A 56638-nucleotide genomic window follows, 5' to 3' on the forward strand; every position below is an offset into this window, starting at 1 on the left:
GTGAGCCCCAGGGCGTGCAGCGAGGTGCTGATCTCGAGCACGAAGTAAATCATCGACACCACCGTGAGCGCCATGCCGCACAGCAGCAGCACCGACTCGGGCACGTCAAGCCGGATTCCGAAGAGCGCGTCAAGCACGTTGCAGAGCACGATGCAGGCGCTGAAGGTGACCGACACCGCCATGCACAGCATCGCGCGGCGCAGGTACCAGGCCCGCTTGTAGATCAGTTCGATCGAGGCGTCCAGCTCCGGGTCGATCAGCTTGTCCGACTGGCTCGCCTTCTCGCGCAGCAGCTCGCGGATGCGGTTCGTGGCGTGGCTGTAGCGGTTCGTCATGGACAGCAGGAGAAGGCCTACTCCGGAAATCAGCGTGACGGGGGTCAGAGCGGAAAGAAGGACAGAACTGAATTGCACGGCCATTTGGATTAATGCCTCCCATTCGAATGGATGATTTTTGTGAAAAAAGTGAACTATAAGCCCAGAAAAGGCTCATGGCACAAAAATCTCATGAAAACAGGGTTTAATCCTATTTCCGGCCCCTCCGGGGCCCAACGGCCGCTCAGGGAAAAAGGCGGCCTGTCCGCAAAGCCGCAGGCTTACGGGCAGGCCGCCTCGCAGGGCGCGCTTTCCCTTCTTTAATCAGAAGGAAAGCCTCACGCCGGCGTTCACGCTCCAGGCGCTCTCAAGGGAGTTTCCGAAGCGGTACTCGGCGTCCGCAAACGCGAAGGCGCTCCGCCCGAGCGCCACCTGGAAGCCCGCGCCCGCGTCGTACCAGCTGCCCTTGTTTTCGATCGAGGCGTCGTAGCCCGAGGCGCGGGTGGTCGAATCGAAGGCGCGGATCTTCTGCTTCCCGCTCCACTCGCGAATCCAGTCGGCCTTGAAGTAGAACGAGCTCGCCTTCTCGGCGCCGAAGCTGCGCCCGGCCCGGAAGCCCGCGCGCGAAAGCACCGAATTGAAGCTGTCCTGCGCGATCCGCGAGCCCTGCGTCGTGCTGTAGTTCCCGTCGGTCACGTGCAGGTACTGCAGCTGCAGCTCAGGCTCCACGAACCACCCCTCGGCGCCGAGCGGGAGCTTGTGGCCCGCCTCGGCCGAAAAGCCGAGGACGTGGTTGTCAAAGTCGCCCTTCACGCGGCCGCCCGAGCCGTTCACGATGTTAAAGCTGTTTGCGAGCCGCCCCCACTGCGCGACAAGGTCGACGTAGGCGCCGCTTACTCCCAGCCACGTGCCGTAGGCCTTCACGCCGAAGCGCCGGGTGTCCCCGTCTCCCGAGAGCCCCTTGAAATCGTCGTCGGCATGCCGCCAGTCGAGGGCCAGGCCGGCAAGCGCCCGCCCAGCGCTAAAGGAGAAGGCGCGGTCAAAGCCCGCCTGGTAGGTCGCGGCCGAACTCTTGAAGTCGCCCCGGCCCGAGGAGCTCTCGAGATTGTCATAGCGGATGCGAAGCCACAGGCCGTCGTCTCCCTTTGCGTGCCGCGCTTCGCCCAGCCTCTTTACGAGCCGGTCCATGTCGACCGCGTTCCAGTACAGGGAGCGCGCGGCCCCGAGCACCGCGCGGCCCGCGTCGGAGAGCTCCACCTTCGGCTTTTCAGGCGTCTGGCCGCCGTTGTCGGGCTGAACCGGCGCTACGGGCTGGTCAGGCGTGGCAGGTGTGTCGGGGGTATCAGGGGTGTCAGGAGTCTCTGGAGTATCGGGGGTGACAGGCTTGGTCTCAGTCGCCTCCGCGATGTACCAGTTCGTGCCCTCCTCGCCAAAGGCGGCGTCCGTGAAGGCAACGCCCGGCCGGTAGGTGCCCTCGCCGCTTCCCTCGCCGTTGTAGAGAGCGTTGGAGGCGTCGCCCTTCACGTAGTCGCTCTTTGCAAGCGAAAAGGTGACGTTTGTCACGCCCTGGTCCTTCATCTCGGCCTTGAACTCATTGCCCCAGCCCGCGGCCTTCCCGTTCGTGGTCGCAAGCCGCACGCCCTTCAGCGCCTCGATGTTCGGGACCTCGCTTCTGTCAACGACCAGGGCGATCGTGTTGGAAGAGCCTTTCTGCAGGTCCGTCGTATAGAGCATGCTGCCGCGGGACGGAGTCGGGCTCGCCCGCATGACGAATGTCCCGGAGCCGGACAGGCTTCCCGCGGTGAAGCTTGCGCCCTCGGACTTCGAGAGGTCGACCGTTCCGCCGCCCTCGCCGAAGGCAAGACTCTTCACGAAGCTCCTGCCGTAGGCCGTCCAGGCCGCCCCCTTGGAGAGCGAAACCGAAGCGCTCCCGGCCGTGGAGGCGGGGACCATGCTCCCGGAGCCGTAGAAGATCCCCGGGCTGGTGAGGAAACTTACCGACCGGGCCGCTGAGGCCTCCCCTCCGAGGTCGTGGTAGTCGTCGATCTGGCCGCGGATGAAGGAGTCGGAGCCGCTCGCCTCGAGCGTGAGCTGCCCGCCGTTCGCGACATAGATGTCGCCCGCGATCTGCGTGGTGCCGCCCGAGAAGGAGAGCGAGGCGGGGGTCGATTCGGTCCCCGCGTCGCCGCCCACAAGGATCGTGCCGCTGATGCGCCGCGTGCCTTCGCCGCTGAAGGCGACGGAGCCCGCCTGAACCACCCGGATCGCGGCGCTGCGGATGTTGAGCCCATCATTGGAGGGCGCGCCGGAAAAAGCGCCCTTGTAGTCGCCCGAGACGCTCTCGTCGATCGTGATGTCGGCATTTCCGGTGATGTTGAGAGTGGCCGACCGGATTTGCACGCCGTTGGCCGCGCCATTCGCCCCTTCGGACGAGATGTCGGCGACAGACAGATCACCGACGGAGACGGGGAGCGCGATGGAATTCAGGTAAAGGCCCCTCGCCTTGCCGTTTTCTCCTGTAGCCGTGACGCCTTTCACGCTGAGGCTGCCAAAGCTCGCGGGAACAGGGTAATAGTGAACCATTGATGAGCCGTTGTCTCTCCAGTACTCTTCACTGAAATCCTCGAGAATGACGCCGTCAGCCCGGGTGACGCCCTTGACATTGGCCACCTGCACTGATGAGAACGTCAGCTTGTTTGAATCGCCGAGTGTGCTCCTTTCAGTATACAAAGCCAAGCCGGAGGCACTCGCTCCTGTCGACGTGATTCCGTCAACCGTGAGGCTGCCCACGCTGATGTCCGGCTGCTCCTCTACAAAAAAGCCGGACGTATCGCTTACGCCCGTGATATTCCTGATATCCATGCGGTCAATGTCGACATAGTGGGCTCCGCCGGCCCCGACGCCGTAGGCGAGCATCGTCGGAGTAGTGTTGTTCAGCGTGTCGACTTCTATATTTTTCGCTTTGATGTCACGCACAGCAATGCCAATGATGCCCGTGAGGTCACGGATCGAGAGCGTCCCCGTGACTTCTATGATTCCGTAGCTGCGGATAGCGGTTTCCGCGGTGTTGTGTTCCAGCGTGATGTCTGTGGCATGAACCTCGCTGCCCCATCCAAGATACATGAGAAAAGTCCCTGTACTCGGCAAGGGAGTGGAATTCAAGTCTCTTCGGTCATCGAGGGTTATGCCTCCCGTCGAATGTGAAATGGTGAGGCCCTGGTTGAAATGAAGGACCGGCTCAATGTAGCCAATGTATCTTTTTTTGTCGTTATAGCCAGGATTGGGAAGGATATCCAAAGCCAGTCCCGTCCCCTCGAATAAGACGGGCGCATTAAACGAGATTGAAACAGGAGTTTTTTCAGAATCCGTGCCGGCTGCGGTGTTGCGAACCAGGATGCCGGTGTAAGGGTTCGCGAAGTCCCCGGTGGTGCCCTTGAGATTTACTGCGGAAGCGTTGATGACGAGGTCGTTGTTGCCGCCTTCGACCCGAATGCCTGTGGACTGAAAGTCCATGCGGTGAGTGCCTGAATCAAGCGTTGTTTTGGTGTTTTGGCTCTGGCGGTCAAGCCACACGCCGCCGTAAGGGAGCATATCGGCTGAAAAAGTTACGTCCTCATTCCAGGACTGGCTTCCATACACCGGCCAATAGAGCGTTTCTGCTCCGGCGGTGGGGGGGGGGGCAGCGCAACAACCGCCGCTACGGCGGCGGCCAAAAGGGGCTTTCTAAAATTTTCCGAACAGCGGGCAGGCATACACTCTCCTTGCATACGTCAGTTGATTTATGAGCAAAGGGTTTTATTTTAACGCTTCTTAACAAAATCAAACATTTATTTATGTATAAAAAATAACTCTCTAATAGCTGGCTATACAGGGGATCATTAACAGTTGAAATGCTCTGAATGGAAGCCGGCTCAAAGAAGAAGGGGCCGCTGACTGACAGAAAATCCGCTTCGACGCAGGCTCGCAGAAAAGAGAGTGAAGTGCTCCGGCCGGTCTTGGGAAGAGAAATGGGAAAAGGAAGGATGGACAGATGGGGCACTTTCAGGAGGAGCGCCCGCTTCCAGCAAACCGTACACTGCTTCTTCCCGCCCCTGGCCGGAACTTCAGGCATCTTAAAAAGCAAGCGGCCCGCCCCGGGCATCTGACCCCGGGGCAGGCCGCCTGGCAGAGCGCGCTTTCCTTTCTTTAATCAGAAGGAAAGCCTCACGCCGGCGTTCACGCTCCAGGCGTTTTCAAGCGAATGCCCGAAGCGGTACTCGGCGTCCGCAAACGCGAAGGCGTTCCGCCCGAGCGCCACCTGGAAGCCCGCGCCCGCGTCGTACCAGCTGCCCCGGTTCTCAATCGAGGCGTCGTAGCCCGAGGCGCGGGTGGTCGAGTCGAAGGCGCGGATCTTCTGCTTTCCGCTCCACTCGCGGATCCAGTCGGCCTTGAAGTAGAACGAGCCCGCCTTCTCGGCGCCGAAGCTGCGCCCAGCCCGGAAGCCCGCGCGCGAAAGCACCGAATTGAAGCTGTCCTGCGCAATCCGCGAGCCCTGCGTCGTGCTGTAGTTCCCGTCGGTCACGTGCAGGTACTGCAGCTGCAGCTCCGGCTCCACGAACCACCCCTCGGCGCCGAGCGAGAGTTTGTGGCCCGCCTCGGCCGAAAAGCCGAGGACGTGGTTGTCGAAGTCGCCCTTCACGCGGCCGCCCGAGCCGTTCACGATGTTAAAGCTGTTTGCGAGCCGCCCCCACTGCGCGACAAGGTCGACGTAGGCGCCGCTTTCTCCCAGCCACGTGCCGTAGGCCTTCACGCCGAAGCGCCGGGTGTCCCCGTCGCCCGAGAGCCCCTTGAAGTCGTCATCGGCATGCCGCCAGTCGAGGGCCACGCCGGCAAGCGCCCGCCCGGCGCTAAAGGAGAAGGCGCGGTCAAAGCCCGCCTGGTAGGTCGCGGCCGAGCTCTTGAAGTCGCCCCGGCCCGAGGAGCTCTCGAGATTGTCATAGCGGATGCGAAGCCACAGGCCGTCCTCGCCCTTTGCGTAACGCGCCTCGCCCAGCCTCTTCACGAGTCGGTCCATATCGACCGCGTTCCAGTACATGGAGCGCGCGGCCCCGAGCACCGCCCGACCCGCGTCGGAGAGCTCCACCTTCGTCTTTCCGCTGTTGGGCTGGACTGGCGTCACCGGCTCATCGGGCGTATCGGGCGTATCGGGCGTGTCAGGGGTGACAGGCTCGGTCTCGGTCGCCTCTTCTATATACCAGTTCGTGCCTTCCTCGCCAAAAACCGAGTCGGTGAAGGCGACGCCAGGCCGATAAGTGCCCTTGCCGCTGCCTTTGCCGTTGTAGAGGGTGTTTTCCGCATCGCCCTTCACGTAGTCGCTCTTTGCGAGCGTGAAGGTCACGTTGGTCACGCCCTGGTCCTTCATTTCGGCCTTGAACTCGTCGCCCCAGCCGGAGGCCTTCCCGTTCGTGGTCGCAAGGCGCACGCCTTTCAGCGCCTCGATGTTCGGGACCTCGCTCCTGTCAACGACCAGGGCGATCGTGCTGGAGGAGCCTTTCTGCAGGTCCGTCGCATAGAGCATGTTGCCGCGGGACGGAGTCGGACTCGCCCGCATGACGAATGTCCCGGAGCCGGACAGGGTTCCCGCCGTGAGGCTCGCGCCCTCGGACTTTGAGAGATCGACCGAGCCGCCGCCCTCGCCGAAGGCGAGGCTCTTCACGAAGCTCCTGCCATAAGAGGTCCAGGACGCCCCTTTGGAGAGCAAAACCGAGGCGCTCCCGGCCGTGGAGGCGGAGGCCATGCGCCCGGAGCCGGTGAGGAAGTTCACCGTCCGGGCCGCTGAGGAATCGCCCCCTAGGTCGTGGTAGTCGTCGATCTGGCCGCGGATGAAGGAGTCGGAGCCGCTTGCACCGAGCGTGAGCTGCCCGCCGTTGGCGACGTAGATGTCGCCCGCGATCTGCGTCGTGCCGCCCGAGAAGGAAAGGGAGGCGGGGCTCGACTCGCTCCCCGCGTCGCCACCCACGAGGATCGCACCATCGATGCGCCGCGTGCCTTCCCCGCTGAAGGCGACGACACCCGCTTGATCTACCCGGACCGCTGCGTTCCGCACGTTCACCTCCTCTTCCGAGGGAGAGCCGGAAAACGCGCCCTTGTAGTCGCCCGAGGCACTCTCTTCGAGCGTGATGTTGACATTTCCGGTGATGTTGAGAGTCGCCGACCTAAGCCGCACGCCGTAGGCTGAGCCGTTTTCTCCCTCGGCCGAGATGCTGGCAACCGACAGATCCCCGACGGTGACGGGAAGAGCCACGTTCGTCATATAAAGGCCGTTGGCCGTGCCTGTATCACCCGTGGCGGCGACGCCCTCTACGTTGATACTGCCAAAATTCCCGGAGACAGGGTAAATGTAGATGGGGACGTCGTCACTATATGTCGTCCAAGCATCCCGCCAATCTTCCAAATAAACGCCGTCCGCACGGGTTACGCCCTTGACTTTGGAGACCTTTGCCGTAGAAATTTCGACTTTGCTTGCTGGACGTAGGCTCTCAATTTGAGACATCAAAATTCCGCTGGCCCACTCCGAGGTCGAGGCGACGGCGTCAACGGTGAGAGAATTCACGTTGACGGCTCCCTGGTGCTCAGCAAAAAAAGCGGCTGTCATGGCGTCGCCGGTCACATTGGTGACAGTCACGCGGTCAGCTCGAAAAAGAGAGCTTGATGTGTCAACAGGGAACGCCTGGTCTCCTGACAAGGACTTCACATTGTCAATTTCGATGTTGTGGGCATAGAAGTCGTCTGCGTCGGTCTGCAGAGGTGAGCATCCTGTAAAGCCATGGCTTGAAAACGTGCCGGAAATATAAAACTTGCTCGCGGAGCTGGAAACGCCTACGTCTGCGGCATTGTCATTGAGCGTGATGTTAGTGGCGCGGATTTCCGTCCCTTCGCTCCCAAGATAAGTGAGGAAAGTTGTGCCGACAGGAATCCATTCCAAGTCAGCGTCTCTGCGCTCGTTAAGGGGGATGGTTCCTGTGGAATTCGAGATGGTGAGCCCCTGGTTGAATTTGAGGACAACGTTCAGGGGACCGATCTTGTTTTGGTGGTCATGCGAGCCGGGGAAGTTGACGATGTCCACGGCAAGAGCCTTGCTGCCGGAAAATGACACGGGGGCGTTGAACTCTATGGAAACGGGGAGATTCTCAGAGGCCGTGTTGCGCGCGGTGTTGGCGATCAGGATGCCGGTGTAAGGGTTGCGGCTGTCCCAGGTGCTGCCATTAAAGTTCACGGCGGAAGCGTTGATGACGAGATCGTTGTTCCCACCGTCGATGCGGATGCCCGTGGACTGAAATGAGATCTGGTGCTCGCCCGCGTCAAGCGTCGTCGTGGTTTTCTGCGACTGGCGGTCAAGCCACACGCCTCCGTACGGGAGCTCCTGGGCCGACAGGGTCACATCCTCGTTCCAGGACTTGCTCGATTCCAAAGGCCCGTATTCAACCGTTGCCGCTTCGGCGCTGAAAGGAGCGGCGGCAGTCCCCGCGGCCACGGCGGCGGTTAAAAGCGTTTTTCTGAAATTTTGAGGTGAGAAAGCAGACATTCATTCTCCTTGGATCTGTAAAGCAACAATGTATGAAAAGAAATAGCGGGAAAAAATTGCATATTTTAACATGACCTTACAATCATTAATGGTTCTTCAAGGAATAGCAGGAAGAACTACCTCAAATCGAATACCGCTCTCGCTCGCAAGCAGCCTGCAGCGAGCCATTTGAAGCGTTTTCTGGATCAGGGAATTCGGGACTAGAAAAAGGACAAAAACTCCGGTTTAACAAATTCATCCCTGCCGCCTAAACCCGATTTTCTCTCCCAGCTCCGCTGCCCCGGTTCTTTCATCAAAGACATGAAACGAGAAGCGGACGGAAGCATTCACATCTACTTGGAACCTGTGTGCGAAGCAGTCTGCCCCGCTTGCGGTAAACGGTGTTTCTCAATTCACGAAAGCACGCGACGGATTGTGAGAGACGCGCCTCTGATGACGCGGGAACGCGTGTACGTTTACTTTGAAGCCCGGCGGGTTCAATGCAGCTGCGGCTGTCATAAGACGGAACGCCCGCCCTGGGTCAGCCAGCGATCCAGGCTGACGAATCTGATGATGATAACATCCAATCACTGCTCCGGCTCCGTGTGTCCATCAGCGATGCAGCCGCCCACTACCGCCTGGGCTGGGACACGGTCAAGGCTTGTGACAAGGTTCTCCTCAAGTATTTATTCCAGAAAGTTGATTTCACCGGTGTGTAACACCTGGCCATTGACGAATTCGCCGTCCCTAAGGGACATCGGTACGCAACGGTCGTCATGGATCTGGACACAAGGCGCATCCTGTGGGTAGGAAAGGGAAAAAGCCGCAGAGACGTAGAGCCCTTCTTTGAACTCCTGCGGCAACACCACGCCTCCGGCCAGATCCAGTCCGTATCCTGCGGCATGAACGCCGCATATCCTCGGATGGTGAAGGATCACCTGAAGGGGGCGGTCGCGGTCTATGACCTTTTCCACGTCATGGCCAATTTTATCAAGGAGGTCCTGACTGAGGCCAAGACCGTCATCCGTGAGCAGATACGGAAGGAACTTCGTAAAAACAGCAAAATCCGGGAGAACGAGGAAACGAGGGAAAGCAGAGCCGGTCTGGTCAGGAAGCTCTCCGATTTGAAAAGCGCGGAATGGGTGCTTGCGCGGCGGCCGGACGATCTGCAGGTCGACATTGAACCGTCTGAAGGCCGACAACGAGCTGCTGGCTTCCCTCTACCCGATTGCCGATTTAATCCGAAGAATATGGTGCTGCCGTTCGGAGGCTCTGGCTCGTGAGGAATTACAAAAAACAAAAAACCTGCTGGAGGCTGCAGCTGAGAGACATGATTTCAGTCCGGCACGGAGATTTGCCAAAATGCTCGGCCGCCGCGCAGAAGGCATTGTCAATGCCGGGAAGTTCAAACGGGGTACCGGCCCCCTTGAAGGAGCGGACAATGCGATCAAAGTGCTCAGGCGAACGGCATACGGCTTCAGAGACTTTGAGTATTTTGTACTGAAAATCAAGTCAATTTTCCCCGGAAGGAACCTGTCTCCATGGAGAAGCCTTCCAGACTATGCCGCTGTGTTGAAATCAGGGCTGTGGGTACCAGCCTTTCCCGGCATACCGTGAAGAACCAGGTTATGAAGCTTCAGGGACGATAGGCGGAAAGCTTTGAAAAAAGAATCTTTCGCCGCAGGAGAATGAACCGCGAGGACCGGGAGCCGGACCGGACCCTCGGCGCCCTATCATGTGAGAGGCACCAGGCGCTTCGGCCAGCCATTTTTTTGTCAAAAACAGAAGAATGCGCGAGGGGGCAGGCGCGCCTCTCCCGGGAAGACCCCGGAAAAAGGACTGCTTACAGACGGGCTGCCGCCCGACAAAGCACCCCTTTTTCAGGCCGGGCGGACTTTCAGGAAACTCCTTCCCGATTTTTCTGGGAGGCTCCGAGCCGCCGGCGCTCCGCGTAGAAGCGCACCGCCGCGAGCGCGAGCAGCACCGTGGCGTAGAGGAGATACTCCCCGTAGGGCCCCGCCATCTCGGAGAGCGTCTTCCCCCTGAAGGCGAAGTCGCGCAGCATGCCGAACTGCCAGGTGAGCGGGAAGGCGTTTGAGACGTAATGGACCCAGCCGGGGAACTCGTGCTCGGCCATGGTCATCCCGCCCATGATGAAGCCCGGGGGCACGATGAAGATCATGAAGGCCGCCCCGTTGGCAGGCGTGGGCATCCTCCAGGTCACGATCATGGCGAGCAGCCCGATGCAGAGCGGCAGCAGGAACAGGCTGGGCAGATAGGCGAGGTAGTTCCCCTTGAAGGGCAGCCCGTCAAACTGCACGAGCGCCGCCGTCATCAGGGTGACAGCGGCGCAGTAGCCCAGGCAGTAGGGGAAGAGCCTCGCGACGAGCGCCGACAGCCCCCGCTCGCAGATCGTTGTTTCCCAGAGCCCCGAGACATGGAGCCGCCCCATGATCATGAGGGAAGTGATGCCGAAGTAGATGCCGGAAAAGAAATAGAGGAAGGCGAGCACCGTGATGTGCAGAGAATTGGCGGGGTTAAAGAGTCGTCGCACCTCCACTCCGATCCCGGAGGAGGAGGCACTTTCCGAGGCCTGGGAGGCGGCCCCGAGCGCTGCCAGGTTCGCCGCCGACACCGGCACGCCCTCGGCGGCGGCCACTTCGCTGAGCGAATTGAAGACCTCCCCGTTCTGAGCCGCGTTCGTCTGGTCCGCGAAATACCCGACCCGCGCCGAGCCGCGTCCGGTGAGGACCGATTCGGTGAGCCCGCGCGGAATGTAGATCACGCCCACGAGCTCGTCCTGGCGCAGCAGGCTCTCGGGGTTCACCGGGGAGCGCACCACCTTCGCCACCCGGATATCCCTCGAAGAGTCGAGGGCGCTGATCAGCGCATCGCTCTGCGTGGTCCGGTCAAGGTCGATCACCGCGACCGGGGCCTCGATCACGCTCATCTGGGTGAAAAAGAGGCCGAGAACGACGGTGGTCACAACGGCAGCCATGACCGAGAGCTTGTGATAGGGCACGAAATGGCCCGAGGTCATCGCCTCGAGCTCCTCGAACATCGAGTCAATGATGTCCTGCAGCCACTTGGAGCGGCCCCTGCGCGCTTCAGGCATGGGTCTTCACCTCGATGGTCATGCCGGGCTCCACCCCGGACTGCGGCGTGACGTAGATGCGGGCAATGAAGGAGGTGAGGTCGGCCTGGCCGCGCTCGCGCGTGCCGCGGATCTCGGCAAAGGAGGGCGCCCGGTAGAGCACCCGCACGATGCCCTGCACCTTCCGGCCCGAGGCGGTCGTGCCGGTCACCGTGCTCCCCTCGGAAAAGCGCGGGACGTCCTTCTCGCTCACATAGATCTCGTAGTACTGGCGGGAGGACTGCAGGAGCACGGCGGGGCTGCCTGCGCTCACCATGTCGCCGGGCTGATAGAGCAGCTTCACGATCTTGCCGTCCTCGGGCGCTGTGAGGGTGAGGCGGCCGCGCTCGACTTGGAGCGACTCAAGGTCGGCGCGCAGCTGCTCGCCCTGAGCTTCGAGCTGCCTCACCTTCAGGCGCCGGTTTTCAATGGATGCGCGGGTATCGGCGATGGAGGACAGCCGCATGCCCTCCGCGCTTCCGGTCCGCTCAAGGCGCGCAAGGTCCGAGCGGTTCGCGCCCACCGTGGCAGCCGCGAGGTTCTTGCGGGCGTTGGCCAGCGCCGCGGCAGCCGACTCCCAGCTGCTTTTGGCCGAGTCAAAGCTCGACTGCGACACCGCCCCCGAGCCCACGAGCCCGCGGGCTCTTCCGTAGTCCGCCCGGGCGCGCCGCTCGGCGGCCGCGGCCGAGTCGAGCGTCGCCTTGTCCGCCTCGATCGTGCGCCAGGCGTTTTTCTCCGTCGTGGAGGCGGCCGCGAGGTCGATGCCGATCTGGCGCTTTTCGGACTCGACCGAGGCCTCGTTTTCAGCGATCTGGGCCTTGAGGCGCTTCACCGCGATCGCGTTGTCCACGCCGTCGAGCGTCATCAGGGGCTCGCCCTTCTTCACCCGGCCGCCTTCCTGGACCGGCCGCTCAACGAGGCGCCCGGAGACCTTCTCGAAGGCCACGTTCACCTCTTCGGCGGTGAGGATGCCGTACTTCTGGCGCTGCGCGAGCGTGTCGGCGTCGTGCCGCGGGCCGAGCAGCATGAGGAGCACCCCGACCGCAAAGAGCGCGCCGAGCGCCGCGACGGGCTTGAGAAGCTCGCGCCGCCCTCCGGCGGGACGGCCGAGGCGCTGCGGCCTGCCGCCCTGCGCGGGCGAGCCCGAGTCTCCCGTCTGTCCGCCCTGGACCATCTTTTGATTATCTTCAGTCATTTTTCTTTATTTTTCACTAAATGCACGCTTTTTTATTCTTCGGGCGCCGGCCCGGAGAGCTTGAGCAGAAGCCTGGCGAGCTCGCTTCGCTCCTGCCCGGTGAGCCTCTCCGAAAATGCCGCCACGCGCTTCAGGTGCCCGGGGAAAATCCGTCCGATGAGTTCGATGCCTTCCGGCGTGATCTGCACCCGCCTCGCCCGCGCGTCGTCCGCGGGCCGCTCCATCCGCACGAGGGGCTTTTCGGCCTGGCGCATGCGCCGCAGCATGATCGACATCGTGGGCGGGGTGACGCCCACCCGGAGCGCGAGCTCGCGCACCCCGAGCCCGGCGGGCTGCTCGCGCAGCGCCATGAGAAGCAGGAACTTCCCCTCCGAGAGCCCCTCGCGCTCGAGCGGCCCGATGATCTCCTCCTGCACGCGCGAGGCGCAGTTCAGCAGCGAGAGCGTGAGCGAGGCCGCCTCCGGGGCGAGCCTCACGCCCGCCTTTTTCACGTTCTTCTCGATCGTCTCGAGGCTCGGAAGCTTTCTGATGCGGTAGTTCATTTAAATAGTTAGCCGGCTAAATATTTGAGAAGTTTAATCGTTTCCGGCCGGCCCGGCATGCCGAAAAAGGGGATGGCAGGGAAAAATCCCCATGAGAGAATGAAAGTGAGGCGCCGCCTTTGCCCGGCGCTAGACCGGGCTCTGCATTTCCCATGAAAAATCTCGTCCTGCTCACTTTCTGCCTGATCCTCGCCCTGTTTCTCGTGCTGCAGGGGCCGCTGCTCGGAGCCCTGTTCCTGGGCTTCCTGCTTTTCTCGGGCTACGCGCTGCTGCAGGGCCACACGCCCGCCCGGATCCTCGCGATGGCCTGGAGCAGCATCTGGAAGGTGCGGCTCCTTTTCATCGTCTTCATGCTGATCGGGATGCTCACCGGGGCCTGGCGCGCCTCGGGCACCATCGCCTATCTCGTCTCGCTCTTCTCGCAGATGATCCACCCGGCGGGCTTCCTTCCGCTTGCCTTTCTCGCGAACTGCGCCGTGTCGTTTCTCCTCGGCTCCTCCTTTGCCACGGCGGCCACCATGGGCGTGGTGTCGATGAACATCGGCTTGAGCCTCGGCGTTCCGCCCCTTTTCACCGGCGGGGCCATTCTTTCGGGCGTCTACTTCGGGGACCGTATGAGCCCCGTGTCCACGAGCGCCATGCTGGTGTGCGCGCTCACCGGCACGAACATCTACCGCAACATCCGCAGCATGGCCCGCTCGGCCTTCGCGCCTTTTCTCCTCGCCTGCGCGGCCTACCTTGCGCTCGGGCTTCGCGGCAGCGCCGGGGGCCTCCCGGCCGAGACCGGCCTGTCGGGGCTCGCCTCACTTTACAGCTTCTCGCCCTGGCTGCTCCTGCCGGCGCTTTCCATCCTCGCCTGCAGCTTCCTGAAGGTCCCCGTGAGGTGGAACATGGCGGTGAGCATCGCGCTTGCCTCGGCGCTCGCCCTCTGGCAGCAGGGCATGGCGCCCTCCGACCTCCTTCGAAGCCTGATCCTCGGGTTCCGCTCGCCCGTGCCGGCGCTCTCGTCTCTTGCCGACGGCGGCGGCATGGTCTCGATGCTCAAGGTCGCTGCGATCGTCTGCCTGTCCTCCTCCTACGCCGGGATCTTCGAGGCGACCGGGCTGCTCGACGGCCTGAAGGGGAAATTTGAAAAGCTCGCTGCGCGCCGGGGCAGTGCGCCCGCATTCGCCGCGGCGGGTCTTTTTTCTTCGCTGATCGCCTGCAACCAGACCTTTGCCATCATCCTCACGCACCAGTTCTGCAGCCGCTTCGGGCTGTCCCGCGAAAAGTTCGCCCTCGCGCTTGAAGACTCGGCCGTGATCCTCTCGCCCCTTGTGCCCTGGTCGATCGCCTGCGCCGTGGTGCTCGATGCGACCGGCTCTCAGGCCGGCGCCGTTTTATTCGCCTTCTACCTCTACCTGATCCCGCTCTGGAACCTCTGGCGCGGCCGCGGGCTCTAGAGCCTCCTCCCGGGCCGGCCGGAGCCGCTTTTTTCGGCCTCCCGCCTCCCTCGCGCTTTATGAGCCTCCGAAAAGCTGAAGATCCCGGTTACATTTATACCTCTTTATAGTTAGTTCAGACCCCGTATACTAAGGTGGTATTTTGTGTCATAAATTTTTCATTTCATTCAATAAAAAATGGCCGGTCTTTCGCGAACCTCAGGCTCCTCATTCTTTGCCTAAATATTTACAACACATTGTTTTATATAACTAAATTCTTATTAGTGGCCTATAGGTTCTGTCTTAGTTATAACTGCTTACCGATAATGCCGCAGATCAATTTCTTTGCATTTTTTTAACATGCTCCCGGTTTCCGGCAACGCATATTTCCTCCGCTTGGCTAAAATTTTATTGCCGATAGGATTACTTATAAGTGGTAATACTATAGACAGACAGAATTACGTCTTATGCGGTAGTTTTACAAGGAGAGAGAACATTACAAGCAGGATTTCCCGTCGTTCATTCCTGGGCGGCTCCGTCGCGATGGGCGGCGCCATGATGGCCTTTGCCGGCGACGCGCTTGCCGCCAAGGGCGGCAAGTCCTCGAAGGCGCCCGCGAAGTGGGACTTCGAGGCTGACGTGGTCGTTGTGGGCGCCGGCGCTTCCGGCATCCCGGCCGCGATCCGCGCCCGCGAGGCGGGCCTCACCGCCCTCATCGTCGATGCCAACTACGACATCGGCGGCCACGCGATCATCTCCCAGGGCAACACGCTGCTGGGCGGCGGCAACGCGGTCCAGAAGAAATACGGCATCGCCGACAGCCCCGAGACCTGGTTCAAGGATCTGACCGACTGGTCCGTCATCCTGCCCAACGGCTTCCCGGACTTCCGCTTCAACGACCGCGGCCTCGCGCACATGATCGCCATGAACGGCGTTCCCACCTACGACTGGCTCGTGAAAATCGGCGTGCCGTTCCTCGACAAGGCCCCGAACAACGCGGGCGCCTACGGCGCGGGCTGCAGCGCCCCGCGCGAGCTGCACTTCGCCTGGACCAAGGGCGCCTGCCCCGAGGCCCCGAACGGGAAGTCCGGCACGGTTCTGATGCGCGCCCTTGAAAAGGCGGCCCTGAAGGCGGGCGTCAAGTTCCTGATGAACTACTACATGGACGAGATCGTCCCCGAGACGAAGGGGGGCGAGGTGACCGGGGTGCTCGGCATCCGCGCCCACAGGACCCCGAAGGTTCTGCCCGACGGCAAGGAGCTCGTCGCCTTCAACGGCGCCAATCCGCTCTACATTAAGAACAAGGCGAAGAAGATCACGGTGCGCGCGAAGAAGGCCCTCGTGCTCGCCACGGCCGGCTACACCGACAACGTGAAGTTCCGCCGCATGGTCGACCCGCGCCTCACCGAAGAGTTCGCCTCCGCGGCCTGCGAGTACTCTCCGCAGGACGGCTCGGGGACGCTTGCCGCCATGAAGCTGGGCGCCGCGCTCTGGGGCGTCACGAACGCGAACACCGACCGCTCGATCTCGCTCACCCGCGGCGCCGTGGTGGGCGTGCACGACACCTACCTCAAGTGGGAGCCCGAGTCCCCGATCTTCCCGCTCGTGAAGCACTCGGGCGTGTCGATCCGCAACTGGCAGGACGCGATCGTCGTGAACTGGTGCGGCAAGCGCTTCTACGATGAGCTCGTCTCCGCCGGCCAGGTGAAGAACGGCGCAGCGCTCACCTCCTACGGCACCTCCAACGCCACCCGCGGCCTGATGAACGGCACGAACGGCGCGCACTTCAAGGACATCAAGACCAACCCCTACGTCCAGGGCTACTACGACAACTACAAGCGCACGAAGTTCAACCCGATCAACTTCATCCCGGCCGCGCTGGCCCTGAACGAAGGCTCTTCGGAAGAGAACAACTGGTCCTCGGGCCCCCAGTGGGCGATCTTCGACGCCGATGCCGTGAAGCGCGAGCGCATGCACATCGACAACACCTCGGTCGACCCGGAGTACTTCTTCAAGGCCGACACGATCGAAGAGCTCGCCGCGAAGATCAACACGAACAAGTGGATGAAGCACAAGATCGACCCGAAGGCGCTCGCTGCGACCGTGAGCCGCTACAACAGCTTCGTCGACAAGGGCGAGGATCCGGACTTCGCCAAGCCCAAGCCCCAGTACAAGATCGCGAAGGCCCCGTTCTATGCGGCCTGGACCTCGGTCACGCTGCACGACTGCTACTGCGGACTGCATGTGAACAAGGAGTGCAACGTGCTCACCTGGGACGAGAAGCCGATCAAGGGCCTCTACGCCGTGGGCGAGGTGACGGGCGGCTCCTCCATGCACGGGCTCTCCCGCGGCCTCGTCATGTCCTACGTGCTCGGCAAGAAGTTCGCGAGCCTGAAGTAAGGCAGAAGGAGGAAGGGATATGAAACTCACGATGATCGCAGCGGCCGCCGCGGCCGCAGCCGCTCTCGCCTTCGCATCCCTTCCGGCCTTAGCTGAGGAGGCGGGCGAAGGCTCCGCCCCTCAGTGCCTTGGCTGCCACGGGCCTTACGAAAAGGTCCGCGAGCTCACCAAAGACTGGAAGGATGAATTCGGAGACCCCGTCCAGCCGCATCAGTACATGGACGCGAAGGCTGCCAAGCCCCACGCGGCGAGGAAGATAGCGCCGGACTGCAAGATGTGCCACGGCACGCATCCCATCCCGCCCACCAAGGGCATGACGATGAAAAAGCCCACACTCAACTCCTGCTACGGCTGCCACCACATGGAGAACTTTCAGAAGTGCTCGAGCTCCGGGTGCCATGAAAAGGACCCGCCGCGCAAATGAGGCCTGAGGAGCCTCCTTCAAAGCAGAGATAAAACAACGCAACTTGAGGCCGGAGCAGCGCCCAGGACAGTGGGCGGCCGGCCGTTTAGCCTGACGCTGAACCTCCTCTCCTAGGCGTCAGGCCTTTTTTGTCCCGTTTTCGGACAATATCAATTTTTACTGTAACAGGTACAGCTAAAGCACTGTTTTTAAGCAGACCGCACCACTCTGGGGCCAAAAACGCACCAAAGCCGCATTTTCCTTCTTCCAAATCCCCGAAACAGGGCGTTTCAGCACTGGCACGCCTTTTGCATGAATTTCAGGCCATAGAAGGAGGAAGTCATGTCAGAAAAACTAAAAGCAAATCTCCCTGGAGAAGGCGGCCGGATCAACGCGAAGGCAGTCGGGCTCGCCGCGGCGCTCATCGCGCTCGCGCTCATCTGCCTCGCCCCGGCCCAGCCCGGGCTTTCCATCGCCGGCCAGCGCATGCTGGGCGTCATGATCTTCGCCGTGATCGTCTGGGCGACCGGCGCGATGTCCTACCCGGTCTCGGCGGGCGTCATCCTCGCCCTCACGGCGCTGCTCGTAGGCTTTTCCCCGAACAGCACGGGCGGCATCGTCGGCACGAGCGCCGGCATGAAGATGGCGCTCGCGGGCTTTTCCTCGCCCGCGTTCTGCCTCGTGGGCGCGGCGCTTTTCCTTGCAGCCGCAATGACGATCACGGGGCTTGACCGCAGAATCGCGCTTCTCGTGCTCTCGAAGATCGGCACCGAGCCGCACCGCGTCGTGATCGGCGTGATCCTCTGCGGGTTCATCCTCTCGTTTTTCGTCCCCTCGACCACGGCGCGCGTCGCCTGCCTCGTGCCCATCGTGATGGGCGTGATCGCCGCCTTCAAGGTGCCCCTCACCTCGAAGTTCGCCGCCGCGCTCATGATCACCGTGGCCCAGGTGGACTCGGTCTGGAACGTCGGCATCAAGACGGCGGCCGCCCAGAACATGGTCGCGGTGAACTTCATCAAGAGCATCACCGGCTACGACGTGAGCTGGCTCGAGTGGTTCACGGCGGCTGCGCCCTACGCGGCCTGCATGTCCGTGTTCCTCTATTTCGTCGTGACCCGCCTCATGCCGATCGGGGACGTGAAAATCGAGCACGGCCGCGAGGCGATCCGCGCCCAGCTGAAAGCGCTCGGGCCGATGAAGAAAAACGAATGGAAGCTGCTCATCGTCTCCTGCGTGCTCCTTTTCCTCTGGGTTACGGAGAAAAAGCTCCACCCGATCGACACCACGACCTCGACCGTGGCCGCCATCGCGCTGCTTATGATGCCGGGCTTCGGCGTGATGGAGTGGAAGGACACCGTGCACCGCATCAACTGGGGAACGGTCTTCCTCTTCGGCATGGGCATCTCGCTGGGCTCGGCGCTGCTCTCGACGCACGCCGCGCAGTGGCTCGCAAATGAAATCGTCGCCGGCTTCGGGCTCCAGAGCGCCGCGCCCTTCACGGTGCTCGCCGTGATGGCCGCCTTCCTGATCGTGGTGCACCTGGGCTTTGCCTCGGCCACGGGACTCGCCTCGGCGATCATCCCGATCATCATCGCGGTTCTCTCCTCGCTGCAGAGCCCGGGCGTGAACGTGATCGGCATGACGATGATTCTCCAGTACGTGGTGAGCTTCGGCTTCATCCTGCCGGTGAACGCCCCGCAGAACATGATCGCCTACTCGACGGGGACCTTCACGGTGAAGGAATTCGCCAAAACGGGCCTCATCCTCACGGCCGGCGCCTACCTGCTGCTGCTCCTCATGGCCAAGACCTACTGGAGCTGGCTCGGGCTCGTCTGAGCCCCCTTTCGCCGCAGGGGAGCCCTCCGCGGGGCTCCCCCCCTCTGGCGGGTAAATCCTGAGGCGCTTCAAGGTTGACGCGGCTGCAGCCCGTTTAGACAGAACGGCCTGTCCCTTTCGTTCCAATCTCAAAAAGAGACGTTTTCGGAGGGTCAGGCCTTCGGCGTTTCAGGCTCAGCAAAATACCGGTAGAAGTTGCTCTGGTTCACCACGTGGAAGCTTGCCCCTGGGTATGCCGCCGCGAAAGCGGAAGGTGTTTTTACATCGCTTCTGTTCAGTTTTATTTCAAAAGCCTGCATTTGATCATCGTTTAGTTCGATCAGGTCAACTTCGCTGCCCGCCTTGTTTCGCCAGAAATAGTGCTGTACGAATCGGTCTTTGTAAGAGTGGCGCTTGATTCGCTCCATCACAAAATAATTTTCAAACAAGGCTCCCTGCTCTTCGGGAGGCCTCGTGCTGAACGGAGAAAAGTCTGCAATCGCCGTGTTTCTTACGCCAAGGTCGCAAAAATAGATCTTCTTTGACTTTTTCAGCTCATTGGCGTGATTGGCGGCATACGAGGGAAGAATTTTGATAATGAAGCTTTCTTCAAGAAGGCCAAGATAACTTTCTACGGTCCCGGCGCTCAGGTCGCACTCTCTGGCGAGCGATTCGGCAGTTGACATCCGGCCGATGCGATACGCAAGGATCTCTACCAGACGCAAAAAGGCCGGATGCTTTCGAACTCCGGAACAGCTGAAAATATCCTTGAAAAGCAACGTGTCATAGTACGCAGTCAAACTGCCCTTTGCCTCTTCCGGATCGAGAACAATCGAAGGATAGCTGCCAAAAACCAGCCGCTCCGGCAGAGACCGCACAGCATCAAGCCAGGAAGTGTGCAGTGCGATTTCCTCAATCGTGAGCGGCCACAGCGCAAACCGGCGGATCCTCCCTGCGGCCGACTCCATGACTCCGTCGGCAAGATCCAGTGAACCGGAGGCCGTTGCAAAAACTCTGACGGAAGAGCCTAAATCCGCCAGTCTCTTGATCAGCAGCCCGATGTTCGGGATTTTCTGAGCTTCATCAATGACAATGCTGCTTATGCCGTCCAGCAGCACTCTGAGGTCTGCCGCTGAAGCCAGAGAGGTCAGCATTTGGACATCTGCCGAATGATCTCCAGAAAACCACCGGGCATCAGAGTTTCCCAACAGATGAGACAAAAGCGTTGTTTTCCCAGCCCGCCGCGCCCCAAAGAGAATGACCGCCTTATTTTTGGGACTTTTTCTGATGGCATCCGACAGGAGTCTGCTGACATATTCCATGATCAATCCAAACTTTTTTAACTTTTCCAGATTGTATTGGGGAAAAGTTTGAACTTTTCCTCATTACGTTCTGGAAAAGTCAAATTCCAGACAGGCCGGCAGGAGACCGCCCCTCAAAAGGCCGGGAAGCCAGGCGCCGGCTGCGCCATTGTTTCGACTGCTGAGGGCGGGTCCCGCATTTTGAACAATGAGCGGGTCACTCATTTTCAATATTGACGCCCGATGTGCCTCAAGGCGGAAATGCATTTTGACTTTCTGCTGAAAAACGGCTAAGTGTCAGATAAGGTCTAGTCCTTTTGGAGAAAACAATGTCAATGGCTCTCACACCGGATATGATGGTTTGGTACAAGTGGCTCGATGATGATCCGAAAGAGCTGCGCCTGAGGAAAGACGCTCCCGAGGAGGCCAAGAAAGCCTTTGAGGAGTTTCAGAAAGAAATGAAAGAGGCCGAGGAGCAGGGAATCTGTCTCTGATTGCCCAGTATCCGTGACGCAGCCCGTCCCCAGCCGGACGGGCTTTTTGTTGCCCGCAGACTATGGCCAGAGCAGATGAAAGGGCAAGGACGTTCCGGGAGGCCGGCAGGGCGCGCCGCTTCGGGCCGCGGCGCCGCCGGCAGCTTAAAGGCAGCCGCCTGCAGGGCTCTGCCTGCGGTTGATCAGGCGCACGACCGCTTCCCCCCTGCTCCTTTGTCTGTTTTTTTCCATCGCCTGCCTCTTTTCAGGCTTCCGGCCCGCAGGCCTGCGCGGGCCTTCATTTCTTTGCCTATTCAGCCCGGAGCAGGGGTCTCGACCCTGCCTTTTTCCGCCTGAGCAATGCCTGAAATGACTTTTTCAATGCATTTCATGCATGAAAAAAGAAGCCTTTCCGGCGCAAAAAAACGGGACCCCGGAAATTCCGGAATCCCGCTTCGGAAGAGTCCCCGGGGGAGGCGCTCTTTAGGGGCGCGCCCCTTAGGGCCGGGCCTTTCGGCCCCGTCAGACGTCCTTCCTGCCCATCGCGATCTGGCCCGCCATGTAGCCCGAGGTGTGGGCGAAGCCGCAGGCGTTGCCGCCGCAGTAGAAGGCCCCGTGCACGCCCGCCACGGTTTCGCCCGCGGCGTAGAGGCCCTTCACGGGCTTCAGATCCCAGCCGAGGACCTCGAGCCGGTCGGTCACGCGGAAGCCGCCGCACGACAGGTTGTTCCACGGATACATCTTGATGCCGTAGAAGGGGCCGTTCTCGTCGATCTTCACCGTCATGTCGGTGCGGCCGAACTGCGTGTCGTTCTTCTGCTCGACGGCCTTGTTCCACTGCGCGAGCTGGGCGCGCAGCCCCTTCTCGTCGATCCCCGAGAGCTTGCAGAACTCAGAGAGCGTATTGGCGCGGAAGAGGTTCTGGCCCTTCTTGAACTCCTCCTCGACGCGCGCGTCGTTCCAGGAGGGCAGGCCGATCAGCGCGCCCACCTTGTACTTCGCGCGGGTGGCCTCGTAGATCTTCTTGTCCATGAAGACCAGGTGCCAGCCGCCGGGATTGCCCGCGAGGTGCGGCGTGATGTGGCAGATGCCTTCCTTTTCCGTCACGAAGCGCCGGCCGTTCTTGTTGACGAGGATGGCGCCCGCGTTGGTGAAGTACCAGAAGCGGCAGTAGGGGCCGTTGCGGCCGTTCACCACGATGCCGCAGGGATAGGAGGCGATGTACTGCATGTGCGACAGCGGCACGCCGACGTCGCGGACCGCAATGCGCATCGCGGTGCCGTCGTTGGCCGAGCAGCCGATCGACACGCCCTTGCCCGCGACCGACGGAACCCAGAAGTCGAGCGACTGCGGGGTGCCGGTGATGCCGCCCGTGGCGAGGATCACGCCGCGGCGGGCGCGGATGCAGGTCTTCTTTCCGGTGTCGAGGTTCGTCGCCTCGATCCCGGTCACCGTGTTCTTTTTCACGTCGAAGAAGATCTTCGTGAGCGGGGTGCCCTCAAGGATCTGGATGTTCTTTTTCTTCGACTCGCGCACGAGCACGTCGATGTAGTCCTTGCCCTGGTAGCTTTCCTGGCGGATCGCGCGCAGGTTGCTGTGGCCCGGGTACTTCTCGAGGTGGTGCGGGGCGAGCCCGTGGTTCTCGAGCCAGTCGAAGGCCTCGCCCGAGTGCTTGGCGAAGAGCTCCACGGGCTCCTTAAGCGACATGTAGCCGCCGTAGTCCATGATGTCGTGCGCAAACTCCTGCCAGGAGTCCTTCGCATGCTCGCGCTTCTGGATGGCCGAGCCGTAGGCGGTGTAGAGGCCCCCGCACATGCGGGTGGCGGAGTGGTACGGGCTGTAGGACTTGTCGACCACGAGCACGCTGCCGCCCTTTTCCACCACCTGGTTGGCGGCCATGAGCCCGGCGCCGCCCGCGCCGCAGACGACCACGTCAACGGTCTTGTCCCAGCGGGCGGGGGAGGCGGAGGACTGGCTCGCGGCAAAGGCCGGGGCCGCTGCAACGGCCGCGCCGGCGCCGGCTGCGGTGCCGAGGAACTGGCGGCGGGAAAGGTTCTTGAGATTCATCATGATCTTTTACTCCCCTTTAAACGTGCGGTTCGGGATCGCGTGGCAGTCGTGGCAGATGTAGTGGCTCTTGCCGTGCATGGAGTGGCACTGCGTGCACTCGACGCGGCCCATGTGAGAGTCATGGGGGTTAAACTTCTCGCCGGCCCTGGCCGTTTTTTTGGCGAGCGCCTCGTAGCTGCCGTGGCACTTGAGGCAGGTCTTCTGGCCGGGTGCGGACTGCGTCTTCTGGCCCGCGTGGCAGGTTTCGCACTTCAGGGACGCATGCGAGCCGTTGATCGTGACGGCGCCGGCAGGCGCGGCTCCCAGGCAGACGGCCGCAGCAAAGGCCGCCAGGATGGCTTGAGCAGGGAATCTCATCTTTGTTCTTCCTCTGGTCTGCTTCCGGGGGACTGGGCGCGGCGTCGGCGGAAGCGGGGTCATGTTATCTTTCTTTTGAGCCAGAGCTGCGTGGCGGCCCATCTGGCTTAAGCAAATCTTAAGGACGAGGCCGGGCGCGAAACTACCTCCAAAAGGAGGTGGACGAAAAGACGTCCCGCCCTGCGCCTTTCCTTTTTCTCCCGCGGAGCGAAGCGCTTTTTTGGGCATGAAGAGAAATCCGACAACACGATGGCTTGCGGCGGCGGCCGCTGCGGCCCTGGCGCTTGCCTGCACGCAGGCCCCGGCGGCCCCGCGCGGCGCGCCGGAGCCGGAGCGCACCGAGGTCCTGATCGGGGTGATCGGCTCAAACGACCTCGGCTTCCGCTCGGGCACCATCACGCCCACGCTGCGGCACCTTGAAAAGAGCCTGCCGCGCTACCGCTTCCGCATCGTGGACATTCCCTCCCACCAGGCGGTCGACCTGATCCACCGCACCCGGCCCGACTTCATCGTGGGGCCCTCCGACGTCTTCTTCACCCTCATCAACACCGCGGGCGCGCAGGCGCTCGTCACCCGGAAAAACGTCTGGGCGCGCGACGGCGGCGCCTCGGTGGGCTCGGCGATCGTGGTGAAAAGCGGCAACAGCTCGATCCGCACCCTCGCCGACCTGCGCGGCCGGAAGATCGCCGCCTCGCTGCCCGACTCGCTGGGCGGGTGGCTCGCCTTCACCGGGGAGCTCGCCCGCGCGGGCCACGACCCGGCCACTTTCATTTCCGGCGCGAACTTCCTCTCCTACGAGTACCCCGCGGTCTTCGAGAGCGTGATCGACGGGCGCGCCGACGCGGGCATCCTCACCGCCTGCCAGCTCGAGTCCGCGGAGGCCTCGGGGCTGCTCGAGCCCGGGCTGCTGCGGGTGATCAACGAAAAGGACGACGGGGCGATCGCCTGCCGGCACTCGACCGGCCTCTACCCGGGCCAGACCTTCGGGGTGCTCGACTATTCGCGCCCGGAGCTCGTGAAGGAGATCGCGCTCGCGCTGCTGTCGATGCCCCCGCAGCCCACCTTCTCCTGGCAGATGGCCGGACAGTTCCACGCCGTGAGCCGCCTCTACCAGGACCTGCGCATCGGGCCCTTCGCCGAGAAGCCCTGGACGCTCGAGGACTTCATCCGGCGCTACTTCTGGTACTTCGCCGGGGCCCTGGGGCTCGCGCTTTTTCTCGTCCTCAACGAGATCCGGCTCAACCGCCTGGTCGCCCGCCGCACTTCGGCCCTCGAGCGCTCGCTCGAGGAAAACCGCCGGCTCGCCGACACCGAGCGGCAGGCGCGGGAGCGGCTTTCGGTGCTCGAGCGCCGGTCGCTCGTCTCGCACATGGGCTCGATGATCGCCCACGAGCTCAAGCAGCCGCTCGCCGCGATGCGCAACTACTGCGAGGTCGCCCGCATCCGGCTCGAAGATCTTGACTCGCCGCCGGTCGAAGAGCTCCTTCTCGCGCTCTCGCGCGAGGTCGAGCGGGTGAACGCGATCGTGGACCGCGTGAGAAGCTACGCGAAAAAGACCCCGCAGTCGCACAGCCCGGCCGACCTCTCGGAGGTGGCGCGGCGCGCCGCCGGGAACTTCAGGAACTACCAGGAGTACGCGAAGGTGCGCCCCGCGCTGCGGCTCGAGCTCGAGCCCGGAGCCCGGGTCGACGGGGACGCCCTGGAGCTTGAGATCCTGGTGCTCAACCTGATGAAAAACGCAGCGCGCGCCGAGCAGGGAACCGCCTCCCCCGAGATCCGCCTGCAGGTGAAGCGGACCGCAGGGGGCGTGAGGCTGCGGGTCGAGGACAACGGCCCGAGGCTCACCGACCAGCAGTTCGAGCGGCTGCAGCACGCCTCGGACTCCACCTCCGCGGAGGGCCTGGGGCTGGGGCTGCCGATCGTGCGCAGCATCGCAGACGCCCATTCGGCCGACCTTTCCGTCACGCGGCTCGACCCGCAGGGGCTGCGCTTTGAAATCCTTTTTGACGCGTCCGCGCAGGCCCCGGCCGGCGGCGCCCCGGAGAACAGCCATGGCTGACCAGCCCCTCATCCGCATCGTCGACGACGACGCCGAAATCCTCCACTCGCAGCGGCTGCTGCTCGAGACGCTCGGCTGGGAGGTCGTGGCCTATTCGAGCGGCGAGGAGTTCCTGCGGCACGACGCGCTGCGCCGCCCGGGCTGCGTCGTGCTCGACGTGCGCATGCCCGGCATGACCGGGCTCGAGGTCCAGGAGGAGATGGAGAAGCGGGGCGCGGCGCACATCGCCGTCATCTTCCTCTCGGCCCACGGCGACATGCCGATGGCGGTCCACACGATGAGGCACGGCGCGGCCGACTTCCTGCAAAAGCCCGCCGACCCCCGGTACCTGCTCGAGCGGGTGTCGGCCTGCGTCGCGCGATCGGTGGCCAAAAGCGACCTCGAGGCAGAGCTGCAGCGCCTGCGCGGGCTCTACGCGGCGCTCTCGCCGCGCGAGCGAGACGTCGCCCGCTGCATCGCCCGGGGCCTTCGCAACAAGGAGATCGCCCGCGAGCTGGGGATCGAGGAGACGACCGTGAAGATGCACCGCGGCAACGCGCTGCTGAAGCTGCAGGCCCGCACGAGCGCGGACCTGGTGCGGATTTTCACGCTCCTTGACATGAAGGAGAAGGAGGCCTCGCTTTGAAACGAAGAGCGCTTGTGGCAGGGCTGGCCTCGGCCGCCGCCCTCGGGGGCGGCCTGGGGGCCGCCGGGGCCCGGCCCCAGGGCCCGAGAAGCGACGGCCCGGCCGACGTCCTGGTGGTGGGCTCGGGGCTTGCGGGGCTCTCGGCCGCGGTCTCCGCGCGCGAGGCCGGGGCCGCACGCGTCGTCGTGCTCGAAAAGGACTATCTGCTCGGCGGCCACTCGGCCATCGCGAACGGCTACTTCGCCGCGGTGCGGCTCGGGGGCCGCAGCCGCGCCGAATACGAGCAGGCCGTGCGGGCGATGATCGCCGACATGAACCAGACCGGCCGGGGCGCGGGCGACCAGCGCCTGATCGAGACCCTCGTGCGCGGCACGGGCCCGGCGCTTCAGTGGCTGTCGCGCCACGGCGTGGTCTGGATGGACTCCACCTACGAGGCGCTCGGGGGGCTTGCGCCGCGCTGCTACGTCTCGAGCTTCGAGCGCGGGGGCTACGACTTCGTGCGGGCCTTGAGCCGCGCGGCGCGGCGGCTCGGGGTCGAGATCCGGTTTTCAAGCCGCGCGACCGCGATCGCCCGCAGCGGCCCGAACCTCGTCGTGACGGTGAACGGCCGCACGCCGGCCGCCGCCCGCTCGGTCGTCCTCGCGACCGGGGGCTTCGGCGACAACCCGCGCATGCGCATGAAGTACGACCCGAGGCTCACGGAGGACATCCGCAGCACCGCCAACCCCTACGGGGAGGAGCACGACACCGCGATGGGCGACGGCATCGCGCTGGGCGAGTCGCTCGGGGCGGCCCTCGTCGACATGGACCAGATCCTCACGATCCCCTACTCGGGCGGCAGGCTCACGAACTACGTGGGGGCCGACACCTACCTCACGCGCGAGGGGCGGCGCTTTGTGCGCGAGGACGCCCCGATGGACGCGATCTCGGAGGCGGTCTGGAAGCTGCCGACCCACGACTTCTGGGTCGTCACCGACTCGCAGTCGGCCAAGGGCGCGAGCCGCAACGTGAAGCTGATCAAGGGGCTCGTGAAGACCGCCGACAGCCTCGAGGAGGCGGCCCGCGGCATGGGGATCGACCCGTCCCGCTTCAAGGCGGTCATGGCGCGCTACAACGAAAGCGCGAAAAGCGGCCGGGACCCGGAGTTCGGCCGCACGATGTTCACCCAGCAGATCATCCGCCCGCCCTTTTACTACGGGCTCGAGAAGCCCTACGTCCACTTCTGCAACGGGGGGCTCCTCTTCAGTCCCGAAGGGAAGGTGCTCCGCGCCGACCGCTCGGTGGTCGAGGGGCTTTTCGCCGCGGGCGAGGTGACCGGGGGCGTGCACGGGCGGGGGCGGCTCGGGGGCTGCTCGCTGCCCGACTGCGCGGTGTTCGGCCACATCGCGGGCCGCAGCGCCGCGGCCCGGGCGCGGCGCCTGAAGGCGGGGCGCCGGGCGTAAGGACGCCTGAAGCCCCCGGAGACTCAAGGCCCCCGGGGGCTTCATGGGCGAAAGGGCGAAGGGGCGTCAGCCGCGCACCACCAGCAGCGGGATCTTCCCCTCGGCCGCGACGCGGGTCGCCACCGAGCCCATCACCGCGGACTTGAAGTTGCCGTAGCCGTGGCTGCCCATCACGATGAGGTCGAGCCCTTCCTGCGCGCCGTACTTCGCGATCGCGTCGCCCGCCATGCCTTCGAGCTTCACCTCGCTCGCCGCGGCCCCCGCTTCCTTCAGGATCCGGCGGGCCGGCGCGAAGGCCTCCTCGTACTCTTCATCCTCGAGGGCCCGCAGCTGCTTCTTGTCCTCGTCGGTGAGGGTCATGTAGCCCGCGGTCTCATAGGCCTTGATGCCGTCCATCCCCTCAAAGACATGCAGGAGAAAGAGCTTCGGGTCGGGCCCGAGGAGGGCGAGGTGCTTCACGACGCAGGAGGCGGCCGCGTCCCCGGCGCTCGAGCCGTCCAGGGCGATCCCGACCTTCATCCCCGAGGCGGGGCCCGCCTGGCGGCCGCGCACGAGCAGCACCGGCACGCGGGTCTTCGAAATCACCGAGGTGGAGACGGACCCGAGGAAGAGCTTCTTCACGTTCGAGAGTCCCTGCGCGCCCATCACGATGAGGTCGGGCCGGATCGACTTCACGGCCGCGGCCACCGCGTCGGCGGGCCGCCCCACCACGACCTTCTCCTCGGCGTCGATCCCCTTCGAGTGCAGGATCTTGCGCAGCGGCGCGAAGACCTTTTCAGAGGCCTTCGCCACGAACTCGTCGAAAGCCTCCCGGGCGCCGTTCTTGAGCAGCGCCTCGCTCCAGGGCATCTGGGCGTTGAGCAGCATGACGCGCGGCTTGCTGCCCAGCAGCTTCGTCCTCGCCGCCACGAACCTCACCGCATAGAGGCTGTAGAGGCTTTCATCGACCGGCAGCAGAATCTTCAGCATTTTTTTCCTCCCCGCCCCCTCAGGCCGGCACCACGAGCATCGGCACCTTGCCGTCGGCGGCTACGCGCGAAGTGGCCGAACCGAGCAGAATCGACTTGACGTTGGAGCGCCCGCGGGTTCCCATCACGATGAAATCGAGCTTTTTCTTCGCGTACTTCGACAGGGCGATGCCCGGGTCGCCCGACAGGCACACTTCCTTCACGGGAATCCCGGCCTTCTCGAAAATCGGGCGCACCGGCGCCATCGCCTTCTCGAAGGCTTCCTTTTCGAGCCCCGGGAGCTGCTTCTTCAGGTTCTCGAAGTTCATCTCGGCCTCTTTCGTCTCGGCCGGGGTCTCGGGCAGGGGGCTCTCTTCCGGATAGGAGTACGAGAGCTCCTCGAAGACGTTCACCACGTTGACGAGCCGGAAGGCCGCGTCCGCGCCGAAGAAGTCGCGGTGCGCGGCCACGAACCGGGCCGCGGCGAGGCTCGTCTCCGAGCCGTCGACCGCGATGCCCACGCGCAGGCCCTCCGTCTTCGGGGCCTCCTTGTCGCGGATCACGAGGACCGGCACGTGCACGCGCGCGAGCACCCCGGTCGTCGCCGACCCGAGGAAGAGCTTCTTGAAGTTGTCGAGGCCGCGCGAGCCCATCGCGATGAGGTCGGCCCCGAAGATGCGGGCCTCCTCGGCGATCGACCCGGCCGGCAGGCCGATCACGGTCTTTTCGGCGGGCTCCATGCCCTTGGCCTGGAAAATCGCGCGGGCCGCCCCGAAGACCTTTTCGGAGTCATCGCTGTAGAGTCTTCCGTCGGGATCCCGGCCCCGGATTTTGGGCAGCATGGCGCCGTAGTACGGCTGGACGTTGAAAAGCTCGACTTCAGGCTTCTGCCCGAGCAGCCCGATGCGGTCGGCGACAAACTGTGCGGCGCCCGTGCTGTAGGCGCTGCCGTCGATCGGAAGCAGAATCTTCATGGTGGCTCCTCCTTGTCTTGGCCAGGCCCTGCAGCAGGAGAAGACCGCCCCGCCGGGGCCGGCGCATGTGAGTGGATTGATCCGCAAAACGCGGGTGAATCTCTTAATTAGAAGTATATCCCATCCTATGGTGCGCGGCCCGGCCATAATCTCGAACATATCCGGCGGGCGGCGCCTGAAGGGCCGACCGGGGCTCTCCGGGGATTTTCAAAAGGGCCCGCCTTCACTAAGATAGGGGCTTCTCCCGACCCCGTTCCGGCCTCCGGAGCCCTCTCCTTCTGGGAAGGCTCCTTCAAAGTGCGCTTTTTTTAATGAAGCTCAATCCCGAACTCCTCCTGCCCGCCGCCCGGGCCCTCCTTGTCTTCGCCTTCGGCGCGGCGCTCTGCTGGCTCCTTCTGAAGGGGGCCGCCTACCCGGTGAGCGCCCCTGAAGTCCTCGCCTTCGCCGCGTTCCTGTTCGTCGCGGCGCGCTCTCCGGCGGTGCTCCGGGTTCTGACCGCCCTCGTGCTCGCGGCCTACTGCCTGTATTTCCCGGTCGGGCTTCGCTACGGGATCGTCTCGGAGGGCCAGATCGCCGCGGCCTTCGCCACCGACGCGCGCGAGGCCTCGGAATTCTTCGGCACGTTCGGGGCGCTCGACTTTGCCTCGCCCGCGCTGCTTGCAACCGGGCTCGCCCTCTTTTACCTCTTCGCCCGCCGCGTGCGGCTCTTTCAAAGCCGGAAGCTTTTCGCGCTCGCCCTTGTTCTCACGGCCGCGGCCTCCTTTGAGACGAAGGCCTTCCACCCCCTCACGCACGCCGTGAAGCTCACGAACCGCGTGGTGGCAGAGCGCGCGAACCTAAAGCACATGGACTGGACGCCCGCCTGGAAGGTGCTCTCAGCCCGCCCCGCCTACAAAAACTACGTCCTCGTGGTGGGGGAAAGCGAGCGGCGCGACTACATGAACGCCTACGGCTACCCGGAGGACGACACCCCCTTCATGTCGAAGGCGCCGGGCATCGTCTACGAGGGCTTCACGGCCGAGGGCGACGGCACGATCGAGTCGCTCACCCGCACTCTCACGCTCCCCGACCCGAAGACCCTGCAGCCCCGCTACGAGTACAACCTTGTCGACCTCGCCCGCGCGGCGGGCTTTGCGACCGCCTGGTTCTCGAACCAGGGCTACGTCTCGCGCTTTGACACGCCGCTCACCGCCATCGGCGAGCGCTCCGAGCGCAGCCGCTGGCTCAAATTCGGCCGGGACGCGAGCCGCAACTACTTCGACTACGAGCTGCTGCCGCTTGCCGAGGCCGAGCTCGAGCGGGACGATCCGCGCCCGAAGTTGATCGTCCTTCACCTGATCGGCTCCCACGAAGACACCTGCGAGCGGGTGAGCGACAGGCTCCCCCGGGTCTCCCGCGTGAAGGACCCGGCCTGGAAGACTCCGGGCTGCTACCTCGACACGATCCGGCAGACCGACGCCGTGCTCGAGCGCCTGCGGGACCTCCTCGCAAAGAAGGGCGAGCCCTGGAGCCTCCTTTACTTTTCAGACCACGGGCTCACGCTCGTGAGGCAGCGGGGCGTGATGCGGTTTTTGCACTCCCCGGTCTCCCGGCAGCAGCGCGACATCCCGCTTTTCCTCACGTCGAGCGACGCAAAGGAGCACCGCACGATCCGGGGCCTGCGCTACGGGAGCTCTTTCCTCGAGGGCTTCATGGAGTGGACGGGCGTGAGCACGCGCGGCATTCCCCGCCCGAGATCTCTTTTCCTCGCGCCGCCCGACGCCCCGCGGGCTGAAGATGAGAAGCTTCGGGCCTCGCGCCCGGACGATCCCCCGGCGGACATCCAAAGCCACTGATCCGAAAGGAATAAAAACAAGTCCGTCCCATGAAGCTCAGTTCTGAAAACCTTCATTGCGCCGCCCGGGCCCTCCTCGTCTTCGCCTTCGGCGCGGCGCTTTCCTGGCTGCTCCTCAAAGGGGCCGCCTACCCCGTGACGGCGGCGGAAGTGCTGTCGCTCGCCGCCTTCCTGCTTCTTGCAGCCCGCGCCCCGGCGGCGGTCCGGGCGCTTGCCGCGCTCGTGCTCGCGGCCTACTGCCTCTACTTCCCGGTCGGGCTGCGCTACGGGATCGTCTCGGAGGGCCAGATCGCCTCGGCGCTTGCCACCGACGCGCGCGAGGCCTCGGAATTCTTCGGCACATTCGGGGCGCTCGACTTTGCCTCGCCCGCGCTACTTGCAGCCGGACTCGCCCTTTTTTACCTCTGCGCCCGCCGCGTGAGGCTTTTTCAAAGCCGGAAGCTTTTCGCGCTCGCCCTCGTCCTCGCGGCCGCGGCCGCCTTTGAGACGAAAGCCTTCCACCCCTTCACGCACGCCGCGAAGCTCGCGCACCGCGTCGTGGTGGAGCGCGGGAACTTAAAGCACATGGACTGGACGCCCGCCTGGAAGGTGCTCTCCGTGCGGCCCGCCTACAAAAACTACGTCCTCGTGGTGGGCGAGAGCGAGCGGCGCGACTACATGAACGCCTACGGCTACCCGGAGGACGACACCCCCTACATGTCGAAGGCGCCAGGCATCGTCTACGAGGGCTTCACGGCCGAAGGCGACAACACGATTCCGTCGCTCACACGCACGCTCACGCTTCCCGACCCGAAGAGCCTGCAGCCCCGCTACGAGTACAACCTCGTCGACCTCGCCCGCGCGGCGGGATTCGCGACCTCCTGGTTCTCGAACCAGGGCTACGTCTCGCCCTTTGACACCCCGGTCACCGCGATCGGCGCCCGGTCCGAACGCAGCCGCTGGCTCAAATTCGGCCGCGACGCGAGCCGAAACTACTTCGACTATGAGCTCCTGCCGCTTGTCGAGGCCGAGCTCGAGCGGGACGACCCGCGCCCGAAGCTCATCGTCGTCCACCTGATCGGCTCCCACGACGACATCTGCGAGCGGGTGAGCGACAAACTCCCCCGGATCTCGCACGTGAAGGACCCGGCCTGGCGGATCCCCGGCTGCTACCTCGACACGATCCGGCAGACCGACGCCGTGCTCGAGCGCCTGAGCGGGCTCCTTCAAAAGAAAGGCGAGCCCTGGAGCCTCCTTTACTTTTCCGACCACGGGCTCACGCTCGCGCGGCGCCGCGGCGTGATGCGGCTTCTGCACTCCCCGGCGGGGCGCGAGCACCGCGACATCCCGCTTTTCCTCACTTCGAGCGACGCAAAGGAGCACCGCACGATCCGGGGCCTGCGCTACGGGAGCTCCTTTGTCGAAGGCTTCATGGAGTGGACGGGCGTGAGCACCCGCAGCATCCCCCGCCCGAAGTCGCTCTTTCTCGCGCCGCCCGATCCCCCGCGGCCTGAGGCCGAGCGGCTGCGGGCCTCGCGCCCCGACGATCCCCCGGCGGACATCCAAAGCCACTGATCGGGCAGACCTTTTTATAATTCCACTCCGGACCTCAAGGAGTAGAATTTCCATTTTTTTCCGCGCGCTGAACCAACATGCTGGACGCATTCCTCAACGGGCTGTCCGCGATCGTCGTGATCGTCGCGATCGCGGGCTTCGGCTACTTCACCGCCGCACGGGGCTGGTATGACGACAAAGGCCGCCAGCTGGTCGCGCGCATCGTGAACCTGTCGATCCCCTGCCTCCTTTTTTACTCGCTCACCTCGCACTTCACCCACGAGGCCTTCATCGACATGCTCAAGATCGTCCCGATCTCCTTTCTCACCGTCGGGACGAACTTCCTCATCTCGGTGCTGCTCGTGAAAAAGGGCATTGTCGACAGGAAAATGGGCGGCACCTTCATCGCCTGCTTCACGACCTCCACGGTGCTTTTCATCGGCATTCCCCTCATCTGGTCGCTCTACGGCAACAAGGGGCTGCCCTACCTCCTCGTCTACTTCTTCGCTAACAGCCTCTTCACCTGGAGCCTCGGGATCTTCAACATCCAGCTCGAGGGAAGCCTGCGGCGCGGCGAGCCCCGCCCGAAGCTGCTCTCGGCGAAAAACCTGAAGATGATCCTCTCGCCGCCGATCCTGGGCTTCGCCGCGGCGGTGATCTTCCTCGTCTTCAGCATCCCGATCCCCCAGCCTCTCGCGATGATCGTGCAGTACATGGGGCAGCTCTCTTCGCCCCTCGCCCTCATCTTCGTGGGCATCACGGTCTACCTCGTGGGCTTCAAGCGGCTGCGGAACTTGAACCGCGAGCTCGTGCTCATCATGCTCTCGTGCTTCCTCCTGCGGCCGGCGCTCGTCGCGCTTTTTTCGCTGCCCTTTGACCTGCCCCCGGGAGCGAGGCAGGCCTTCATCATGTCGGCCACGCTGCCGGTGTCCTCCACGATCCCGGTGCTCGCGAAGGTCTACGGCGCCTCGCCCGCCTTCGCCTCCGAAGCCGTCGGGGTCACGACCGCGGCCTACGTGTTCGTCCTGCCGGTGCTGATCCTCGTGGTGACCCTGCTCTTCTGAAAGCCGGGGGCCGCGCCCCCTGAAAGCCTACGCTCGCGGGCCCCTGCCGCCCGCCCGGAGGTGACCGGCCCCCGGAAATTGGTATAGGCTTTCCATTCCGGGGCCGCCTGAAACAAGTGGCGCGGCCTCTCAGAGGAGAATCAAAATGGAATTTTTCGAAGCCGTTTCCGCCAGGCACTCCACCCGCGACTACAGCGCGGAGCCCGTCGCCGAGGCCTCGCTCAAGAAGATACTGGGCGCGGCCTGCGCCGCCCCCGCCGGCATGGGGCGCTACGACACGCTGCACCTCTCGGTCGTCTCGACGCCCTCGGGCGCCGCGGCGCTGCATGCCCGCATGAACGCGCTTTTCCCGCAGGATCCCCTCTACAACGCCCCGGTCTTCATCCTGGTGTCCTCGGCCGACTCGCCGATGGCGGGAGAAAACGCCGCCTGCATCATTGAAAACGTGCTGCTTGCCGCGGCGGCCGAGGGGCTGTCGGGCTGCTACATCGCAGGGGCCATCCCGAAGATCGCCGAAGACCGCGCGCTCCTGCGCGAGCTGGGCGTCCCCGAGGGCTTCAGGCCCGTGGCGGGCGTGCTGGTCGGGCACCCGAGGAACAAAAAGGAGCTCGCGCTGCGGCGGCCTCAGGCGCTGGACAAAATTCGCATGACGAGGCTCTGAGCCATGGAGGAGAGCGCCCCCGGGGCCGGCCTCGAGCTTCTGGCCTCACCCTACCTCTTTGCCGTGGCGAAGATCGCCGACCCGTCCGAAATAGACTGGAGCGTCCCCGGCACCTTCGTCTCCAGCACCCGCGGGGAGCTCTCGGTCGTGTGCCAGGAAAAGGCGCTGCCCGCTTCCGCCCGGCCCGTCTCCTACGGCTGGAAGATGATCCGGGTGGCGGGGAAGATGCCCTTTGACGCCGTGGGCGTCATGTCGCTCCTTTCCGGGGCGCTCGCCCGCGAGGGCATTCCGCTTCTTGCCTTTTCGAGCTACGACACGGACTTCCTCTTCGTGAAGACCTCCAGTTACAGCCGCGCGCTCGAGGCGCTGGAGAAGGCCGGCTGCAGGGTCCGGCGCTGAAAAAAAAAGGAAAAGCCACGGCCGGGCGGCGGGCCTTCGGCCGCCCCTAGAGGATCGCCATGAAGTCGCGGCGGTTTTCTTTAAGCAGCATCACGAGCTTCAGGGCCGCAGGCGACAGGTTCGCGGTCTTCAGATAGTTGAGGTAGTAGCCCGTGCTCAGGTTGAAGCGCTCCACCTCGACCCGCACGAGCTGCCCCGCCTCGAGCTCCCTTCGCACCGTCATCTCGGGCAGCACGATGAGCCCCATGCCACAGACGGCCAGCTGCTTTGCGAGCTCCATCGAATTGACCGAGCAGCTGCCGGAAAAGTGCGTCTCGCCCTGCTCGGCGAGCCACTCCTCGAGCTTCGCCTGCGAGCGGGCGCCCTTCTCGCGCGTGATGATGCAGCCCTTCGCGAACTCCGAGGGCAGCAGCGGGCGGCCCATCGCGCACCAGCGCGAGCTCGGGCTCGCGAGCACCCGGTAGGGCTCGCTCAGCAGCTGGTACTGCACGAGGTCGCCTGCGCCCACGATGCGCGCGCAGATGCCGAAGTCCGCCTCCTGGCCTCGCACGTCGCGGGCGACCTGCTCGGAGTTGCCGATCCGCAGGTGCAGCTCGATGCCGGGGTAGCGGCGCCGGTACTCCGCAATGAGCGGCGGCAGGTAGTACGTTCCCACGACCGCCGAGGCGCTCACGGAGACGTGCCCGCTCTGCAGCTCGGTGAAGTTCTGGAAGGCGTTGTCGATCTCGCCAAAGAGGTCGAAGAGCCGGCGCGTGTAGTTGTAGAGAATCTCGCCCTTCGGAGTGAGCGAGATCTGCCTGCGCGAGCGGTCGAAAAGCGGAGCCTTGAGCGAGTGCTCGAGCTTCTGGATCTGGCTGCTCACGGTGGGCTGCGTCAGATAAAGCGCCTCGGCCGCCTTGGAGAAGCTTCTGCATCGGGCGACGGCGTGGAAGGTTTTCAGCCAGTCAAGGTTCATAAGGGGCATGGGAGTGTCGGTCCGGTTATTGTAGAGCGGCCGCCCCCTCGGGCCGGGGCCGCAGGAGAAGCTCCGAGAGCCGCCCGTAGAGCGTGAGCAGCTCCACCTGCAGCGGCAGAAGGCCCGCGGCCCGGTCGCCTTCGGGCATCTTCAGGCACTGCGCGAGCGCGGCCTCCCCGCAGGCGCGGCCCGACCTCCGGAGCGCCTCGGCCTCGGCCTCGAGCGCGCGCCCTCCGCCGGGAGCGCTCTTCTCCCCCAGGGCCCCGAGCGCCCGCTCGAAGTGCGCGAGACAGCGCTCCGCGTGCCGCTGCGACTCGAGGATCAGCGCCTCGGAGCGGGGCGGAAAGAAGCGGTTCGCGCTGCACTTGCCCTTTACCAGCGCGGCCACCGCGGCCTCGAGCAGCCCCGAGGCGGACTGCACGACGGCGTTGGCGCGCTCCAAGGCCTGCCACTGCGCGATTTCATCTTCGGAGAGCGAGCGCTGCACGAGCGCGGTGAGAAAGCGCCCGATCTCCTCCGAGCGGGCGCGCAGCGCCCGGCCCTCGTCCTGCAGCAGCATCCATTCGCCCTCGGGCGGGTTGCCGCGGATGAGCGGGGCGACGGCCGCCCCCTCGCGCCGCAGCATCGCGGCCGAGCGCGCGATCTCCCGGCGCGCGGTCTCGAGCGCCGCGCCGGGCGAGAGGAGGTTTTCCTCGCTCATGAGCCTTAAGGCCGGAGCCGGCCCCTCCGTGCGCTCCGGCAGCCTCGCGTCCACCCAGGCGGCCACGGGCTTTGTGAAGAAAAGCCCCGTGGCGCCCAGGGCGGCGTTGAAGGCCACGTGAAAGTAAATGGCCCCGTCGGGCAGTCCCGAAAAGAACGCGCCGCAGGCGGGGACGGCCGCAAGGAGCGCCGCCCCGGCGGCCACCCCGGCCAGCCGGAAGACCATGTTGCCGAGCGGCGCCCTCTGGGCGACCCGGGTGCCGCCCGCGGTCGTGATGAGCGCGAGAAAGGCGCTGCCGAGATTCGCGCCCAGCACCACCCAGAGCCCGCTCCCCGGATCGGCGAAGAGCCCCGCCTGCAGGAAGCCCGAGGCGATGATCACGGCGGCGAGGCTCGAGAAGCAGGCCACGGCAAGGACGGCGCCGCAGAGCAGGCACGCCCCCGGCACGGCGCCCACCGCCGCGAGAAAGCCCGCGGCGGCGGGGCTGCCGCGCACCGGGACCACCGCGGAGGCGATGAGCCCGAGCGAGAGCATCACAAGCCCCAGCCCCAGCACGACGCGCCCGAACTGCCCCAGGCGGCTCGCGGGCTTTTTCAGAAAGCAGAAGACCCCCACCGCGATCAGAACGGGAGAAAGCGCCCGGAGGTCGAGGCTGAGAAGGCGCGTCATCAGGGCGCTGCCGAAGTCCGCCCCCAGCACGCAGCTTAAGGCGCGCTCGGTGGAGACAAGGCCGCTGCCCTGCAGCCCCGCCACGAGCAGCGCCGTCGCCGTGGAGCTCTGCAGCAGCATGGCGATCCCGGTGCCGGCGGCAAAGCCGCGCAGCCGGTTCACCAGGATGATCTCCAGCCAGCCGCGCAGCGCGTAGCCGAACGTGCGCAGCATCCCCGTCTTCACCATGTAGGTGCCCCAGAGGAGGAGCGCCACGGCGCCGGCCAGGTTTACGATGCTGTCCAATTGCCTCTCCTTTCAGCCTGCAGGGGGCGGCCCGGGCCGCCGCAACGCATAAAATTTTATTATTGATTTATTCGATTACTTATAGAAAAACGCAATAGAAAGCATTCGATCTTTCAATTGTTCATTTCCTGGCCCGGCCGCGATAATTTCCCCAGGGCGCAGGGCCTTCCGGCCCCGCCCCTTCATTCATCAAGCCCCGGCACAAAGGGCGTTTTAAGCAAGGAGCAGTCCATGGGAAAGGAAATCGAACGCAAGTTTCTCGTTGTGGGCGGCGAGTGGAGGAAGCTCGCCCGGGGCACGGCCTACCGCCAGGGCTACCTCAACAGCCAGAAGGAGCGCACAGTGCGCATCCGCACGATCGGACAGAAGGCCTTCCTCACGGTGAAGGGCCCCACGGTGGGCGTCACCCGGCTTGAATTCGAGTACGAGATCCCCTACGCGGACTGCGTCACCATGCTCGCGCAGCTGGCCGAAAAGCCGATCATCGAAAAGAACCGCTACAAGATTCCGCAGGGCCCCTACACCTGGGAAATCGACGAGTTCCTCGGCGTGAACAAGGGCCTCGTCGTGGCCGAGATCGAGCTCCCCTCCGAGGACGCGCCCTTCGAGAAGCCCGCCTGGATCGGCCGGGAAGTCTCGGGCGACCCCCGCTACTTCAACTCGAACCTAGTGAAGCACCCGTTCACCACCTGGGAGAAATGATCATGACGGACGCCTATGCAAAGAACGTGGCCACGAGCGCCGAGGAGGCCGCCCGGATCGTCCCGCGGGCGGAGTTCCGCGTGTTCGGCCAGGACATCGTCGAAGCCGTGAAGGAAAAGATGTGGTCCTGCAGGGCGCAGCTCTACAAGGCGCGCACGATGCCGCCCGAGACCTACATCCTCTCGCGCTTCACCGACGAGGCGAACGTGAAGGTGCGCGACGGGCTGCTCGACATCAAGACCCGCACCGGGCTCACCCCCGAGGGCTACGAGATCTTCCAGCCGCGCGGGAAATTCCAGTTCCCGGTGAAAAAGGAGGAGCTCGAGGAGATCCTCTCGCACCTGAAGGCGCCGCTGCCGCTTGAGAAGGAGAGCTACAGCTTCGAAGACTTCAGGGCCCTGGCCGCCTCCTGCCCGGACCTCGCCCTGGTGCGCGTCGACAAGAAGCGCTACGGCTTCACCGTGAACGGGGTCATCTGCGAGTTCGCCTACGTGTGGTTCAACGGCGCGCGGGTCGAGACCGCCTGCTGCGAGAGCGAGGACTACGCGGCCATGAAGGGCGCGGTGGAGGCCCTGGGGCTCGCGGGGAGGCCCAACACCAACTACCTGCGGGCCGCCAAGGCAGTGATCGGCATGTAGCCGTCCCGCCTTCTTCTTCCCCCTTGAGGCCGCCCGGGCGCCGCCCCCTCTTTCAAAAGCGGGGCGCGGGCGCCGGGCGCCCGGGGCTTATCTGCAAGGAGCATCGCCATGAACACTGCCGCAGCGACGCCGCCCAGGGACTACGACCCCCTGGACATGAACAACTACTCGCTCAACAAGCTGCCCAGGCGTCCCCTGTCGGCCACGGGGCGCTTCTTCCGGATCTGGGGGCTGCCGATCGCGGCCGCCATTTTCGTCCTCTTCTCCTACGTCATCCATTTCCCGATCCTCAGCGCGAGGCAGCAGGTCATGTTCGGGCTTTTCGCCACCTCGCTCTTTCTGTGGATCAGCGAGACCGTCCCCAACTACGTCACCTCGATGCTGCTCATCTGCGGGCTGATCCTCACCGGCATCCTCAAGGTGAAGCCGGCCATGGCCACCCTGGGCGACCCGGTGATCTGGCTGAACGTCTCCGCCTTCATCATGGCGAGCGCCATGATCAAGACCGACCTCGTCAAGCGCGCCGCGCTCTGGCTGATCCTGCGGTTCGGCAAAAACGCGGGCAGCATCTTCGTCACCTTTCTCGTGATCAACATCATCCTCGCCGCGTTCGTGAACGCCACGGCCGCCAAGGCCGCGCTGATGATGCCGCTCTTCATGGTCGTGTGCGCGGTCTACGGGGCGCCCGGCACCGACACGACGAACAACTTCGCCCGCAACCTCGTGCTGCACAACCTGCTGATGATCAACGCGAGCTGCAACGCGTTCATGACCGGCTCGGGCGCGAACCTCCTCGGCGTGGCGATCCTCGCCGGGGCGGGCGTCTCCATCTACTACTTCGACTGGTTCGTGGCCGGGCTGCCGCTCGTGATCTGCTTCGGGCTGCTCGCCTACGTGATCGGCGTGCGGTTCGTTTTCCCCCTCTCGAAGGAAGACCGCGAGCCCAAGCTCAAGGGCGGCCGCGCCGCCCTCGAGAAGGCCTACCGGGATCTCGGGCCCTTCAAGATGAACGAGCTCAAGGCCTCCATCGTCTTCCTGATCGTGCTCATCGTGTGGGCCACCGACAAAATCCACGGCATCAACGCGACGGTCGTGGCGATGCTGGGCGCGGTCGTCATGCTCGCGCCGCAGTTCAAGCTGCTTAACTGGAACGACGTGGACATTCCCTGGCACCTCATGATCTTCTCGGCGGGCGCCTACTCGCTGGGCGCGGGCCTGAGCGCGACGAAGCTCATGAACGTGCTCACGGTGCAGCTCATGCAGGCGCTCGGCATGGACACCATGAGCTACTTCGCGCTCTACGCCGTGCTCACCGCGATCTTCATCGCGAGCCACTTCATCTTCCAGTCGAAGAACATGCGCACCCTCATCTTCATGCCGATTGTGATCGGCATCGCGCAGCACCTGGGAGTCGACATCCTGTCGCTCGCGCTGCCCGTGGCGCTGTGCATCAACTGCTGCTGGTCGCTGCCCTTCAACGCGAAGCCAAACGCCATGCTCTACGGCACCAACAAGTACACGATGGGCGAGACGTTCCGGTACGGGCTCGTGATGAGCGTCCTCTACTGGGGGCTGCTCCTTGTCGCAGGCGGCACCTACCTGCACTGGATGGGCATCACCCCGGGGTTCTTCTGAAAGACTCCCCCCGGAAGCGGCGCCGCGCTCCGCCCCCTCTCCCCTGAAGCGCCGCTTCCTTCCCCTTCAGGCCCCCGGCTTTCCGGGGGCTTTCTTTCATTCTCCATTTTGGTGCACGGCTCCACTTTTAGTGCATGAGCGGCGCCCCCGCGCCGCGCCGCTATTTCCCGCCCGGACTGTTTTCTCAAGGCTTTTCCCCTCTGGCACGCTTTATGCATAGGATTCGGTCGAGCGCCGCGCGCTTCGCGGCGCCCCCAAAAAAGAGAAACGCAGGGAGAAAAACATGAAACTCATCACAGCAGTGATCAAGCCCTTCAAGCTTGACGCTGTCCGCGAAGCGCTCTCGGAAGTGAACATTTCGGGCATCACCGTGACCGAGGTGAAGGGCTTCGGGCGGCAGAGGGGCCACACCGAGATCTACAGGGGAGCCGAGTACGCGGTCGACTTTCTGCCCAAGATCAAGCTGGAAATCGCAGTGCCCGACGAAATCGCGGACCTGGTGGTCGAAACCATCGCAAAGACCGCCGTCACCGGAAAGGTGGGCGACGGCAAGATCTTCGTCTCGGAGCTGGAGTCGGTGATGCGCATCCGCACGGGCGAAACCAACGAGGAGGCGCTGTCATGACCGAAACGATGAAACTGCGCGCCCTGAAGCTTTTTGCGGCCGCGGGCGCCCTGGCCGCAAGCGGCGCGGCCTTCGCCGAGGACAAGCTCGACAAGGGCGACACGGCCTGGATGCTGGCCGCGACCGTCCTCGTCCTTTTCATGACGGTGCCGGGCATCGCTCTTTTCTACGCCGGCATGGCCCGCAAAAAGAACATCCTCGGCACCATCGCCCAGGACCTCGCAATCTGCGGCATCGTCTCCGTGCTCTGGTTTGTGATCGGGTACTCGCTTGCCTTCTCCTCGGGCGGCCCGTTCGTCGGGGGGCTCTCCTTCCTCGGCATGCAGGGCATCGGCGTGAACACGCTCCAGGGGTCGATTCCGCAGCTGCTCTTCGCGGTCTTCCAGATGACCTTTGCGGTGCTCACCGCCTGCCTCATCACCGGAGCCTGGGCCGGGCGCGTGAAGTTCTCCGCCCTTCTCGTCTTCATGGTCTGCTGGAGCCTGCTCGTCTACGCGCCGATCTGCCACTGGGTCTGGGCTGAGGACGGGTTCTTCTTCAAGATGGGCGCCCTCGACTACGCCGGCGGCACGGTCGTGCACATCAACGCCGGCATCGCCGGCCTCATGGGCGCGCTCATCATCGGGCGGCGCCAGGGCTACGGCACCGTCGCGATGCAGCCTTCCAACCTCACCTTCGCCGTGATCGGCGCGGCGGTGCTCTGGGTGGGCTGGATGGGCTTCAACGGCGGCTCGGGCCTTGCGGCCGACGGGCGCGCGGCCATGGCGGTCGTGGTGACGCAGATCGCGGCAGCCGCCGGGCTTGTGGGCTGGATGGCCTGCGAGTGGTACTTCCGCGGCCGCCCCTCGGTGCTCGGCATGATCTCGGGCGCCGTCGCGGGCCTGGTCGGCATCACCCCGGGGTCGGGCTTCGTGGAGCCGCTGCCCGCGATCGTGATCGGACTCGCGGCGGGCGTGATCTGCTTCTGGGCCGCCACCGTCGTGAAGTACAAGCTGGGCTATGACGACTCGCTCGACGCCTGGGGCGTGCACGGCGTGGGCGGCATCGTGGGAGCGCTGCTTACCGGCGTGTTCGCCACCTCCCGGGTCACCGGCGCAGATCTCCCCCCGATGATCGAGCAGGTGGGCATCCAGGCCCTGTCGGTTCTCGCGACCCTCGTCTACGGCGGGGTGATGAGCGCGGCGATCCTGCTGGCGATCAAGAAGACGATGGGCCTGCGCGTCACGCCCGACGAGGAGCAGGAAGGCCTCGACCTCGCCCTGCACGGCGAGAGGATCGAATAGCAGAACACCTTCATACACTTTGTCTCTCCAGGAGTTTGCCGGGCCCTCGGGCCCGGCTTTTTTTCGCTCCGGACGCGCCGTTGACCTCGCGCAATTTACTCGAGTAAACGCGCGGGAAAAATGACCCTGTGCCCCGGGAGAAAAAGATTCCGGGCGAAATAAAACTTTTGGAGAGAAAACATCATGGCTGACATGACCCGTCGTTCCATCCTCAAGGCTTCCGCCGCCTCCGCGGCCGCGGCGGCCGCAGCTGCCTTTGCCGCCCCCGCCGAAGCGAAGGCGAAGGCCTCCTCTTCGGGGCTGCCCGCCCGCTGGGACATGACCGCCGACGTCGTCGTCGCGGGCTCCGGCATCGCCGGCATGAGCGCCGCGATCACGGCGCTCGATCTCGGCGGCAGGGTCCTCGTCTTCGAGAAGGGCGAGAACTACGGCGGCTGCGCCATCATCAACGGCGGCATCATCGCGCTGCGCGGCGGCACCCGCTTCCAGCGCGAGCGCGGCGAAAAGGACACCCCGGCCGACGTCTACGCGCACCTCACCGACCCGAAGAACGCCGAGTACCGCAAGAACGACCCGGCGCTCGCGATGCGCTACTCGAAGATGGTGGGCGGCACCCAGGAGTGGCTCGAGGCCCACGGCGTGAAATTCATGAACACCTCCACCGCGGCCGGCAAGTACGACAGCCAGCACCACGAGTCCTACCTGCACATCTACTCGCCCGACCAGGGCGACGGCAACGGCCACCCGAACCCCGACGGAGGCTTCCGCACGGGCCGCGGCATCATGATCCCCTTCCAGAAGTACTTCACTGAAAAGGGCGGCCGGATCTTCCTCAACTCCAAGGTGACCGACGTCTACAAGGACGCGAAGGGCCGGGTCGTGGGCGCCCGGGTCGAGACCGCGAAGGGCGTCGTCAACGTCCGCGCGAAGAAGGGCGTGGTGCTTGCCGGCGGCGGCTGGAAGGCGAACAAGGAGCTGCGCGTCATCACCGATCCGCGCTTCACCCCGGACCTCGTTCCGACGGGCTATCCGTTCGTCGCCCCCGACGGCTCGGCGATCCTCGCCGGCCTCAAGGCGGGCGCGATGTACCTGGGCGACCGCGGCGAGGACACGCCGCACCTGCGCCGCATGTTCGGCACCAACCGCTACGGCTTCCACAAGGGCTCCAAGTACGGCTGCCCCGGCCTCAGCGTGAAGGGCCCGCGCTGGGGGGACGTCGTCTTCGTGAACAAGAACGGCGACCGGTTCGTGCGCGAGGAGGACAAGGGCAACCTCGGCGGCTACAGCTTCTACGACATGGCCTACGTGCAGCCCGAAAAGAAGGTCTACTGCGTCTTTGACGACGCCACGGCGAAGAAGTACCACTGGGACACCTCCTACCCGACCTGCGAGAAGGGCTTCGCCTTCGACGCGCCGACGCTCGAGGAGCTCGCCGCGAAGCTCGGCACGAAGAACCTCCCGGCCACGGTCGCGCGCTACAACGGCTTTGTCGACAAGAAGCAGGACGACGACTTCCAGAAGCCCGCCGCGCTCATGAGAAAGAAGATCGAGAAGGGGCCGTTCCACGCCGTGCAGGTGGTGCTGTTCGTGCATAACCTCACCGGCGGCCTGCGCATCAACGAGAACGCCCAGGTGATCGACATCTTCGGGCGCGTGATCCCGGGCCTCTACGCTGCGGGCGAAACCGCGGGCGGCCTCTACGTGGGCAACGGCATGCCCCGCGGCATCCTGCCGGGGCGCTTTGCGGGCGAGCACGCCATGAAGTCCTGAAACGGCTGAAGAACCAAAGAACCAAAGAACCTAAGAAGTCTCTCTCCACCCGGGCCGCCGGTCCCTTTTCGAGGCGGCCGCGGCCCGGGATCTTTTTTTAGAAGAAGAGACAGAAAGAAAAAAGGAAGACCCCGCCATGAACAGACTGATGCTTGGATCGCTTGCCGCGGCCCTCGCCCTCGGGCTCGCCTTCTCGGGCCCGGGACTCGCCGCGCCGGCCATGAAGAAGGCCGACTGCCTGCAGTGCCACGGCCCGATCGAGAAACTCACGGCGCTGCCGCCGATGTACGAGACCGACTCCGGGAAGATCAACCCGCACAAATACGTGCCGCACGACAGCCGCGACCTCGCAAAGTTCCCCGAGTGCACGACCTGCCACACGCCGCACACGATGCCCCCACCCAAGGGCTTCAAGGACAAGAACGCGAACGTAGAATACTGCTACAGCTGCCACCACAACTACACGTTCCAGAAGTGCAGCGGCTGCCATAAGTAAGCCCCCCGGGGGCCGCGCGGTCCCAAGGCGCCCTCCCGGCCTCTTCAAACCTGACTCCAGGCGCAACGGTCACGACATGACGCGGGAAGACAAAGCAAAGGGCGGCCGCAGCGCGGCCGCGGTTCTGCCGGCCGCCGCAATGGCGGTCTGCGCCGCGGCGGCCGCCGCCGTCCTCTTCTTCACCTCGGGCGACGCCCCGGGAAACGAAGAGCGCGCCTCCTACCCCAGCGCCGCCGCGGCCCACGTCGAGCCCGGCTCGCCCGTGGTGAGGATGGGCCTCATCGACTTCAGCTATTCATCCACCAACTCCCGCGAAATCGACCGGACGCTCGAAGTGATCCGGCGCGCGGTCGCGCCGTTAAAGCTCGAGGCGGTGCGCTACCGCGCCGAGGACCTCGACCGCGAGGTGAAAGCTGGCCGCATCGATTTCTTCGTCGCGAGCTCGGGCTTTTACTGGCGCATGATCCCCTACGGGGCCCGGGGGCTCGCCACGCTTGTGAATCCCTCCCGCCCCGACCCCAACCACAGCAGCGGCGCCTCCTTCATCGTGCCCGCCTCCTCGCCCGCGCGCACCATCGAGGACCTGCGCGGCCTGCGGCTTGCCGCGAGCTACCCCACGGCCTTCATGGGCTACCGGATCTCGATGGCGGATCTGGTCGAGCGCGGCTACGACTGGGAGCATTTCTTCCGCTCGGTCTCCTTCACCGGAACGCCCTACGTGCACGGGCTCATGCACAAGATCATCGCGGGCGAGTCGGACGTCACCATCATCCCCTCCTGCACCTGGGAGGAGATGACCCCGAAGGAGCGCTCGGGCTTCAGGCTCGTGGGCGTGCGGGAGAACACCGGCATGGAGTGCCTGTCGACCACGCGGGCCTACCCCGGGCACACGCTCGCGGTGATGAACGGCGTGAAGCCCGCGGTCGCCGCCCGGGTCGCCTCCGCGGTCCTCACGATGAAAAGCGTCGGGGGGAGCGAGGCCTGGAGCATCGCCACCGACTTCACCGCCGTGGACCAGGCCTACCGGGACCTCCGGATCGGGCCCTACGCGTATCTGAGGGAGCCGACGCTGCGGCGCTGGCTGAGGCAGTACCGCTCGGCGGTCCTCTTCGCGCTCATGCTGGTGGCGGGGCTTGCCTTCCACGCCTGGCGCTCCGACGAGCTCGTGCGGCGCCGCACCGCGCAGCTGCGCTCCGAGGAGGCCGCCCGGGAGCAGGCCTCCCGGGCGCTCGAGGAGCTCAACCAGCGCATGGAGCGCATGCACAAGGCAAACGTCGTGGGGCAGCTCTCGAGCATGATCTCCCACGAGCTCGCGCAGCCGCTTGCCGCCATCCGCTACTACTGCGAGGGCGAGCGCGAGCTGCTCCGGAATCCGCAGGAGAAGGCCCCGGCGCTTAGGACCTGCAACGAGCGCATCAGCTCGCAGGCCGACCGCGCGATCGCGATCGTGGAAAAGGTGAGAAGCTACGCCCGGTCCGAGGCGACCCGGGAGGAGCGCGTGGACCTCGCCCGCACGCTCTCCCAGGTGCTCACGGAACTGCGCGTGAAGGGGATCGGGAAGGTCGAAGTCTCGCGCTCGATTCCCGAAAAGCTCCCCGTGCGGGGCGATCCCCTGGAGCTCGAGCTCCTCTTCTGGAACCTCCTCAAGAACGCGACCGAGGCGGCGCTGCGCTCCGACGAGCCCCGGATTCGGATCGAAGCGGCCGCCTCGGTGGGCCGCGCGGAGATCGTGATTGAAAACTCGGGGCCGCAGATGACGGACGAGGACATGGAGCGGCTTGCCTCGCCCCTCTCCAGCACGCGAAGGGGCGGGCTCGGGCTCGGGGTCGCGATCGCCCGCTCGATTGCGGAATCCTCGGGCGGCGGGCTTGAATTCGCGCGCCGCCCGGCGGGGGGCCTCACGGCCCTCGTGCGGCTGCCGGCCTGGGAGGACGGGGGCGCGGATCCGGACGGGAAAAAGGAGAAGGCATGAAGGAAGAAGACAGGCAGCGCGTGCTCGTGCGCATTGTGGACGACGACCCGGACGTGCGGGAGGCCGAGTCCTTCATGCTCGACTGCAAGGGCTGGAAGACCCGCTGCTACGACTCGGCCCGGGCCTTTCTCGTGGGCGACGCCTCAAGCGTCCCGGGCTGCCTCGTGCTCGACATCCGGATGCCGGGCATGAGCGGTATCGAGCTGCAGGCCGAGATGCGGCGCCGCGGCTACACGCTCCCCATCATCTTCCTCACCGGGCACGCCGACGTCGACTCCGCTGTGAAGACCCTGCGGCGCGGGGCGGCCGACTTCCTGCAAAAGCCTGTGGAAAACGAGCGGCTCCTCGAGTCGATCGAGCGCTGCTGCGACCTGTCGCTTGCGGCCTCGCGCGGGGAGCTCACGGGCGAGGAGGCCGCGCGGGCGCTCTCCGAAATGAGCGCGCGCGAAGCGCAGGTCTCGGGCCTCATCGCCCAGGGCGTGAGCAACCGCGAGATCGCCTCGCGCCTGGGCCTTTCGGAGCGGACCGTGCAGGGCCACAGGAACAACATCTACAGGCGGCTTCGCGTGCACAACGAGGACGGTTTCCTCGAGTGCCTCAGGCGCGCGGCGGACTGGAAGCGGGACAACGGGCTCGATTAGCCTGCGGCCTGCCGGCCGCTAGCCGATAAAGCGCTCGATCTGGCGCTCTGTGGCCTGCGGAAGGAGCTTGGCGAGCCAGGAGCCGATGCGCTCCTTCGATTCTTCAGGCGTGCGCTCCGCGCGAAGAGCCGCGGGCCCGAAAAAGCTCTCCGGGGTGGTGAGGCGCGAGAGCCCCCAGCCGTAGGGCCGGCCGTTCCTGTCGTGCGCCATCTCGAAGTCCGCGGTCACGATCCAGCAGCCTTTCTGCAGCCGCGTGAGCGCGGTCTCAAAGCTTTCCGCACGGGGGGCGTCCGCCGCCGCGCCCCCTTCTTCCAGCGCGGCCTCAAGCCGCGCGAGCTTGCCCGCGCCAGGATCTGGCGCCGCAAGGGATTCCTTCTTCCCTCTGCGGCGCGAGTAGCCGGAGAGCGCCCTCAATTCTTTCAAAAGGAGCGAGTCCTCGCCCCGCAGCGTCTCGAGGATCCGCCGCTCGGAGGCAGAAAGCGGCCAGCGGCTTCTCCTGTAGTTGAGAAAGTCCGGGAACCACCGCTCGCTCACGAACCCCATGCCGCGGAAGAACTTCGCGTAGGCGAAGTTCCCAAGCGAGATGATCCTCCCCTTCCAGTCCCAGACCGGCCACTGCCAGCGCCCGTCGCCGTACTCAACGTACCAGAGGTCGGGCGGGCAGGCCTCTTCGAGCGAAAAGCCCTCGATGTCGTTTTTGAAAAAAGGAAGGAACCCGTCGCGCCGGATGAGGCCGACGATGTCCTCCGCGCTTCGCACCAGCTTCTTTTTCCCGGCCGCAGGCATCGCTTCGCCCCTCCCTTCCCTGTCTTCTTTTCCTGACGCGAAGCCCCCGTCCGGCATACCCGGGCGGGGGCTTGTCCCCTGGAAGGTCAGTTTAATGCCGCCCCGGGGGAGGGAAGAGGCCCCCGGAGAGTCCCTCGGATCCTCACCAGGTCGCGAGATAGGTGATCACGAGCGCGTTGATGAAGTCGATCAGGAAGGCGCCCACGATGCTCACGATGAGCCAGGCCTTGGGGCTCTGGCCGTACTTCTCGCCCACGGCCTGCATGTTGGCCAGGCCGTTTACCGTCGCGCCCATCGAAAAGCCGATCCCGCCCACGGTGAGCATCACCGCGTCGTAGGAGCGCCCGAAGAGCGTGAACATCACAAGCCACGCGTAAAGCAGCATGAGAAGCGTCTGGCCGGCGAGGATCACGAGCATCGGGACCGCGAGGTGCACGAGCTCGTAGAGCTTGAGCGAGTTGATCGCCATCGTGACGAAAAGCACGAGGCTGATGTCGGCCACGGCGTCGAGCCCCTTGCCCTGGACGCGGTAGAGGCCCGTGAAGTCGCCCACGTTTCGGACGATGGCGGCGACAATCATCGAGCCGATGTAGGCGGGCAGCGTGACGAACTGCCCGAGGTAGCTCGAGACGATGGCGCCGAGCGCGACGCAGACCGCCACGATGCCGCCCGCGCGCATGAGCTGCTCGGTGAAGGTGGGCTCCTTCGCGGCCGACCCAGGCGCAAGCCCGGTTTCCATCTCCTTGGGCAGGTGCAGCTGCGGCTCGGGCTTGTCCACCTCCTTCGGAGTCTTCACCTTGTAGCGGCGGATCGCCCACTCGCCGAAGGGCCCGCCGATCAGCAGCGCCGCCACCATGCCGAAGGTAGCCGAGGTGATGCCGACCGCGGTGCCGCCGGTGACGCCGTAGGTCTGCTCGAAGTACGGCCCGAAGGCCGCGGCCGTGCCGAGGCCGCCCATCATGGACACCGACCCGGAGAGGATGCCGTAGTGGGGGTCAAGGCCCATCAGTTCCGAAAGCCCCATGCCGAGGAAGTTCTGCAGCACGCAGAGCACCGACACCGCCACGAGAAAGCCCACCAGCATCCGCCCGCCCTGCGTGATGAGCTTCACGCTCGCCATGAGGCCCACGGTCGTGTAGAAGGCGAGCATGAGCAGCGTCTGCAGCGACGAGTCGAAGTGCACCTTGAGGACCCCGCAGCCCTCGAGCACCGAGAGGATGAGGGCGAAGGTCATGCCGCCCACCACGGGGCTCGGGATCGCGTATTTCTCGAGAACCGGGATCTTTTTCTTCGCCCAGACGCCGAAATAGTAGGTGATGACGGCAAGCGCCACGGCCTGGATGGCGCTCACGTTGATAAGAAGGGTTCCTGCCTTGACTGTGTAATCCATTTTGACTTCGTGTTCTCTGTGATACCTGCGGCACCGCGGCGGCGCGCGTGAGACGTAAGGTTACTCGTTTTTGCGGATAACACAAACAGCAATTTACCTGTAACAACTGGTGCCTTAACCCTTTTGAATGCTCTTTTCTCTTTGGATTTTCAGAGGCTTGAAGAGAAATCCGCCGGAAGGAACAGTCCCTGGAAAAGAACTTTTGGGGAATTTTCGGTGTTCGGGCGCGGTGACGTTTATAAAAAGGAGAAAATCCCGGGCGCAGGAGACAGCGCCAGGCGCAGCTTCAGATAGTCGGTCGCCGCAGGCGAGCCGAGGCCTTCCATTTGAGACGGACAGCCTGAATTCAGCGGATTTCACGTAAAAAAGGGGCCGGGCCCCTGAAGGCCTGGGGTTTCTCCAAAAGCCTCTTCAGGCTGCCGGCGGACTTTTCCTGGGATGAGACAGGCGCCTTTCAGCGCTTTTCCGGCCCCCGGCCCGGGTCCTTCCCGCAGCCGCAGCAGCCGCCGCAGGATCCGCCCCCGCAGCCGCATCCACAGCCGCAGCCTCCGCGCTTTCTCCTGCGGATGATGGAAACAAGGGCTGCGGCGACGGCCGCCGCAAGCAGCGCCCCGAGGATGTAGTCAGCCATAGCTTTCTCCTTTTTTGTTCACGAGAGGCCCGCGAGCCGCCCGATGCCGTAAATCAGGAAGGCCGCCGCCCAGGCGACCGCGCACTGGAAAAAGACGAGCTCGACCGCGCTCCTGCCCCCCAGCTCGCGCTTTACCGAGGCGATCGCCGCGATGCAGGGCGTGTAAAGGAGGCAGAAGACGAGAAGCGAAAAGGCGGCGAGCGGCGTCAGGGACGCGCGAAGCGCCGGGACGCTCCCGTAAAGCACCGACAGGGTCGAGACCACGCTTTCCTTCGCGAGGAACCCCGAAATGAGGGACGTGGAGACGCGCCAGTCGCCGATCCCGAGCGGCGCGAAGATCGGAGCGATCGCGCCCGCCGCCGAGGCGAGGATGCTGTCCTCGGAGTTCTGCACCATGTTGAGCGTGAAGTCGAAGCTCTGCAGGAACCAGACTACGATCGTGCCCACGAAGATCACCGTGAAGGCCCTCTGCAGGAAGTCCTTCGCCTTGTCCCACATGAGCCGCAGCGTGTTCTGCAGGCCGGGGAGCCGGTAGTTGGGCAGTTCCATCACGAAAGGCACCGCCTCGCCCTCGGCCCGGAAGCGCTTCGAGGCGAGCGCGACGAGGATTCCGGTCATGATCCCGATCAGGTAGAGCGAGACCATCACAAGCCCCCCGTGCTTCGGGAAAAAGGCCGCGGTGAAGAAGGCGTAGATCGGCATCTTGGCCGAGCAGCTCATGAAGGGCGTGAGGAGGATCGTGAAGCGCCGGTCGCGCTCGGAAGGCAGCGTCCGGGTCGACATCACCGCGGGCACCGTGCAGCCAAAACCGATCAGCAGCGGCACGATGCTGCGGCCCGAAAGGCCGATTTTCCGCAGGAGCTTGTCCATCACGAAGGCGACCCGCGCCATGTAGCCGCTGTCTTCCAGCATGGACAGGAAGAAAAAGAGCACGACGATGATCGGGATGAAGCTCACGACGCTGCCCACGCCGTTCATGACCGCGTCGACCACGAGCGACTTCATCGCCTCGTTCACGCCCGAGGCCTCGAGCGCCTCGGAGGCCCGGTCGGTCAGCCATTCGATCCCCGCGGCGAGCTCGTCCTGCAGGAACGCCCCCACCACGCTGAAGGTGAGCCAGAAGACCACCGCCATGATTGCGACGAAGGCCGGGATCGCGGTGAAGCGCCCGGTGAGGATCCGGTCGATCCTCTGGCTTCTCTCGTGCTCGCGGCTGCGGCGCGGCTTCACCACCGTGCGGGCGCAGAGCCTGCGGATGAAGAGAAAGCGCATGTCGGCCATGGCCGCGGCACGGTCGAGCCCCCGCTCGGCCTCCATCTGCTGCACGATGTGCCCGATCATGTCCTTTTCGTTTGGCTCGAGCTTTAAGTCCCGCTCGACGATCGGGTCGCCCTCGATCAGCTTGCCCGCGGCGAAGCGCACCGGGATGCCCGCGGCCCTCGCGTGGTCCTCGACCAGGTGCATGATGCCGTGGATGCAGCGGTGCACGGCCCCGCCGTGGTCGTCGCGGCCGCAGAAGTCCGTGCGGCCCGGCAGCTCGTGGTAGCGCGCGATGTGCACCGCGTGCCGCACGAGCTCGTCGACGCCCTGGTTCTTCTTCGCGGAGATCGGCACCACCGGGATCTGCAGGATCGACTCCATCTCGTTGATGTGGATCGTGCCGCCGTTGCCCTCCATCTCGTCCATCATGTTGAGGGCGAGCACCACCGGGACCCCGAGCTCCATGAGCTGCATGGTGAGGTAGAGGTTGCGCTCGATGTTGGTCGCGTCGACGATGTTGATGATCGCCGAGGGCTTCTCGCGCAGGATGAACTCCCGGGAGATGATCTCCTCGCTCGTGTAGGGCGAGAGCGAATAAATGCCCGGCAGGTCCGTCACCTCGAGCTCGGGGTGCCCCTTGATGAAGCCGCTCTTCCTGTCGACCGTGACGCCGGGAAAGTTGCCGACGTGCTGGTTCGAGCCCGTGAGCTGGTTAAAGAGCGTGGTCTTGCCGCAGTTCTGGTTCCCCACGAGCGCGAAGGTGAGCTTTCCCTCGATGGGGCTCGCGTGCTCCTCCTCGTAGTTCTCCTGGAAGCTGCGCTCTTCGCCGAGCGCCGGGTGCGGCACAAGGCTCAGGTCCTCGTCGTCGGCGGCCTCCTGCGCGGCCCGCGGCTCGTCCCGGACCCCCTCGATGCCGATCTTCTCGGCGTCTGCCACCCGGAGCGTGAGCGAGTAGCCCTGCACGAGCAGCTCCATCGGGTCGCCCATCGGGGCGTACTTGACCAGAACCACCTCGACGCCCGGGATGAGGCCCATGTCGAGGAAGTGCTGCCGCAGCGCCCCCTCGCCCCCCACCGTCGTCACCGTCGCGGCCTTGCCGACAGGCAGTTCGCGTAAATTCATCGGCAGATCTCCTTGACGCCCCCGGGCCTGGGACTTTGCTTTGTTTTTAACCGGCCCGAAAAACTGCAGCTTCCCCTCCGCCTGCCGCGGCGGAGGGCCGCATTGTAGTCCCTTCGGGGCCGCGCGCGGGCGCGGCCTTCGGAAGGGCGCCCTCAGCCCAGGTGCCGCAGCACGAAGGCCGTCATCACGCGCGGCCCCATCGGCAGCAGCGTGTCGTCAAAGTGCATGTTCCGGTCGTGCAGCCCCGGGACGGCGCCCACGCCGATGCCGAGGTAGCCCGTCCGGATCGAGGGCTTGTGCGACTTGAAAAAGAAGAAGTCCTCGCTGCCGCCCCCGCAGTCGGGCGCAAGGGCCTCGGGCCCGAGCGCGCTGCGGATGCAGTCCTCGAGCTCGGCGTGAATCTCCGGGTCGTATTCGGCGGCCGGGCCGACGCTGCCCAGCTCCACCTCGGCCTTCGCCCCCACGGAGGAGGCCGCGCCCTGCACCGCTCTTTCGAATTTATCGAGCAGCTCCTTCATCACGGCGTTCTCGCGCGCCCGGATGTCGAACTGCATCGTGCACAGCGGCGGCACCACGTTCATCGGCCCCTCGACCCGGATGCGGCTCGGGACCACGGTCCAGTGGCTGTCGGGCGTGAGGTGGATCGCGTTCACGGCGAAGACCGCGGCGGCCGCGGCCTCGATCGCGTTCACCCCGAGCTGGGGGCGCGAGCCGTGGGCGATGCGGCCGAGAAACCGCACGACCGGGAAGGCGAAGGCGTTGTAGGTGACGCCCGCGCAGACCTTTCCGGGCGGCAGGTCCTGGATCGGGCGGATGTGGGCCCCGAGGGCGATGTCCACGTCGTCGACCACCCCCTCCCTGATCATCCGCAGCGCCCCGGTGAGCAGCTCCTCGGCGGGCTGGAAGAGGATCTTGAGCGTGCCGCGGCGGATCCTTCCCGCAAGCCTCGAGGCGGTCTCGAGCATCATCGCCATGTGCGCGTCGTGCCCGCAGGCGTGGACCGCGACGGTCCGGCCGTCCTCCGTGAAGGGCAGCGCGTCCATGTCGCTGCGAAGCAGCAGCACGGGCCCGGGCTCCCGGCCCCGGATCACAGCAAGCACCCCGTTCGTGTCCCCGATCCTCGAGGCCTCGATCCCCAGGGCGCGAAGCTTCGCGAGCACGAAATCGGCCGTCCGCGCGACGTCAAACCCGAGCTCGGCCATCGGATGCAGCTCCCGGCGAAGTTCGGTCGAATTGTAAATTTCAGGCATGAAGCACCTCCTTTTTTGCCCGCATTTCCCGCATCTCCCGCATTTCCCTTAAGGCCGGCCGCCTCGCCGCCCTCCTTCAGGCTTTCCGCAGCACGCTGCGGTCGATCAGGCTCCCGTCGGGCAGCCGGGAAGCGAGCTCGAGCGACGAAGCGTCCGCCCGGAGCACCAGATAATTGTCCGTCTCGGGCTGGGGCGCCACGAATTCGTCGAGCGGGCTGTCGATCCAGAAGTCGTTGTACCGGATGTTGCCCGCCACGCCGCTCACGACGTAAAGGGGGCCGGATGCGTCGCGCCGGAAGCCGCGGACATGGCCCCTGCGGCGGTAGGTGTGCAGGTGGGCGGTGACGACGAGATCCACCCCGGCCTCGTCAAAGAGCGGCATCAGCTCGCGCCCGGCCTCGGAAAAGGGGCCCCTCGGCTTTCTGCCCCGGATGCTGTTCGCAACGGCGCTGCGGTGCATGAGCACGACCTTCCAGGGCTGGGACGTCTTCGAGGCCTCCCGGAACCAGCGCTTCATTTCGGGCAGCAGCCCGGGCCTGAAGCTGTCGGACTCGGGCCACTCGGTGTTCACCACCAGAAAGCGCACGGGGCCCGAGTCGAAGGCGTAGTACCAGCGCTGCCAGTCCGCGCTCCCGTTCTCAGGCGGCGCGAAGGCCGCGAGGAAGTTCTCCGGCATCCCGATCCGGGCGTTCTGGTCGTAGGTGTCGTGGTTGCCCATCACGGGGGCGGCGGGCACGCGCTCGATCCCGCCCTTCACGGCCGCGAACCAGTCGTACCAGTGCTCAAGCCACGCGCCGCAGTCGACGAGGTCGCCCATGTGGGCCGTGAAGTCGGCCTGCGGCTCGCGCCTGAGGGCCTCCTGGTAGAGCTGCCTCCAGGTCTCGTAGCGGTCGGTCGACTGCGAGTCCGGAAAGAGAAGCGCCGTGGTGGCGCCGCGCCCGGCCGTGCGAAAGGGCGTCCAGTCCCCGAGGACCCCGGGGATGCGGTAGGCGTAGGAGCCCCCGGGCTGCAGGCCCTCGAGCCTCACCTCGTTCAGGTGAAAGAGCGTCTCGCCCGAGCGGTGTTCGGCCCGGACGGGCTCGAAGGTCCGAACCGACCCGTCCGGCCCCCGGAGCTCGAGCCCCGCGCTCTTTTTCCCCTCCCACATCACCGTGCGGGAGGCCGAATTGTCGGCCCCGACCACAAGCCTCACGCGGGGCCCGCCCGGGGCGGCCTGCTCTTCTTTCCTGCGGACCATATAGACGGCGGCGCCGGCTGCCGCGGCCGCGGCGGCCGTGCCGGCCCCGGCCAGCAGAGTGCGGCGGGACAGTGCCATGCGCGCTTCTCCTTTTCTTTTTCTCTTTGGAAACCGTGAGAAAAAAGGGCGCCCGGGCGCCCTTTTCTCACCGCTGCTTCTATTTTAGGCGACCGCGGGTGAGGCCCGGAGCCGCCGGGAGGGAATTCAGGAGCCCGCCATGAAGGTGCGGATCCCGGAGCCCACGAACTGCACGCCGATGCACACCAGCAGGAACCCCATGATCTTCGAGAGCACCTGCGTGCCCGAGGGCCCCAGCGCCCGCGCGCAGAAGTCCGAGGAGCGCATCACGATCCAGACGATGAGCGCGGTCACGGCGATCGCGGCGGTGATCACGGCAAAGGCCGCGGCCTTGCCCGGCCAGTCGGAGACTTCGGCGATCTGCGTGGAAAAGCCGATCACCACGGCGATCGTGCCCGGGCCCGAGATCCCAGGCATTGCAAGCGGAAAGAACGAGTAGTCGTCCTTCGTGCGGCTCACCGGAGGAGCCTTGTTGGGCGAGGCCCCGCCAAAGAGCATCTGCTGGCCGATCAGGGCGACCACGATGCCGCCCGCGATGCGCATCGCGCCGTAGGAGATCCCGAAGACGGTGAGCAGGAGGTTGCCGGCGATCAGGCTCACCACCATGATGAGGAAGGCGTAGATCGCGGCCCACTTCGCCTGCTCGACGCGCCTCTGCGCGGGCATCCCCTCGGTGAGGCTGATGAAAAGAGGAATCTTGGAGACCGGGTTCGTGATCACGATGAGCGAAATCAGCGCCCCGAAGAAAAACTGAAAATGCAGTGCCTGCGGCATGACTCTTGCCTCTGCGGTTTGCGAAGGCTCAAATCATCCTCTTTTTGCATAACAAAATCAAACAGTGAAATGTTGTTTTTAATACAAATTATTTTTGTATTAAATCACTTCCACGTGAGCTTCTCGCCCAAGGCGCGGACTTCCTCGCGCCGAAAGCACCCGAGGATGTGGTCGTTCACGAGGCCGGTGGCCTGCAGGTGGGAGTAGAGGATGGTGGTGCCGAGAAACCGGAAGCCCAGCTTTTTCATGTCGCGCGCGAGCCGGTCGGAGAGCGGGCTGTTGGGAGGAAGCTCCTTGTCCGAGGCGATCTCGTGCTGGAGGGGCCGCCCGTCCACGTAGTCCCAGATCCAGCGCGAAAAGGAGCCGTGCCGCGCGGCCACCTCGAGGAAGGCCCGGGCGTTTGTGACCGCGCTTTCAATCTTGAGGCGGTTGCGGATGATCCGGCGGTCGGCCATGAGCCGCCCGATGTCGGCCTCGGTGAAGGCGGCGACCCGCGCGGGGTCGAACCCGGCAAAGCACGCCCGGTAGCCCTCGCGGCGCTTGAGGATCGTGCTCCAGGACAGCCCCGCCTGGGCCGACTCGAGCACCAGAAACTCGAACTGCCCGCGGTCGTCGGTGCGCGGCACGCCCCATTCCTCGTCGTGGTAGCGGACCATGAGGTCCGACCCCCGGGCCCAGCCGCAGCGCGGCTTTTCAATCGGATCCATTTTTTTCCTCGGTCGCCTGAAGGTGAAAACAGCCTTCCGATCTTAGCCGAACCGGGCGGGGGCCGAGCGAAAAAGTCGGGACGCCGTCCGGCCGCGCGCCGGCTAAAATGTCTCCCGCTTTTGGAAGGCGGGCCGCCCCTCGCGGGCCTTCGCCCTCAGCGGCCCGCCCGCGCATGATTGAACAGGAGTTTGCCATGAAGCGTCGCTTTTTCCTCGCGGCCGCAGCCGCCGCTCCCCTCCTTCTCGCGGGATGCGTTCCCCCGCCGCCGCACGGCGGCCGCCCCGGCGAGCACGGCTCTGAGGTGCGCCCCCTGCCCGCCGACGGCCGGCGCACCGGCCCCGCGCCGCGCCCGGAAGAGCACGGGAAACAGGCTCCGGGAAGAGCCCCGAACACGCCTGACCGGAATCCGGGGAAGGCTCCGAACACGCCCGACCGGAACCAGGGCAGGGCGCCGGGCACGGCTGACCGCAGCCCGAACGGAAGCAGCCGCGACCCGAAGAAGGACGGCCGCGTTCCGCAGGACGAC

Annotated in this window: 47 protein-coding genes (2 of these 47 running past the window's edge); 26 read left to right on the forward strand and 21 right to left on the reverse strand. The window is 64.8% G+C overall.

Going from position 1 to position 56638, the window contains the following annotated elements:
* The 3 genes from MUN46_RS09870 to MUN46_RS09880 all read right to left on the reverse strand — a co-directional run.
* Positions 1-419, reverse strand: the 5' portion of a protein-coding gene (locus MUN46_RS09870; RefSeq protein ID WP_243376749.1) for a DUF2721 domain-containing protein. 31 nt of this gene lie to the left of the window's left edge; 419 of the gene's 450 nt are visible here — the first part of the coding sequence; the start codon lies at positions 417-419; its stop codon lies beyond the left edge, outside the window.
* Between the two features lie 219 nt (positions 420-638).
* Positions 639-3905 (reverse strand): autotransporter outer membrane beta-barrel domain-containing protein, encoded by a 3267-nt coding sequence (locus MUN46_RS09875; RefSeq protein WP_243376748.1) that lies wholly within the window; start codon positions 3903-3905, stop codon positions 639-641.
* A 598-nt stretch (positions 3906-4503) separates the two neighbouring features.
* Complete coding sequence (locus MUN46_RS09880) at positions 4504-7878, reverse strand: autotransporter outer membrane beta-barrel domain-containing protein (protein ID WP_243376747.1); 3375 nt, start codon at positions 7876-7878, stop codon at positions 4504-4506.
* 300 nt (positions 7879-8178) lie between these two features.
* On the opposite strand from MUN46_RS09880, the gene MUN46_RS11780 reads away from it, so the two are divergent.
* The 3 genes from MUN46_RS11780 to MUN46_RS09890 are packed head-to-tail and all read left to right on the forward strand — an operon-like array spanning position 8179 to position 9474.
* Complete coding sequence (locus MUN46_RS11780; RefSeq protein ID WP_422732585.1) at positions 8179-8667, forward strand: transposase family protein; 489 nt, start codon at positions 8179-8181, stop codon at positions 8665-8667.
* Positions 8634-9140 (forward strand): transposase, encoded by a 507-nt coding sequence (locus MUN46_RS11785; RefSeq protein WP_422732586.1) that lies wholly within the window; start codon positions 8634-8636, stop codon positions 9138-9140. Before MUN46_RS11780 ends, MUN46_RS11785 begins: the two co-directional genes overlap by 34 nt.
* A complete protein-coding gene (locus MUN46_RS09890; protein WP_281069866.1) occupies positions 9037-9474 on the forward strand; it encodes a transposase in 438 nt (145 codons plus the stop codon). The genes MUN46_RS11785 and MUN46_RS09890 overlap by 104 nt, the downstream gene beginning before the upstream one ends.
* A 280-nt stretch (positions 9475-9754) precedes the next feature.
* On the opposite strand, the gene MUN46_RS09895 is transcribed toward MUN46_RS09890, so the two are convergent.
* Genes MUN46_RS09895 through MUN46_RS09905 form a run of 3 tightly spaced genes read right to left on the reverse strand, consistent with a single transcriptional unit; the run spans position 9755 to position 12727 of the window.
* Positions 9755-10972: an ABC transporter permease gene (locus MUN46_RS09895; protein WP_243376746.1), complete on the reverse strand. Its 1218-nt coding sequence runs from the start codon at positions 10970-10972 to the stop codon at positions 9755-9757.
* On the reverse strand, positions 10965-12185 hold the full coding sequence (locus MUN46_RS09900) for an HlyD family secretion protein (protein WP_243376745.1): 1221 nt from the start codon (positions 12183-12185) through the stop codon (positions 10965-10967). Before MUN46_RS09900 ends, MUN46_RS09895 begins: the two co-directional genes overlap by 8 nt.
* Before the next feature lie 32 nt (positions 12186-12217).
* Positions 12218-12727, reverse strand: coding sequence for a MarR family winged helix-turn-helix transcriptional regulator (locus MUN46_RS09905; RefSeq protein WP_243376744.1), 510 nt, complete (start codon positions 12725-12727; stop codon positions 12218-12220).
* 152 nt (positions 12728-12879) lie between these two features.
* Here MUN46_RS09905 and MUN46_RS09910 point away from each other — a divergent pair, with 152 nt between their 5' ends.
* From MUN46_RS09910 to MUN46_RS09925, 4 genes are all read left to right on the forward strand, one after another.
* On the forward strand, positions 12880-14169 hold the full coding sequence (locus MUN46_RS09910) for a Na+/H+ antiporter NhaC family protein (protein WP_243376743.1): 1290 nt from the start codon (positions 12880-12882) through the stop codon (positions 14167-14169).
* Positions 14170-14703: 534 nt separating this feature from the next.
* Positions 14704-16548, forward strand: coding sequence for an FAD-dependent oxidoreductase (locus MUN46_RS09915; RefSeq protein WP_243376742.1), 1845 nt, complete (start codon positions 14704-14706; stop codon positions 16546-16548).
* Between the two features lie 19 nt (positions 16549-16567).
* Positions 16568-16972, forward strand: coding sequence for a cytochrome c3 family protein (locus tag MUN46_RS09920; protein WP_243376741.1), 405 nt, complete (start codon positions 16568-16570; stop codon positions 16970-16972).
* Between the two features lie 321 nt (positions 16973-17293).
* A complete protein-coding gene (locus MUN46_RS09925; RefSeq protein WP_243376740.1) occupies positions 17294-18787 on the forward strand; it encodes a DASS family sodium-coupled anion symporter in 1494 nt (497 codons plus the stop codon).
* A gap of 152 nt (positions 18788-18939) precedes the next feature.
* Here MUN46_RS09925 and MUN46_RS09930 read toward each other — a convergent pair whose 3' ends face one another.
* Positions 18940-20088 (reverse strand): ATP-binding protein, encoded by a 1149-nt coding sequence (locus tag MUN46_RS09930; RefSeq protein WP_243376739.1) that lies wholly within the window; start codon positions 20086-20088, stop codon positions 18940-18942.
* A 308-nt stretch (positions 20089-20396) separates the two neighbouring features.
* Between MUN46_RS09930 and MUN46_RS09935 the strand changes: the two genes are divergently transcribed.
* Positions 20397-20561, forward strand: a complete 165-nt coding sequence (locus tag MUN46_RS09935; protein WP_243376738.1) for a hypothetical protein — start codon at positions 20397-20399, stop codon at positions 20559-20561.
* Between the two features lie 501 nt (positions 20562-21062).
* On the opposite strand, the gene MUN46_RS09940 is transcribed toward MUN46_RS09935, so the two are convergent.
* Both MUN46_RS09940 and MUN46_RS09945 read right to left on the reverse strand, forming a co-directional pair.
* Complete coding sequence (locus MUN46_RS09940) at positions 21063-22610, reverse strand: FAD-dependent oxidoreductase (RefSeq protein WP_243376737.1); 1548 nt, start codon at positions 22608-22610, stop codon at positions 21063-21065.
* A 6-nt stretch (positions 22611-22616) separates the two neighbouring features.
* Positions 22617-22967, reverse strand: a complete 351-nt coding sequence (locus tag MUN46_RS09945; protein ID WP_243376736.1) for a cytochrome c3 family protein — start codon at positions 22965-22967, stop codon at positions 22617-22619.
* A gap of 226 nt (positions 22968-23193) precedes the next feature.
* On the opposite strand from MUN46_RS09945, the gene MUN46_RS09950 reads away from it, so the two are divergent.
* From MUN46_RS09950 to MUN46_RS09960, 3 genes are read left to right on the forward strand one after another with little or no spacing between them, the layout of a single operon-like run.
* On the forward strand, positions 23194-25026 hold the full coding sequence (locus tag MUN46_RS09950) for a sensor histidine kinase (RefSeq protein WP_243376735.1): 1833 nt from the start codon (positions 23194-23196) through the stop codon (positions 25024-25026).
* Complete coding sequence (locus MUN46_RS09955; RefSeq protein ID WP_243376734.1) at positions 25019-25651, forward strand: response regulator transcription factor; 633 nt, start codon at positions 25019-25021, stop codon at positions 25649-25651. The genes MUN46_RS09950 and MUN46_RS09955 overlap by 8 nt, the downstream gene beginning before the upstream one ends.
* A complete protein-coding gene (locus tag MUN46_RS09960) occupies positions 25648-27093 on the forward strand; it encodes an FAD-dependent oxidoreductase (protein WP_243376733.1) in 1446 nt (481 codons plus the stop codon). Before MUN46_RS09955 ends, MUN46_RS09960 begins: the two co-directional genes overlap by 4 nt.
* 66 nt (positions 27094-27159) lie before the next feature.
* On the opposite strand, the gene MUN46_RS09965 is transcribed toward MUN46_RS09960, so the two are convergent.
* Positions 27160-28062 (reverse strand): universal stress protein, encoded by a 903-nt coding sequence (locus MUN46_RS09965; protein ID WP_243376732.1) that lies wholly within the window; start codon positions 28060-28062, stop codon positions 27160-27162.
* A 19-nt stretch (positions 28063-28081) separates the two neighbouring features.
* On the reverse strand, positions 28082-29014 hold the full coding sequence (locus MUN46_RS09970; protein ID WP_243376731.1) for a universal stress protein: 933 nt from the start codon (positions 29012-29014) through the stop codon (positions 28082-28084).
* 311 nt (positions 29015-29325) lie between these two features.
* On the opposite strand from MUN46_RS09970, the gene MUN46_RS09975 reads away from it, so the two are divergent.
* From MUN46_RS09975 to MUN46_RS09995, 5 genes are all read left to right on the forward strand, one after another.
* Positions 29326-30849 (forward strand): phosphoethanolamine transferase, encoded by a 1524-nt coding sequence (locus MUN46_RS09975; RefSeq protein WP_243376730.1) that lies wholly within the window; start codon positions 29326-29328, stop codon positions 30847-30849.
* A 29-nt stretch (positions 30850-30878) separates the two neighbouring features.
* Positions 30879-32402 carry a phosphoethanolamine transferase gene (locus MUN46_RS09980; protein ID WP_243376729.1) on the forward strand — a complete coding sequence of 508 codons (1524 nt, stop codon included), beginning with the start codon at positions 30879-30881 and terminating at the stop codon, positions 32400-32402.
* A gap of 77 nt (positions 32403-32479) precedes the next feature.
* Positions 32480-33445 (forward strand): AEC family transporter, encoded by a 966-nt coding sequence (locus tag MUN46_RS09985; protein ID WP_243376728.1) that lies wholly within the window; start codon positions 32480-32482, stop codon positions 33443-33445.
* A gap of 145 nt (positions 33446-33590) precedes the next feature.
* Positions 33591-34106, forward strand: coding sequence for a nitroreductase family protein (locus MUN46_RS09990; protein WP_243376727.1), 516 nt, complete (start codon positions 33591-33593; stop codon positions 34104-34106).
* A gap of 3 nt (positions 34107-34109) precedes the next feature.
* A complete protein-coding gene (locus tag MUN46_RS09995; RefSeq protein WP_243376726.1) occupies positions 34110-34505 on the forward strand; it encodes an ACT domain-containing protein in 396 nt (131 codons plus the stop codon).
* Between the two features lie 46 nt (positions 34506-34551).
* Here the strand turns inward: MUN46_RS09995 and MUN46_RS10000 are convergent, their stop codons facing one another.
* Entirely contained in the window at positions 34552-35469 is a 918-nt protein-coding gene (locus MUN46_RS10000; RefSeq protein WP_243376725.1) for a LysR family transcriptional regulator, read from the reverse strand.
* A 16-nt stretch (positions 35470-35485) separates the two neighbouring features.
* A complete protein-coding gene (locus MUN46_RS10005; RefSeq protein WP_243376724.1) occupies positions 35486-37114 on the reverse strand; it encodes a Na/Pi cotransporter family protein in 1629 nt (542 codons plus the stop codon).
* A gap of 231 nt (positions 37115-37345) precedes the next feature.
* Here MUN46_RS10005 and MUN46_RS10010 point away from each other — a divergent pair, with 231 nt between their 5' ends.
* The 9 genes from MUN46_RS10010 to MUN46_RS10050 all read left to right on the forward strand — a co-directional run bounded on the left by MUN46_RS10010 (position 37346) and on the right by MUN46_RS10050 (position 46876).
* The gene (locus tag MUN46_RS10010; protein ID WP_243376723.1) at positions 37346-37816 is read left to right on the forward strand and encodes a CYTH domain-containing protein; all 471 of its coding nucleotides are present in this window, start codon (positions 37346-37348) and stop codon (positions 37814-37816) included.
* A 2-nt stretch (positions 37817-37818) separates the two neighbouring features.
* On the forward strand, positions 37819-38454 hold the full coding sequence (locus MUN46_RS10015; protein ID WP_243376722.1) for a hypothetical protein: 636 nt from the start codon (positions 37819-37821) through the stop codon (positions 38452-38454).
* A 108-nt stretch (positions 38455-38562) separates the two neighbouring features.
* The gene (locus tag MUN46_RS10020) at positions 38563-40089 is read left to right on the forward strand and encodes an SLC13 family permease (protein WP_243376721.1); all 1527 of its coding nucleotides are present in this window, start codon (positions 38563-38565) and stop codon (positions 40087-40089) included.
* Between the two features lie 283 nt (positions 40090-40372).
* Complete coding sequence (locus tag MUN46_RS10025; RefSeq protein ID WP_237978438.1) at positions 40373-40714, forward strand: P-II family nitrogen regulator; 342 nt, start codon at positions 40373-40375, stop codon at positions 40712-40714.
* Positions 40711-41997 carry an ammonium transporter gene (locus tag MUN46_RS10030; protein WP_243376720.1) on the forward strand — a complete coding sequence of 429 codons (1287 nt, stop codon included), beginning with the start codon at positions 40711-40713 and terminating at the stop codon, positions 41995-41997. The genes MUN46_RS10025 and MUN46_RS10030 overlap by 4 nt, the downstream gene beginning before the upstream one ends.
* Positions 41998-42180: 183 nt before the next feature.
* Complete coding sequence (locus MUN46_RS10035) at positions 42181-43767, forward strand: FAD-dependent oxidoreductase (protein WP_243376719.1); 1587 nt, start codon at positions 42181-42183, stop codon at positions 43765-43767.
* A gap of 136 nt (positions 43768-43903) precedes the next feature.
* Positions 43904-44263: a cytochrome c3 family protein gene (locus MUN46_RS10040; RefSeq protein WP_243376718.1), complete on the forward strand. Its 360-nt coding sequence runs from the start codon at positions 43904-43906 to the stop codon at positions 44261-44263.
* Positions 44264-44339: 76 nt separating this feature from the next.
* The gene (locus MUN46_RS10045) at positions 44340-46235 is read left to right on the forward strand and encodes a sensor histidine kinase (protein ID WP_243376717.1); all 1896 of its coding nucleotides are present in this window, start codon (positions 44340-44342) and stop codon (positions 46233-46235) included.
* Positions 46232-46876, forward strand: a complete 645-nt coding sequence (locus MUN46_RS10050; protein ID WP_243376716.1) for a response regulator transcription factor — start codon at positions 46232-46234, stop codon at positions 46874-46876. Before MUN46_RS10045 ends, MUN46_RS10050 begins: the two co-directional genes overlap by 4 nt.
* 18 nt (positions 46877-46894) lie before the next feature.
* Here the strand turns inward: MUN46_RS10050 and MUN46_RS10055 are convergent, their stop codons facing one another.
* The 8 genes from MUN46_RS10055 to MUN46_RS10090 form a co-directional block, all read right to left on the reverse strand.
* A complete protein-coding gene (locus tag MUN46_RS10055; protein WP_243376715.1) occupies positions 46895-47662 on the reverse strand; it encodes an AlkZ-related protein in 768 nt (255 codons plus the stop codon).
* A gap of 142 nt (positions 47663-47804) precedes the next feature.
* A complete protein-coding gene (gltS, locus tag MUN46_RS10060) occupies positions 47805-49052 on the reverse strand; it encodes a sodium/glutamate symporter (RefSeq protein ID WP_243376714.1) in 1248 nt (415 codons plus the stop codon).
* A gap of 454 nt (positions 49053-49506) precedes the next feature.
* A complete protein-coding gene (locus MUN46_RS10065; RefSeq protein WP_243376713.1) occupies positions 49507-49683 on the reverse strand; it encodes a FeoB-associated Cys-rich membrane protein in 177 nt (58 codons plus the stop codon).
* An 18-nt stretch (positions 49684-49701) separates the two neighbouring features.
* Positions 49702-52065 (reverse strand): ferrous iron transport protein B, encoded by a 2364-nt coding sequence (feoB, locus tag MUN46_RS10070; RefSeq protein WP_243376712.1) that lies wholly within the window; start codon positions 52063-52065, stop codon positions 49702-49704.
* Between the two features lie 152 nt (positions 52066-52217).
* Entirely contained in the window at positions 52218-53315 is a 1098-nt protein-coding gene (locus tag MUN46_RS10075; protein WP_243376711.1) for an amidohydrolase, read from the reverse strand.
* A gap of 76 nt (positions 53316-53391) precedes the next feature.
* Entirely contained in the window at positions 53392-54630 is a 1239-nt protein-coding gene (locus MUN46_RS10080; RefSeq protein ID WP_243376710.1) for a purple acid phosphatase family protein, read from the reverse strand.
* Between the two features lie 126 nt (positions 54631-54756).
* On the reverse strand, positions 54757-55404 hold the full coding sequence (locus tag MUN46_RS10085; RefSeq protein WP_243376709.1) for a MarC family NAAT transporter: 648 nt from the start codon (positions 55402-55404) through the stop codon (positions 54757-54759).
* Between the two features lie 104 nt (positions 55405-55508).
* Positions 55509-56111, reverse strand: coding sequence for a DNA-3-methyladenine glycosylase I (locus MUN46_RS10090; RefSeq protein ID WP_243376708.1), 603 nt, complete (start codon positions 56109-56111; stop codon positions 55509-55511).
* A 194-nt stretch (positions 56112-56305) separates the two neighbouring features.
* Here MUN46_RS10090 and MUN46_RS10095 point away from each other — a divergent pair, with 194 nt between their 5' ends.
* Positions 56306-56638: the 5' portion of a hypothetical protein gene (locus tag MUN46_RS10095; RefSeq protein ID WP_243376707.1), read on the forward strand. 18 nt of this gene lie beyond the right edge of the window; only the first 333 of its 351 coding nucleotides appear in the window; its start codon is at positions 56306-56308; its stop codon lies off the right edge, out of view.

The organism is Mesosutterella faecium, assembly GCF_022809315.2.
Classification (GTDB): domain Bacteria; phylum Pseudomonadota; class Gammaproteobacteria; order Burkholderiales; family Burkholderiaceae_F; genus Mesosutterella; species Mesosutterella faecium.

Excerpts from the sequence above, each read along its gene's own strand:
- MUN46_RS10045 (WP_243376717.1), top strand. The coding sequence starts at position 44,340 with ATGACGCGGGAAGACAAAGCAAAGGGCGGCCGCAGCGCGGCCGCGGTT.
- MUN46_RS09955 (WP_243376734.1), top strand. The coding sequence starts at position 25,019 with ATGGCTGACCAGCCCCTCATCCGCATCGTCGACGACGACGCCGAAATC.
- MUN46_RS09950 (WP_243376735.1), top strand. The coding sequence starts at position 23,194 with ATGAAGAGAAATCCGACAACACGATGGCTTGCGGCGGCGGCCGCTGCG.
- MUN46_RS10090 (WP_243376708.1), bottom strand. The coding sequence starts at position 56,111 with ATGGATCCGATTGAAAAGCCGCGCTGCGGCTGGGCCCGGGGGTCGGAC.
- MUN46_RS10010 (WP_243376723.1), top strand. The coding sequence starts at position 37,346 with ATGGGAAAGGAAATCGAACGCAAGTTTCTCGTTGTGGGCGGCGAGTGG.
- MUN46_RS10085 (WP_243376709.1), bottom strand. The coding sequence starts at position 55,404 with ATGCCGCAGGCACTGCATTTTCAGTTTTTCTTCGGGGCGCTGATTTCG.
- MUN46_RS10035 (WP_243376719.1), top strand. The coding sequence starts at position 42,181 with ATGGCTGACATGACCCGTCGTTCCATCCTCAAGGCTTCCGCCGCCTCC.
- feoB (WP_243376712.1), bottom strand. The coding sequence starts at position 52,065 with ATGAATTTACGCGAACTGCCTGTCGGCAAGGCCGCGACGGTGACGACG.
- MUN46_RS09895 (WP_243376746.1), bottom strand. The coding sequence starts at position 10,972 with ATGCCTGAAGCGCGCAGGGGCCGCTCCAAGTGGCTGCAGGACATCATT.
- gltS (WP_243376714.1), bottom strand. The coding sequence starts at position 49,052 with ATGGATTACACAGTCAAGGCAGGAACCCTTCTTATCAACGTGAGCGCC.
- MUN46_RS09915 (WP_243376742.1), top strand. The coding sequence starts at position 14,704 with ATGATGGCCTTTGCCGGCGACGCGCTTGCCGCCAAGGGCGGCAAGTCC.
- MUN46_RS09970 (WP_243376731.1), bottom strand. The coding sequence starts at position 29,014 with ATGAAGATTCTGCTTCCGATCGACGGCAGCGCCTACAGCACGGGCGCC.
- MUN46_RS10015 (WP_243376722.1), top strand. The coding sequence starts at position 37,819 with ATGACGGACGCCTATGCAAAGAACGTGGCCACGAGCGCCGAGGAGGCC.
- MUN46_RS10055 (WP_243376715.1), bottom strand. The coding sequence starts at position 47,662 with ATGCCTGCGGCCGGGAAAAAGAAGCTGGTGCGAAGCGCGGAGGACATC.
- MUN46_RS10065 (WP_243376713.1), bottom strand. The coding sequence starts at position 49,683 with ATGGCTGACTACATCCTCGGGGCGCTGCTTGCGGCGGCCGTCGCCGCA.
- MUN46_RS09875 (WP_243376748.1), bottom strand. The coding sequence starts at position 3,905 with ATGCTCCCTTACGGCGGCGTGTGGCTTGACCGCCAGAGCCAAAACACC.
- MUN46_RS09965 (WP_243376732.1), bottom strand. The coding sequence starts at position 28,062 with ATGCTGAAGATTCTGCTGCCGGTCGATGAAAGCCTCTACAGCCTCTAT.
- MUN46_RS10040 (WP_243376718.1), top strand. The coding sequence starts at position 43,904 with ATGAACAGACTGATGCTTGGATCGCTTGCCGCGGCCCTCGCCCTCGGG.
- MUN46_RS09910 (WP_243376743.1), top strand. The coding sequence starts at position 12,880 with ATGAAAAATCTCGTCCTGCTCACTTTCTGCCTGATCCTCGCCCTGTTT.
- MUN46_RS09975 (WP_243376730.1), top strand. The coding sequence starts at position 29,326 with ATGAAGCTCAATCCCGAACTCCTCCTGCCCGCCGCCCGGGCCCTCCTT.
- MUN46_RS10000 (WP_243376725.1), bottom strand. The coding sequence starts at position 35,469 with ATGCCCCTTATGAACCTTGACTGGCTGAAAACCTTCCACGCCGTCGCC.
- MUN46_RS09945 (WP_243376736.1), bottom strand. The coding sequence starts at position 22,967 with ATGAGATTCCCTGCTCAAGCCATCCTGGCGGCCTTTGCTGCGGCCGTC.
- MUN46_RS10075 (WP_243376711.1), bottom strand. The coding sequence starts at position 53,315 with ATGCCTGAAATTTACAATTCGACCGAACTTCGCCGGGAGCTGCATCCG.
- MUN46_RS09930 (WP_243376739.1), bottom strand. The coding sequence starts at position 20,088 with ATGGAATATGTCAGCAGACTCCTGTCGGATGCCATCAGAAAAAGTCCC.
- MUN46_RS10050 (WP_243376716.1), top strand. The coding sequence starts at position 46,232 with ATGAAGGAAGAAGACAGGCAGCGCGTGCTCGTGCGCATTGTGGACGAC.
- MUN46_RS09940 (WP_243376737.1), bottom strand. The coding sequence starts at position 22,610 with ATGATGAATCTCAAGAACCTTTCCCGCCGCCAGTTCCTCGGCACCGCA.
- MUN46_RS09985 (WP_243376728.1), top strand. The coding sequence starts at position 32,480 with ATGCTGGACGCATTCCTCAACGGGCTGTCCGCGATCGTCGTGATCGTC.
- MUN46_RS10080 (WP_243376710.1), bottom strand. The coding sequence starts at position 54,630 with ATGGCACTGTCCCGCCGCACTCTGCTGGCCGGGGCCGGCACGGCCGCC.
- MUN46_RS09925 (WP_243376740.1), top strand. The coding sequence starts at position 17,294 with ATGTCAGAAAAACTAAAAGCAAATCTCCCTGGAGAAGGCGGCCGGATC.
- MUN46_RS09900 (WP_243376745.1), bottom strand. The coding sequence starts at position 12,185 with ATGACTGAAGATAATCAAAAGATGGTCCAGGGCGGACAGACGGGAGAC.
- MUN46_RS09880 (WP_243376747.1), bottom strand. The coding sequence starts at position 7,878 with ATGTCTGCTTTCTCACCTCAAAATTTCAGAAAAACGCTTTTAACCGCC.
- MUN46_RS09920 (WP_243376741.1), top strand. The coding sequence starts at position 16,568 with ATGAAACTCACGATGATCGCAGCGGCCGCCGCGGCCGCAGCCGCTCTC.
- MUN46_RS10020 (WP_243376721.1), top strand. The coding sequence starts at position 38,563 with ATGAACACTGCCGCAGCGACGCCGCCCAGGGACTACGACCCCCTGGAC.
- MUN46_RS09990 (WP_243376727.1), top strand. The coding sequence starts at position 33,591 with ATGGAATTTTTCGAAGCCGTTTCCGCCAGGCACTCCACCCGCGACTAC.
- MUN46_RS09935 (WP_243376738.1), top strand. The coding sequence starts at position 20,397 with ATGTCAATGGCTCTCACACCGGATATGATGGTTTGGTACAAGTGGCTC.
- MUN46_RS11785 (WP_422732586.1), top strand. The coding sequence starts at position 8,634 with ATGGATCTGGACACAAGGCGCATCCTGTGGGTAGGAAAGGGAAAAAGC.
- MUN46_RS09980 (WP_243376729.1), top strand. The coding sequence starts at position 30,879 with ATGAAGCTCAGTTCTGAAAACCTTCATTGCGCCGCCCGGGCCCTCCTC.
- MUN46_RS11780 (WP_422732585.1), top strand. The coding sequence starts at position 8,179 with ATGAAACGAGAAGCGGACGGAAGCATTCACATCTACTTGGAACCTGTG.
- MUN46_RS10025 (WP_237978438.1), top strand. The coding sequence starts at position 40,373 with ATGAAACTCATCACAGCAGTGATCAAGCCCTTCAAGCTTGACGCTGTC.
- MUN46_RS09995 (WP_243376726.1), top strand. The coding sequence starts at position 34,110 with ATGGAGGAGAGCGCCCCCGGGGCCGGCCTCGAGCTTCTGGCCTCACCC.
- MUN46_RS10030 (WP_243376720.1), top strand. The coding sequence starts at position 40,711 with ATGACCGAAACGATGAAACTGCGCGCCCTGAAGCTTTTTGCGGCCGCG.
- MUN46_RS09905 (WP_243376744.1), bottom strand. The coding sequence starts at position 12,727 with ATGAACTACCGCATCAGAAAGCTTCCGAGCCTCGAGACGATCGAGAAG.